General features: G+C 67.6%; 52 protein-coding genes and 3 tRNA genes (2 of these 55 only partly in view). 34 read left to right on the top strand and 21 right to left on the bottom strand.

Annotation, left to right across the window (positions count from 1 at the left end; all coding sequences use genetic code 11):
- Both ACAG24_RS08775 and ACAG24_RS08780 read right to left on the bottom strand, forming a co-directional pair.
- Window positions 1-1,645, bottom strand: the start of a protein-coding gene (locus tag ACAG24_RS08775; protein WP_370472214.1) for a glycoside hydrolase family 38 N-terminal domain-containing protein. It extends 2,465 nt beyond the left edge of the window; the window shows 1,645 of its 4,110 coding nt (coding positions 1-1,645); its start codon is at window positions 1,643-1,645; its stop codon lies off the left edge, out of view.
- 1 nt (window position 1,646) lies between these two features.
- Window positions 1,647-2,615 carry a helix-turn-helix transcriptional regulator gene (locus ACAG24_RS08780; RefSeq protein ID WP_370472213.1) on the bottom strand — a complete coding sequence of 323 codons (969 nt, stop codon included), beginning with the start codon at window positions 2,613-2,615 and terminating at the stop codon, window positions 1,647-1,649.
- Window positions 2,616-2,678: 63 nt separating this feature from the next.
- On the opposite strand from ACAG24_RS08780, the gene ACAG24_RS08785 reads away from it, so the two are divergent.
- Window positions 2,679-3,215, top strand: a complete 537-nt coding sequence (locus ACAG24_RS08785) for a DinB family protein (RefSeq protein WP_370472212.1) — start codon at window positions 2,679-2,681, stop codon at window positions 3,213-3,215.
- 4 nt (window positions 3,216-3,219) lie between these two features.
- Complete coding sequence (locus ACAG24_RS08790; protein WP_370472211.1) at window positions 3,220-3,819, top strand: DinB family protein; 600 nt, start codon at window positions 3,220-3,222, stop codon at window positions 3,817-3,819.
- 1 nt (window position 3,820) lies between these two features.
- Here ACAG24_RS08790 and ACAG24_RS08795 read toward each other — a convergent pair whose 3' ends face one another.
- On the bottom strand, window positions 3,821-4,429 hold the full coding sequence (locus tag ACAG24_RS08795) for a TetR/AcrR family transcriptional regulator (protein WP_370472210.1): 609 nt from the start codon (window positions 4,427-4,429) through the stop codon (window positions 3,821-3,823).
- A gap of 90 nt (window positions 4,430-4,519) precedes the next feature.
- Here ACAG24_RS08795 and ACAG24_RS08800 point away from each other — a divergent pair, with 90 nt between their 5' ends.
- The 6 genes from ACAG24_RS08800 to ACAG24_RS08825 all read left to right on the top strand — a co-directional run bounded on the left by ACAG24_RS08800 (window position 4,520) and on the right by ACAG24_RS08825 (window position 10,464).
- Window positions 4,520-5,518 (top strand): oxygenase MpaB family protein, encoded by a 999-nt coding sequence (locus ACAG24_RS08800; protein ID WP_370472209.1) that lies wholly within the window; start codon window positions 4,520-4,522, stop codon window positions 5,516-5,518.
- A 70-nt stretch (window positions 5,519-5,588) separates the two neighbouring features.
- Window positions 5,589-6,944: an ABC1 kinase family protein gene (locus tag ACAG24_RS08805; protein WP_370472208.1), complete on the top strand. Its 1,356-nt coding sequence runs from the start codon at window positions 5,589-5,591 to the stop codon at window positions 6,942-6,944.
- On the top strand, window positions 6,945-7,847 hold the full coding sequence (locus ACAG24_RS08810) for an alpha/beta fold hydrolase (protein ID WP_370472207.1): 903 nt from the start codon (window positions 6,945-6,947) through the stop codon (window positions 7,845-7,847).
- Window positions 7,848-7,958: 111 nt separating this feature from the next.
- Window positions 7,959-8,834 carry a cyclopropane mycolic acid synthase family methyltransferase gene (locus ACAG24_RS08815; RefSeq protein ID WP_370472206.1) on the top strand — a complete coding sequence of 292 codons (876 nt, stop codon included), beginning with the start codon at window positions 7,959-7,961 and terminating at the stop codon, window positions 8,832-8,834.
- Between the two features lie 151 nt (window positions 8,835-8,985).
- A complete protein-coding gene (locus ACAG24_RS08820) occupies window positions 8,986-9,882 on the top strand; it encodes a cyclopropane mycolic acid synthase family methyltransferase (protein ID WP_370472205.1) in 897 nt (298 codons plus the stop codon).
- Window positions 9,883-10,101: 219 nt separating this feature from the next.
- Entirely contained in the window at window positions 10,102-10,464 is a 363-nt protein-coding gene (locus ACAG24_RS08825) for a hypothetical protein (RefSeq protein ID WP_370472204.1), read from the top strand.
- 300 nt (window positions 10,465-10,764) lie between these two features.
- Here the strand turns inward: ACAG24_RS08825 and rplA are convergent, their stop codons facing one another.
- The 11 genes from rplA to ACAG24_RS08880 all read right to left on the bottom strand — a co-directional run bounded on the left by rplA (window position 10,765) and on the right by ACAG24_RS08880 (window position 15,568).
- Complete coding sequence (gene rplA / locus ACAG24_RS08830) at window positions 10,765-11,481, bottom strand: 50S ribosomal protein L1 (RefSeq protein ID WP_370472203.1); 717 nt, start codon at window positions 11,479-11,481, stop codon at window positions 10,765-10,767.
- A 65-nt stretch (window positions 11,482-11,546) separates the two neighbouring features.
- Window positions 11,547-11,975, bottom strand: coding sequence for a 50S ribosomal protein L11 (gene rplK / locus ACAG24_RS08835; protein WP_270716309.1), 429 nt, complete (start codon window positions 11,973-11,975; stop codon window positions 11,547-11,549).
- A gap of 44 nt (window positions 11,976-12,019) precedes the next feature.
- Complete coding sequence (gene nusG / locus ACAG24_RS08840) at window positions 12,020-12,883, bottom strand: transcription termination/antitermination protein NusG (protein ID WP_370472202.1); 864 nt, start codon at window positions 12,881-12,883, stop codon at window positions 12,020-12,022.
- Window positions 12,884-12,927: 44 nt separating this feature from the next.
- Window positions 12,928-13,380 carry a preprotein translocase subunit SecE gene (secE, locus tag ACAG24_RS08845; protein ID WP_370472201.1) on the bottom strand — a complete coding sequence of 151 codons (453 nt, stop codon included), beginning with the start codon at window positions 13,378-13,380 and terminating at the stop codon, window positions 12,928-12,930.
- 83 nt (window positions 13,381-13,463) lie between these two features.
- Window positions 13,464-13,536, bottom strand: a tRNA-Trp gene (locus tag ACAG24_RS08850).
- Between the two features lie 123 nt (window positions 13,537-13,659).
- A complete protein-coding gene (gene hadC, locus ACAG24_RS08855; protein WP_370472200.1) occupies window positions 13,660-14,205 on the bottom strand; it encodes a (3R)-hydroxyacyl-ACP dehydratase subunit HadC in 546 nt (181 codons plus the stop codon).
- A 10-nt stretch (window positions 14,206-14,215) separates the two neighbouring features.
- Window positions 14,216-14,644: a (3R)-hydroxyacyl-ACP dehydratase subunit HadB gene (gene hadB, locus ACAG24_RS08860; RefSeq protein WP_370472630.1), complete on the bottom strand. Its 429-nt coding sequence runs from the start codon at window positions 14,642-14,644 to the stop codon at window positions 14,216-14,218.
- Window positions 14,631-15,110, bottom strand: a complete 480-nt coding sequence (gene hadA, locus ACAG24_RS08865) for a (3R)-hydroxyacyl-ACP dehydratase subunit HadA (protein WP_370472199.1) — start codon at window positions 15,108-15,110, stop codon at window positions 14,631-14,633. The genes hadB and hadA overlap by 14 nt, the downstream gene beginning before the upstream one ends.
- Before the next feature lie 67 nt (window positions 15,111-15,177).
- On the bottom strand, window positions 15,178-15,345 hold the full coding sequence (rpmG, locus tag ACAG24_RS08870) for a 50S ribosomal protein L33 (protein ID WP_003929651.1): 168 nt from the start codon (window positions 15,343-15,345) through the stop codon (window positions 15,178-15,180).
- A 39-nt stretch (window positions 15,346-15,384) separates the two neighbouring features.
- Window positions 15,385-15,458, bottom strand: a tRNA-Met gene (locus tag ACAG24_RS08875).
- Between the two features lie 37 nt (window positions 15,459-15,495).
- A tRNA-Thr gene (locus ACAG24_RS08880) sits at window positions 15,496-15,568 on the bottom strand.
- 111 nt (window positions 15,569-15,679) lie between these two features.
- Here ACAG24_RS08880 and ACAG24_RS08885 point away from each other — a divergent pair.
- Window positions 15,680-16,396, top strand: a complete 717-nt coding sequence (locus ACAG24_RS08885) for an MBL fold metallo-hydrolase (protein WP_370472198.1) — start codon at window positions 15,680-15,682, stop codon at window positions 16,394-16,396.
- A gap of 88 nt (window positions 16,397-16,484) precedes the next feature.
- On the opposite strand, the gene ACAG24_RS08890 is transcribed toward ACAG24_RS08885, so the two are convergent.
- Entirely contained in the window at window positions 16,485-16,619 is a 135-nt protein-coding gene (locus ACAG24_RS08890) for a hypothetical protein (RefSeq protein ID WP_370472197.1), read from the bottom strand.
- Between the two features lie 163 nt (window positions 16,620-16,782).
- Between ACAG24_RS08890 and ACAG24_RS08895 the strand changes: the two genes are divergently transcribed.
- Together ACAG24_RS08895 and ACAG24_RS08900 are read left to right on the top strand one after the other, a co-directional pair.
- Window positions 16,783-17,484, top strand: a complete 702-nt coding sequence (locus tag ACAG24_RS08895) for a crotonase/enoyl-CoA hydratase family protein (protein WP_370472196.1) — start codon at window positions 16,783-16,785, stop codon at window positions 17,482-17,484.
- Window positions 17,485-17,550: 66 nt separating this feature from the next.
- Complete coding sequence (locus tag ACAG24_RS08900) at window positions 17,551-18,543, top strand: magnesium transporter CorA family protein (RefSeq protein ID WP_370472195.1); 993 nt, start codon at window positions 17,551-17,553, stop codon at window positions 18,541-18,543.
- Here ACAG24_RS08900 and ACAG24_RS08905 read toward each other — a convergent pair.
- The gene (locus ACAG24_RS08905; RefSeq protein WP_370472194.1) at window positions 18,521-19,624 is read right to left on the bottom strand and encodes an NAD(P)/FAD-dependent oxidoreductase; all 1,104 of its coding nucleotides are present in this window, start codon (window positions 19,622-19,624) and stop codon (window positions 18,521-18,523) included. The two genes, ACAG24_RS08900 and ACAG24_RS08905, sit on opposite strands and share 23 nt — an antisense overlap.
- Window positions 19,625-19,745: 121 nt before the next feature.
- Here ACAG24_RS08905 and ACAG24_RS08910 point away from each other — a divergent pair, with 121 nt between their 5' ends.
- From ACAG24_RS08910 to ACAG24_RS08945, 8 genes are all read left to right on the top strand, one after another.
- On the top strand, window positions 19,746-20,471 hold the full coding sequence (locus tag ACAG24_RS08910; protein ID WP_370472193.1) for a DUF3060 domain-containing protein: 726 nt from the start codon (window positions 19,746-19,748) through the stop codon (window positions 20,469-20,471).
- A 55-nt stretch (window positions 20,472-20,526) separates the two neighbouring features.
- Window positions 20,527-23,814 carry an exodeoxyribonuclease V subunit gamma gene (gene recC, locus ACAG24_RS08915; RefSeq protein WP_370472192.1) on the top strand — a complete coding sequence of 1,096 codons (3,288 nt, stop codon included), beginning with the start codon at window positions 20,527-20,529 and terminating at the stop codon, window positions 23,812-23,814.
- Window positions 23,811-27,125: an exodeoxyribonuclease V subunit beta gene (recB, locus tag ACAG24_RS08920; protein WP_370472191.1), complete on the top strand. Its 3,315-nt coding sequence runs from the start codon at window positions 23,811-23,813 to the stop codon at window positions 27,123-27,125. The genes recC and recB overlap by 4 nt, the downstream gene beginning before the upstream one ends.
- On the top strand, window positions 27,122-28,798 hold the full coding sequence (gene recD / locus ACAG24_RS08925; RefSeq protein WP_370472190.1) for an exodeoxyribonuclease V subunit alpha: 1,677 nt from the start codon (window positions 27,122-27,124) through the stop codon (window positions 28,796-28,798). Before recB ends, recD begins: the two co-directional genes overlap by 4 nt.
- Before the next feature lie 91 nt (window positions 28,799-28,889).
- Entirely contained in the window at window positions 28,890-29,174 is a 285-nt protein-coding gene (locus ACAG24_RS08930) for a hypothetical protein (RefSeq protein WP_370472189.1), read from the top strand.
- Window positions 29,175-29,314: 140 nt separating this feature from the next.
- A complete protein-coding gene (locus tag ACAG24_RS08935; RefSeq protein WP_370472188.1) occupies window positions 29,315-29,614 on the top strand; it encodes a hypothetical protein in 300 nt (99 codons plus the stop codon).
- 88 nt (window positions 29,615-29,702) lie between these two features.
- Window positions 29,703-32,081 (top strand): flippase-like domain-containing protein, encoded by a 2,379-nt coding sequence (locus ACAG24_RS08940; RefSeq protein WP_370472187.1) that lies wholly within the window; start codon window positions 29,703-29,705, stop codon window positions 32,079-32,081.
- Window positions 32,082-32,232: 151 nt separating this feature from the next.
- On the top strand, window positions 32,233-33,408 hold the full coding sequence (locus ACAG24_RS08945; protein WP_370472629.1) for an LLM class flavin-dependent oxidoreductase: 1,176 nt from the start codon (window positions 32,233-32,235) through the stop codon (window positions 33,406-33,408).
- A gap of 8 nt (window positions 33,409-33,416) precedes the next feature.
- Here the strand turns inward: ACAG24_RS08945 and ACAG24_RS08950 are convergent, their stop codons facing one another.
- Window positions 33,417-34,643, bottom strand: a complete 1,227-nt coding sequence (locus tag ACAG24_RS08950) for a cytochrome P450 (RefSeq protein WP_370472186.1) — start codon at window positions 34,641-34,643, stop codon at window positions 33,417-33,419.
- A 231-nt stretch (window positions 34,644-34,874) separates the two neighbouring features.
- On the opposite strand from ACAG24_RS08950, the gene ACAG24_RS08955 reads away from it, so the two are divergent.
- The 7 genes from ACAG24_RS08955 (at window position 34,875) to ACAG24_RS08985 (ending at window position 43,561) form a co-directional block, all read left to right on the top strand.
- Window positions 34,875-36,089: an MCE family protein gene (locus ACAG24_RS08955; protein ID WP_370472185.1), complete on the top strand. Its 1,215-nt coding sequence runs from the start codon at window positions 34,875-34,877 to the stop codon at window positions 36,087-36,089.
- Window positions 36,086-37,126 carry a virulence factor Mce family protein gene (locus tag ACAG24_RS08960; RefSeq protein WP_370472184.1) on the top strand — a complete coding sequence of 347 codons (1,041 nt, stop codon included), beginning with the start codon at window positions 36,086-36,088 and terminating at the stop codon, window positions 37,124-37,126. Before ACAG24_RS08955 ends, ACAG24_RS08960 begins: the two co-directional genes overlap by 4 nt.
- The gene (locus tag ACAG24_RS08965; protein ID WP_370472183.1) at window positions 37,123-38,556 is read left to right on the top strand and encodes an MCE family protein; all 1,434 of its coding nucleotides are present in this window, start codon (window positions 37,123-37,125) and stop codon (window positions 38,554-38,556) included. Before ACAG24_RS08960 ends, ACAG24_RS08965 begins: the two co-directional genes overlap by 4 nt.
- A gap of 19 nt (window positions 38,557-38,575) precedes the next feature.
- Window positions 38,576-40,087: an MCE family protein gene (locus tag ACAG24_RS08970; RefSeq protein WP_370472182.1), complete on the top strand. Its 1,512-nt coding sequence runs from the start codon at window positions 38,576-38,578 to the stop codon at window positions 40,085-40,087.
- Complete coding sequence (locus ACAG24_RS08975) at window positions 40,084-41,208, top strand: MCE family protein (RefSeq protein WP_370472181.1); 1,125 nt, start codon at window positions 40,084-40,086, stop codon at window positions 41,206-41,208. The genes ACAG24_RS08970 and ACAG24_RS08975 overlap by 4 nt, the downstream gene beginning before the upstream one ends.
- Before the next feature lie 2 nt (window positions 41,209-41,210).
- The gene (locus ACAG24_RS08980; RefSeq protein WP_370472180.1) at window positions 41,211-42,758 is read left to right on the top strand and encodes an MCE family protein; all 1,548 of its coding nucleotides are present in this window, start codon (window positions 41,211-41,213) and stop codon (window positions 42,756-42,758) included.
- Window positions 42,759-42,994: 236 nt separating this feature from the next.
- Window positions 42,995-43,561, top strand: a complete 567-nt coding sequence (locus ACAG24_RS08985) for a TetR/AcrR family transcriptional regulator (RefSeq protein WP_370472179.1) — start codon at window positions 42,995-42,997, stop codon at window positions 43,559-43,561.
- Between the two features lie 4 nt (window positions 43,562-43,565).
- On the opposite strand, the gene ACAG24_RS08990 is transcribed toward ACAG24_RS08985, so the two are convergent.
- The gene (locus tag ACAG24_RS08990) at window positions 43,566-43,787 is read right to left on the bottom strand and encodes a hypothetical protein (RefSeq protein WP_370472178.1); all 222 of its coding nucleotides are present in this window, start codon (window positions 43,785-43,787) and stop codon (window positions 43,566-43,568) included.
- A 175-nt stretch (window positions 43,788-43,962) separates the two neighbouring features.
- Here ACAG24_RS08990 and ACAG24_RS08995 point away from each other — a divergent pair, with 175 nt between their 5' ends.
- The 5 genes from ACAG24_RS08995 (at window position 43,963) to ACAG24_RS09015 (ending at window position 49,653) form a co-directional block, all read left to right on the top strand.
- Window positions 43,963-44,685, top strand: coding sequence for a M15 family metallopeptidase (locus tag ACAG24_RS08995; RefSeq protein ID WP_370472628.1), 723 nt, complete (start codon window positions 43,963-43,965; stop codon window positions 44,683-44,685).
- 102 nt (window positions 44,686-44,787) lie between these two features.
- Window positions 44,788-47,043: an MMPL family transporter gene (locus ACAG24_RS09000; RefSeq protein ID WP_370472627.1), complete on the top strand. Its 2,256-nt coding sequence runs from the start codon at window positions 44,788-44,790 to the stop codon at window positions 47,041-47,043.
- Window positions 47,040-48,116 (top strand): 3-oxoacyl-[acyl-carrier-protein] synthase III C-terminal domain-containing protein, encoded by a 1,077-nt coding sequence (locus ACAG24_RS09005; RefSeq protein WP_445206180.1) that lies wholly within the window; start codon window positions 47,040-47,042, stop codon window positions 48,114-48,116. Before ACAG24_RS09000 ends, ACAG24_RS09005 begins: the two co-directional genes overlap by 4 nt.
- An 11-nt stretch (window positions 48,117-48,127) precedes the next feature.
- Window positions 48,128-48,643 carry an isoprenylcysteine carboxyl methyltransferase family protein gene (locus ACAG24_RS09010; RefSeq protein WP_370472177.1) on the top strand — a complete coding sequence of 172 codons (516 nt, stop codon included), beginning with the start codon at window positions 48,128-48,130 and terminating at the stop codon, window positions 48,641-48,643.
- Window positions 48,640-49,653, top strand: a complete 1,014-nt coding sequence (locus ACAG24_RS09015; RefSeq protein ID WP_370472176.1) for an NAD(P)/FAD-dependent oxidoreductase — start codon at window positions 48,640-48,642, stop codon at window positions 49,651-49,653. Before ACAG24_RS09010 ends, ACAG24_RS09015 begins: the two co-directional genes overlap by 4 nt.
- On the opposite strand, the gene ACAG24_RS09020 is transcribed toward ACAG24_RS09015, so the two are convergent.
- The gene (locus tag ACAG24_RS09020; RefSeq protein ID WP_370472175.1) at window positions 49,582-51,483 is read right to left on the bottom strand and encodes a sensor domain-containing diguanylate cyclase; all 1,902 of its coding nucleotides are present in this window, start codon (window positions 51,481-51,483) and stop codon (window positions 49,582-49,584) included. The two genes, ACAG24_RS09015 and ACAG24_RS09020, sit on opposite strands and share 72 nt — an antisense overlap.
- 152 nt (window positions 51,484-51,635) lie before the next feature.
- Between ACAG24_RS09020 and ACAG24_RS09025 the strand changes: the two genes are divergently transcribed.
- The gene (locus ACAG24_RS09025; protein WP_370472174.1) at window positions 51,636-54,161 is read left to right on the top strand and encodes a glycogen/starch/alpha-glucan phosphorylase; all 2,526 of its coding nucleotides are present in this window, start codon (window positions 51,636-51,638) and stop codon (window positions 54,159-54,161) included.
- Window positions 54,162-54,212: 51 nt separating this feature from the next.
- Here ACAG24_RS09025 and ACAG24_RS09030 read toward each other — a convergent pair whose 3' ends face one another.
- The gene (locus ACAG24_RS09030; protein WP_370472173.1) at window positions 54,213-54,629 is read right to left on the bottom strand and encodes a hypothetical protein; all 417 of its coding nucleotides are present in this window, start codon (window positions 54,627-54,629) and stop codon (window positions 54,213-54,215) included.
- Between the two features lie 100 nt (window positions 54,630-54,729).
- On the opposite strand from ACAG24_RS09030, the gene ACAG24_RS09035 reads away from it, so the two are divergent.
- Entirely contained in the window at window positions 54,730-55,425 is a 696-nt protein-coding gene (locus ACAG24_RS09035) for a phytanoyl-CoA dioxygenase family protein (RefSeq protein ID WP_370472172.1), read from the top strand.
- A 177-nt stretch (window positions 55,426-55,602) separates the two neighbouring features.
- Complete coding sequence (locus ACAG24_RS09040; RefSeq protein WP_370472625.1) at window positions 55,603-56,568, top strand: esterase family protein; 966 nt, start codon at window positions 55,603-55,605, stop codon at window positions 56,566-56,568.
- A 10-nt stretch (window positions 56,569-56,578) separates the two neighbouring features.
- Here the strand turns inward: ACAG24_RS09040 and ACAG24_RS09045 are convergent, their stop codons facing one another.
- Window positions 56,579-56,870: the 3' portion of a pyridoxamine 5'-phosphate oxidase family protein gene (locus ACAG24_RS09045; RefSeq protein WP_370472171.1), read on the bottom strand. The gene runs 125 nt beyond the window's last position; only the last 292 of its 417 coding nucleotides appear in the window; the start codon falls outside the window, past its right edge; its stop codon occupies window positions 56,579-56,581.

Genomic DNA, 56,870 nt, shown 5'->3' on the forward strand with positions numbered 1-56,870 from the left:
AGGTCAGCGACCGCCCGCCGTGCTCGGTCAGCACGGCGACGTCCTGCCCTTCATGGTCGACCACCCGCCCGGCGAACGGCTCGTCCAGCCGGATGGTCACCACGTCGGTGCGGTTGTGCGACAACGGGTTCCACACCACCACCGAGGCGTCCACCGCACCGGAGAGCAGCTGCAGCGCGCGATCGCGGGCGTCGCGGCCCAGCTGCCAGGCATCCCGCCACCCGGTGAGCAGATCGAGGTAGACCTGATCGGATTCCGATCCGGTGATCGCGTCGTGGTGCGCGCCGTAGGCCAGCTGCACCCACGACTTGGCCAGCGCGGCCTCCGGATACGTGGCACCGGTCAGCAGGCCCGCGAACACCGCGAACTGTTCGGCCTCCAGCGTCACGTTCTCCGCCGCGCGGTTGGCCTGCTTGGTATCGATGTAGGAGACGTCCTTGCCGGTGTAGATCGGGTTCATGTCCCGGGTCTGCGGCGACGGCAGACCACCGCGTACCTCGAGCTCGGCGCGTACCGCCGCGAAGAACTCGCGCGGCAGCGCGCAGACGAAGCGCGGCCATGTGTAGCGGGCATTCCAGTCGCGGTGGATGTCGGTGACCCACTTGTTCGGTGGCGTGTAGTCGGTGCCGACGGGCAGCAGCACGTTGCGGGTCAGCGCGACCTTCTTCATCTGGGTGAACAGCTCATAGGTGGCGTCCTGCGCCTCCTGCAGCGACGCCGCCGAGTCCATCCACCAGCCCGCCGCGTAGTGCGCGGGCATGTAGTGGGTGAGAAGGCCGCGCCCCGACGGCGCCATCCATTCGAATTCGCTGGCGAACTGCATCCGCTCGGGGTCGCCGGCCTGTCCGTTTTCAGCGGCCATCGGCCCCCATTGGTGGAACGGACCCCGCGCCCACGAGCTCGACGTCAGGCCCGCGTCGGCCGCCATCCCCGGGAACTGTGGGTCGTGCCCGAAGACGTCGAGCTGCCATGCGGTGGTGGGATCGGCGCCCATGACGTCACGCTGAAAGCCGATGCCGTGCACGAAGTTCCGGATCGCCGTCTCCGGGCTCGTCAGGTTGGTGTTGGGCTCGTTGTATGTGCCGCCCATGATCTCGACGCGGCCCTCGGCGATCAGTCTGCGCAGGTCGGCGCGCTCCCACGGATGGGTGTCCCAGAACGGTTTGAGGTAGTCCACCTCCGCCAGCACGAACTTGTATTCGGGTTCCCGTCTTGCCATTTCGAGGTGTGCGCGGACGAGTTCGAACCCGTTGGTCTGGCGGCAGCGGCCCTGGGGCTCCTCGGTCCACAGACTGGTGTAGGCGGCCTGGGTGTTCCACCACACGGGGTCGTAGTGGAAGTGGCTGATCATGAACATCGTCCAGCCGGGTTCGGCGACCACGAAGGCGAACTCGGCGGAGCGGTCCCCCGCGACAGCGACCGCCGCGCGCGTCTCCCCCGGGACGGGATCGTCGACGCGGACCGCGACCTCGACCGTGCCGTGGCCGGCGGCGGCAATGGGCTCGCCGACGGTTTTGAGTCCCGGCCCGTCGACGCGTAGCGGCGTCGCAGCAATGCAGCCGCGGTAGGCCACCCGAACCACCTGCGACAGCGCGTCCGGCGGCCCGGTGAACAGCTCCGTCGACCCGGCGGCGGTGATGTCCACGTCAGCACCCTACGGCGTCACCCGACGCGGCACGGGCGATTCGGCCTGCCACCGTGCGTACGGCGTCGACGACCTCCGGCGGCTCGAGCACCTCGAAGTCGCATCCCGGCATGGCGAGCCACGGCACCATGCGCTCGGGGTCGTCGGCGCCGGTGGTGACGATGCAGGCGTCGGGGCCGTCGGGTTCGATCTGGACCGATGCGACCGGGAACGTCTGCGCGACAACGTCGGACGGCGCGAAGTAACGGACCCGCGCCACGTAGGGGTACGGCGAGGACGAGATCGCCCTGCGTACGTACGACGCCGCGTCGGGCGCCTCGCGCGGCGTGAACGTCGTGCCGACCGCCCGCACCTCGGACATCCGATCCAGCCGCAGGCTGCGCCAGTCGTCGCGGTCGCGGTCGAAACACATCAGGTACCACCGCCTGCCCGTCGTCACGAGCTGGTAGGGCTCCAGTCGGCGCCGCGTGACGTTGCCGCGGATGTCGGTGTAGCCGGCGCTCACGTGCTCACGGTCGCGGCTGGCCCTCGCCAGCGTCATGAGCACGTCGGGTTCGACCGGGGTGTCTGTCGCACCGCTCAGCGTCACCGTCGCGTCGTGGACGGCCGTCACCTGCGATCGCAGTCGCGCGGGCATGACCTGGTCGAGCTTGCTCAGTGCGCGCAGCGCAGACTCCCCGACGCCCGCCACGCTGCCGCCCGCGGCGACCCGAAGACAGACCGCCATCGCGACCGCCTCGTCCGGATCGAGCAGCAGCGGCGGCAGCGCCGCGCCCGCCCCGAGTTGGTAGCCACCGCCGTGGCCGGTGCTCGCGTGCACCGGATAGCCGAGTTCCCGCAGCCGGTCTACGTCGCGGCGGACACTTCGGGTGGTGACTCCGAGACGGTCGGCGAGTTCATCGCCGCTCCACACCCGGCGCGCCTGCAGCAGACCGAGCAGTTGCAGCACCCGACCAGTGGTTTCGGACATGGTCACCAGTCTGCGGCACTTTTAGGACCGAAACTGTCCTAAAGAGGTGCAAGAGTGATGTTCATGAGCAACCATCTGGCTTCTCACCTGGCAGAACAGCTCGACTGGCATTGGACGAAACAGCTCCGGCCGAGGTTGGAGGGTCTCAGCGACGACGAGTACTTCTGGGAGCCCGTGCCCGGCTGCTGGACCGTGCACCGCGACGGCAGCATCGACTTCTCCTACCCAGCGCCGCAACCGGAACCCGTGACCACCATCGCCTGGCGCCTCGCCCACCTCATCGTCGGCGTCCTCGCGATGCGGACGCACTCGCATTTCGGCGGACCCGCCGCGGACTACCAGTCGTGGCGGTACGCGACGACTGCCGACGAGGCGCTCACACAGCTCGACGACGCCTACACCGGCTGGATGACCGGCGTCCGTGGCCTCGACGATGACGAACTGGCGAAACCGTGTGGACCGGCGGAAGGCCCGTACGCCGAGGAGACAATGAGCACGCTGGTTTTGCACATCAACCGCGAGATGATCCATCACGGAGCTGAAATCGCTTTGCTCCGCGACCTTTACGTTCACACCACCCACCCCGCGAAAGGAATCTGATCCCATGGCCGCACTGCCCCCACCCATCGCCGACGAGCGCGCCGGACTGAAGGAGTACGTGAAGGCACAGCAGTATGCGTTCCACGCGATCGCGTTCGGGCTCACCGACGAGCAGGCCCGCTCCGCGCCATCGGTGAGCGCGCTGTCGATCGGCGGGCTCATCAAGCACGTGACGCACTGCCAGCGCGGCTGGATGGAGCGCGTCGCCGCGGCACCCGAGCTGTGCGCGACGGACACGCGGCCGATGGAAGACCAGGCGGCCGACTACGAGGACCAGTTCGTGATGCGCGAAGACGAGACGCTCGCCGACGTGCTGGCCGCGTTCGACCGCCAGAATGCCGAGACGCTGCGCCTGGTGGAGACGGCCGATCTCGGCGCGGCGGTGCCCATTCCGCAGGACGTGCCGTGGTTCCCCAAGGACGTGCCCGCGTGGTCGGTGCGCTGGGTGTTCTTCCACATGATCGAGGAGCTCGCCAGGCACGCCGGCCAGGGCGACATCATCCGCGAAACCATCGACGGCGCAACCCTTTACGAGCTGCTCGCCGGCCTGGAGGGGTGGCCCGAGACGGAGTGGCTGAAGCCGTTCAAGCCGGCCACCGCCTGACCTACCGCAGGACCAGCCGCAGCGCGTGGTCGACGACGGCGTCGAGGTCGGTGCCGAGGCTGCCGGCCAACCACTGCTGGGCCAGTTCGGCCATGGCCCCGGTGTACATCGCGGCGCCCACGACGGCGGCGACGGGATCGGAGCCCGGCTGGAGCCGCCATCCTTCGGTGAGGACGGCTTCCCTGAGCAGGTCCTGGGTGGCGGCGCGACGCGCGATGAGCATCGGGTTGGAGCGGGCGTCGGTGAACAGCACGCGGCCGCGGCGGGGATCGACGGAGCTGAAGTGCAGCACCGCCGCCATCCCCGCGCGGGTGCGTGCACGCAGCGAGTCGTCCGCGCGAGTCATCGCTTCCTCGACCGTGTCTGCCAGTTCGGCGCTGACCCGGTCGTACACGGCGCCGAGCAGCTGATCGGTGTCGGCGAAGCTCTCGTAGAAGTAGCGGGTGTTCAGCCCGCACTCCCGCGACACCGAACGCACCGACAGCGCGGCCTCGCCGCCGTCACCGAACAGGCGGTAGGCAGCGTCGATCAGCAGTACGCGGCGTTCAGCACGCCGGTCGGTCAGCGGGACGCCCGCCCACCTCGTCGGACTCGACGCCGCACTGGACATCGCTACAGCGTAGGCAATGTGCTCTCACTTCTGGCCACATCCGTAGCCAAAGGTTATTCTGGCGACAGCCGTGACCAGTTTGGAGGCGCCATGTTCCTGCCGCATCAGATCGTCGCTAACGAGTTGAACAAGCAGTTCGACGCCCGCGTCCGCAAGTACTTCTTCCGGGGCATGGATTTCGCGGGCCCGGCGGGTGACCCGGGCTGGTTCGGCCCCGGCAGCGCCGTCTGGCACGTCCACTCCCATACCCATGCGCTGATCTTCGGGCTCCAGTGCGCGGCATTCATCGAGCGACTCGACCCGTCCATCTACTGGATGGGCGTGCACCACTCCCGGCTCGTCAAGCCCGAGACCAAGAACGACCCGATGCCCGAGCTCGATCCCGAGGGTCTCGGGGCGCGGCTGGGCCACTCGGTCGCGTTCTTCATCGGCACCGCCTACGGCTCGACACCCACCGCCGAGCGGCTCGCGCTGGCCGTGAGGTCGATGCATCACACCATCAAGGGCACCCGGCCCGACGGCGCCCGCTATGACGCCGACGACCCCGACTGGCTGCGCTGGAACTACGCCACCGTGGTGTGGGGGATCGCCACCGCACACGAGCTGTACCATCCGAACCCGTTGCGGGGCAAGAAGATCGATCGCTACTACGGCGAGTTCGTCCGCGTCGGGCACGCGCTGGGCGGCACCGACCTTCCCTCCACCAAGGCCGAGACGCTGGACTGCCTGAAGTCGTATCTGCCCAAGCTGGCCGTCACCTACGGCACGGCCATGGCCACCGGCCCGGGCCTACCCCTGCAGTTGGCCGCGGTGAACTGGGCGGTCCGCGACACGATGCCGTCCTGGGCCAAGGGAATGATCGCGCACCGGGATCCGAACATCGTCGAGCGGACCGCGCGCAGGGCCATGGTGTGGTCGGTGATCAACGGGATCAGCACTGCGTCGGGCCCGCTACCGGAGTACGAGCAGGCCAGGGCCCGTGTCGCCGGCGGCATCGACCCCGACCTGGCGCCTCACACGGTGCCGACGTATCAACCAGGAACCGACCCGGCGCGGACCCGCGAGGAGCTGGAGAACGCCTTCGCGTGACGGCCGCGCTTCTGTGTGACCTGGTCCACAGCTTTTTCGCGCGCGCGGCGCCTTTTGAGACACTGGCCTGATGAGTGCACCGCGCAAGTCGACACATCGCGAGGTTGCCAGGTTGGACCGCGTACCGCTTCCGGTCGAGGCGGCGCGTATCGGAGTCACCGGCTGGCAGATAACTCGCACCGGCGCCCGTGTCCTGTCCACGTTGACCGGGCGCGGAACGCTGCAGCAGAAGGTCGTCAAACAGATCCCGCAGACGTTCGCCGACCTGGGGCCGACCTACGTCAAGTTCGGCCAGATCATCGCTTCGAGCCCCGGCGCGTTCGGCGAGCCGCTGAGCCGGGAGTTCCGCGGCCTTCTCGACCGCGTCCCGCCCGCAGACACCGACGCCGTCCACAAGCTGTTCCGTGAGGAACTCGGCGACGAGCCGCAGAACCTCTTCAAGTCGTTCGACGAGAAGCCTTTCGCGTCGGCATCGATCGCCCAGGTCCACTACGCCACGCTGCATTCCGGCGAGGAGGTCGTGGTCAAGATCCAGCGCCCGGGAATCCGCCGTCGCGTCGCCGCCGACCTGCAAATCCTCAAGCGGGGCGCTCAGCTCGTGGAGCTGGCCAAGACGGGCAGGCGCCTGTCGGCTCAGGACGTCGTCGCCGACTTCGCGGACAACCTCGCCGAGGAGCTCGACTTCCGGCTCGAGGCCCAGTCGATGGATGCGTGGGTGGCGCACATGCACGCGTCGCCGCTGGGCGAGAACATCCGCGTGCCGCAGGTCTACTGGGACCTGACCAGCGAGCGCGTGCTGACGATGGAACGCATCTCCGGCGTGCGCATCGACGACGTCGCCGAGATCCGCAAGAGGGGCTTCGACGGCACCGAATTGGTGAAGGCGCTCCTGTTCAGCGTGTTCGAGGGCGGCCTGCGCCACGGGCTGTTCCACGGCGACCTGCATGCGGGCAACCTGTACGTCGACGACGCAGGCAAGATCGTGTTCTTCGACTTCGGAATCATGGGCCGCATCGACCCGCGGACACGATGGCTGCTGCGCGAGCTCGTCTATGCCCTGCTGGTGAAGAAGGACCACGCCGCCGCCGGCAAGATCGTCGTGCTGATGGGCGCCGTCGGCACCGTGCGGCCCGAGGCGGAGGCCGCCAAGGATCTGGAGAAGTTCGCGACCCCGCTGACGCTGAAGTCGTTGGGAGACTTGAGCTATGCCGAGATCGGCAAGCAGCTGTCCGCGCTCGCCGACGCATACGACGTGAAGCTGCCACGGGAGCTGGTGCTCATCGGCAAGCAATTTCTCTACGTCGAGCGCTACATGAAGTTGCTCGCCCCGAAATGGCAGATGATGAGCGACCCCGCGTTGACCGGATACTTCGCGAACTTCATGGTCGACGTCGCCCGGGAACACGACGACCAGCTCGACGCGTAGATGGAGATTCGCACCGGCACCGCCCCGTCCGGAGACCTGGACATCTATTACGAGGACATGGGCGACCCGGACGACCCCGCGGTCTTGCTGATCATGGGTCTCGGTGCGCAATTGGTGTTCTGGCGCACCGAATTCTGCGAGAAGCTCGTCAACCAGGGGCTGCGGGTGATCCGGTTCGACAACCGTGACGTGGGCCTGTCGAGCAAGCTGCCGGGCGCCCATGCCGGCGCACCGCTGCTTCCGCGAATGGCCCGGTCGTTCGTCGGGCTGGCCAGCCCGGCGGCGTACACGCTCGAGGACATGAGCGACGATGCCGCCGCACTGCTCGATCACCTCGGCATCGACAAGGCCCATGTGGTCGGCGGTTCGATGGGCGGCATGATCGCGCAGGTTTTCGCGGCGCGGCACCCCGCGCGCCTCAAGACCCTCGGCGTGATCTTCTCCAGCAACAACCAGTCGATGCTGCCGCCGCCGGGCCCCGCGCAACTGCTGGCGGTCCTGCAGAAGCCCAAGGGCACGTCCCGCGACGCCATCATCGACAACACGGTCCGCGTGTCGAAGATCATCGGCAGCCCCGGCTATCCGGCGTCAGAGGACAGGGTGCGCGCCGAGGCGATCGAAGGGTATGACCGCAGCTACTACCCCGCAGGCGTCGGACGGCAGTTCGCGGCGATCCTCGGCAGTGGCAGTCTCCGCCATTATGACCGGAAGATCGCGGCGCCCACGGTGGTGATCCACGGAAAGGCCGACAAGCTGATGCGCCCGTCGGGCGGACGGGCGATCGCGCGTGCCATCAGGAACTCGCGACTGGTGCTGTTCGACGGCATGGGCCACGAACTCCCCGAGCCGCTGTGGGACGACATCGTCGGTGAGCTGACGACCACGTTCGCCGAAGTGCCCTGACTCACACGTAAATTCACGCGTGCGCAGATGCGCGTAGCATCCCGGGCAGGGCACGATCGCGCCGTCTTACAGGAGATCCTCTTCGGGCTGTGTCCGCAGGAAGGCCGCCTCATGGCCTCACGAAAAACCCGCGACCTCACACCACATTTCGACGATGTGCAGGCCCATTACGACCTGTCGGACGAATTCTTCCGGCTGTTCCTCGACCCGTCGCAGACGTACAGCTGCGCCTACTTCGAACGCGACGACATGACGCTGGAGGAGGCTCAGCTGGCCAAAGTCGACCTGGCTCTCGGCAAGCTCGGCCTGGAGCCCGGCATGACGCTGCTGGACATCGGGTGCGGTTGGGGCGCCACGATGATGCGCGCGGTCGAGAAGTATGACGTCGACGTCATCGGATTGACGCTGAGCGAGAACCAAAAGGCGCATGTCGAAAGGATTTTCGCGGCGTCCGACGATTCCAGGAGCAAAGAGATCCTGCTCCAGGGCTGGGAACAGTTCGACAGGCCCGTCGACCGGATCGTGTCGATCGGCGCGTTCGAACACTTCGGTCGCGACCGCTGGGACGACTTCTTCGCGATGGCTCACCGGGTGCTGCCCGACGACGGGGTGATGCTGTTGCACACCATCACGGCGCTGACGATGCCTCAGATGACCGAACGCGGGATGCCGTTGACGTTCTCGGTGGCGCGGTTCGTCAAGTTCATCCTCACCGAGATCTTCCCGGGCGGATATCTGCCGACCATCGAGCTGGTGGGCGAGCACGCCGGCAAGGCGGGTTTCGACCTGACCCGCACCCAGTCTCTTCAGCCGCACTACGCGCGCACACTCGACCTCTGGTCCGAAGCACTGGAGTCCCACCGGGACGAGGCGATCGCGGTCCAGTCCGAGGAGGTCTACGACCGCTACATGCACTACCTGACGGGCTGCGCGAAGGGCTTCCGGGTCGGCTACATCGACGTCAACCAGTTCACCCTCGCAAAGTAGTCGGCCCGGCCGGATTGGATCGTTCGGCAGGTCAAACGCTAGGCTCTTGCCCCTAGGGCGCGTGTTTGCAGAAGAGTCGAGCCGCGCCTTCGGTACGGTCTTCCACAGGTATTTGACGTGGTGTCGACAGAGAGCGCGGAGCAGGGGAAATATGTCTGACCAATCCAGCGGCACGAAGGATATGACGCCTCATTTCGAGGACATCCAGGCCCATTACGACCTGTCAGACGACTTTTTCGGCGTGTTCCAGGATCCGACACGCAAGTACAGCTCCGGCTTCTTCACCGGCCCGAACTGCACGCTGTCCGAAGCGCAGGTCGCCAACGTCGACCAGCACCTCGACAAGCTGGATCTGAAGCCGGGCATGACGCTGCTCGAGGTCGGCTGCGGGTGGGGTCTGACGCTGCAGCGCGCCATGGAGAAGTACGACGTCAACGTCATCGGCCTGACCCTGTCGAAGAACCAGAAGGCCTACTGCGATCAGCTGCTGGCCAAGGCCGAGTCCGACCGCACCTTCGACGTCCGGCTGGAGGGCTGGGAGCAGTTCCACTCCCCCGTCGACCGGATCGTCTCGATCGAGGCGTTCGAGCACTTCGGCTTCGAGCGCTACGACGACTTCTTCAAGACGTGCTACGACATCCTGCCCGAGGACGGCCGGATGACGATCCAGAGCAGCGTCGGCTACCACCCGTACAACCTGGCCGAGCGCGGAAAGAAGCTGACCTTCGAGCTGGCGCGCTTCATCAAGTTCATGATCACCGAGATCTTCCCCGGCGGCCGCCTCCCCACCACCGAGATGATGATCGAGCACGGTGAGAAGGCCGGCTTCACGGTGCCGGAAGCGATCTCGCTGCGTAACCACTACATCAAGACACTCGGCATCTGGGCGGACCGCCTCGAGAAGAACAAGGACGCCGCCATCGCGGCGACCGACGAGGAGAACTACCACCGCTACATGCGCTACCTGAAGGGCTGCCAGTACTACTTCATCGACGAGTCGATCGACGTCAGCCTGGTCACCTACCTCAAGCCGGCGGTCGCCGCCTAGCGCCGCCGTCCGCGACATGAAGAATCCCCCGCACGCCTGAATGCGGGGGATTCTCCATACTGGCCCGAAGGCCGCAGCCGGGGGTGTCGGTCTCGATGCCAGTATCTCGCCTCCGTCGGTCCTCGTCTGCGGTTTCGGCGTTCACGTCGGTGTCGGACCCCCGAAGATTTAGGGAAACACCCGATTCCTCCGCGACGCCACGTCGCTACCGTCGACGGAATGGGTGATGTCCGCGCAACCACGAGCTTCCTCGCCGAGTGGTATCTGCCCGATCTGGCCGACGCGAGGGTCGACGACATCGTCGAGCGCCTGCACGCGGCGGCATCCGGGCTCACCAGCGGGGGTGCCCGCGTGCGTCTGGTGGCGACGTTGTCGGTGCCCAGCGACGAGGTTCTCTACGGCGTCTTCGACGCGGACTCCCCCGACGCCGTGGTGGCCACCTGCGAGCATGCCGGCATCCCCCAGCAACGGCTGTCGGCCGACGTGGTGGCCCGCCTGATCTCCGGGCGGCCGGACGTGCGTTTGCTGTCAGGCGCGGGTGGTCCCGAGGACGAAACGGCGGAGCGGCTCGTCGCGCACTGAAACACGCCGCCGATCGGGAGTTCCGCCCCAGCGCGGGCACTTTCACCGTTCAACGGCGGAATTGACGAGCGCGATGCTATGTTGCTGCGCGAGGGTGCTCTTCGGCCGCCGCGTCACGGGTCACCAGGGGGACACCGTAGACCTCTGGCCGTTTCGTCTGATTTGCCGTTCGTGGGGGATGGCCTGTCCGGCGGGGCCAGGGTCGGTGACCGAGGAGCACTCTCGAAGACCTTCCGACGCAAGAAGCCCCGCACCGGTGGTGCGGGGCTTCTCGTCGGTTGGTGGTAATCGGCTGGCGGGTCAGCTCGCCGGCTCCTCCGTGAAGTTGCGGGTCACCGACGGGTCGACCGGGATGCCCGGGCCCGTCGTGGTCGAGACGACGACCTTCTTCAGGTAGCGGCCCTTCGACGACGACGGCTTGGCACGCAGGATTTCGTCGAGCGCGGCTCCGTAGTTCTCGGCGAGCTTCTTCTCGTCGAACGAGGCCTTGCCGATCACGAAGTGCAGGTTGGCCTGCTTGTCGACGCGGAAGTTGATCTTGCCGCCCTTGATGTCGTTCACAGCCTTCGCGACATCGGGGGTGACCGTTCCCGTCTTCGGGTTCGGCATCAGGCCGCGGGGACCGAGGATGCGGGCGATGCGGCCGACCTTGGCCATCTGGTCGGGCGTGGCGATCGCGGCGTCGAAGTCGAGGAACCCGCCCTGGATCTTCTCGATCAGGTCGTCGCTACCGACGATGTCGGCGCCTGCGGCCTCGGCGGCTTCGGCCTTGTCACCCACGGCGAACACGGCGACGCGCGCGGTCTTGCCGGTGCCGTTGGGCAGGTTCACCGTGCCGCGGACCATCTGGTCTGCCTTGCGCGGGTCGACGCCGAGGCGGATCGCGACCTCGACGGTGGCGTCCTGCTTCTTCGACGACGTCTCCTTGGCCAGCTTCGCGGCCTCCAGCGGTGAGTAGAGACGGGTCTTGTCGACCTTCTCGGCCGCTTCCCTGTATGCCTTGCTGTTCTTGCTCATTGGTTTCTCCTGGTTACTGAGTTGTGGTTGGTGCGAGCCGAGCCGGCTCTCCCACGGGATCGGTCCTACTCGACCGTGATGCCCATCGACCGGGCGGTGCCGGCGATGATCTTGGCGGCCTGATCGATGTCGTTCGCGTTCAGGTCTTCCTTCTTCGTCTCGGCGATCTCGCGCACCTGATCCCAGGTCACCTTGGCGACCTTGGTCTTGTGCGGCTCGCCGGAACCCTTCTGCACACCGGCGGCCTTGAGCAGCAGCTTGGCGGCGGGCGGGGTCTTCAGCGCGAACGTGAAGCTCCGGTCCTCGTAGACGGTGATCTCCACGGGGATGACGTTGCCGCGCTGCGACTCCGTCGCGGCGTTGTACGCCTTGCAGAACTCCATGATGTTGACGCCGTGCTGGCCGAGCGCGGGACCGACCGGCGGGGCGGGGTTGGCCTGCCCGGCCTGGATCTGCAGCTTGATCAGCCCGACGACCTTCTTCTTCGGGGGCATGGCTGTGCTTTCTCTTTCTCTTCCTGGTGGGCTCGGGGCCCGTCTTAAATCTTGGCGACCTGGTTGAAGGTCAGTTCGACCGGTGTCTCACGTCCGAAGATGGACACCAGCACCTTGAGCTTCTGCTGCTCGGCGTTGACCTCGCTGATGGAGGCGGGCAGCGTCGCGAAGGGGCCGTCCATGACGGTGACCGACTCGCCGACCTCGAAGTCCACCTCGATGACCGGACGCTCGATGCCGCCGGTCTCCGATGCTGCAGCCGCCGCGGACGACGCGGCGGCCTTGCCGGGCTTCTTGGCCGCGGCGGGCGGCAACAGGAACTTCACGACGTCGTCGAGCGACAGCGGCGACGGACGCGAGGTCGCGCCGACGAAGCCCGTCACGCCGGGCGTGTTGCGCACCGCGCCCCACGACTCGTCGTTGAGTTCCATGCGCACCAGGATGTAGCCGGGCAGCACCTTGCGGTTGACCTGCTTGCGCTGGCCGTTCTTGATCTCGGTGACCTCTTCGGTGGGCACCTCGACCTGGAAGATGTAGTCGCCGACGTCGAGGTTCTGGACGCGGGTCTCGAGGTTGGCCTTCACCTTGTTCTCGTAGCCGGCGTAGGAGTGGATGACGTACCACTCGCCCGGCTTGAGGCGCAGTTCCTTCTTCAGCGCGACGGCCGGGTCCTCGTCCTCGACGGCTGCTTCCGGGGCTTCCCCGGCGGCCTCGTCGGTGTTGTCGAAGGCATCGCTGCCTTCGATCACGTCGGTCACCCCGGCGGGCGCGGTGTCCTCGACGGCCTCGGCCGTGCTGCTCTGCTCGAGATGCTCGGCGGCTTCATCGGCGATCACGACCGCAGGGTCTGCGGCCTCGGCGCGCGCCTCGGACACGCTCGCGGCTGTCTCGCCGTCGAAGCTGGTCACGTGTCAGTCCTCTCTTGATGTGTCTCGTGTCCCTGGGGCTGCGGTCAGCCGAAGATCCAGGTCACGAGCTTCGCCAGGCCCAGGTCGACCCCGCCGATCATCGCCACCATGAAGATCAGGAACAGCAGCACGACGGTCGTGTAGCTGGCCATCTGCTTGCGGTTCGGCCAGATGACCTTCCGGAGCTCGCCGACAACTTCCCTCAGGTAGTTGACGACGTACGCGATGGGATTGCGGGACGGCCCGTCCTTGGGCTTCTGGGCCGTCTTCTTCTTGCGTTTCGGCCCGCTACCGTCGTCCTTCGACCCCGCACTGTCCGCCTCAAGGGCGTCGTCGGCATCCTCGGCGTCGGTCTCGTCGACCACGCGACGCGACCGCTTCCCGGTGGGCCGCAGGGGCCGCGTCACCACCGCGGTCTGGCCGCGGGTGTCACCGTCGTCGGTCTCGTTGCCGCTGTCGGTGTCCGCGGAGCTGACACCGTCGCGCTCGTCGCTCACCGCATGCCTTTCGTTCGTTGCCGGGTTGTCATCCTCCAGTATTGCAACCGGACGTTCCCACCCTTGTCGAGTATTCAGTTGAGCAGGGGCGACAGGACTTGAACCTGCAACCTGCGGTTTTGGAGACCGCTGCTCTGCCAGTTGAGCTACGCCCCTTCAGCGATGTTCAGGGCTCACACAATTCGCGCGCTCCCCGTTCGGTCGATCAGAGCCGACGGACAGCGCGCTCAACTGGGAAAACCCCGAAGCCCGAGTGTAGCGCGACCCGGTGCCCAGTTACTAATCCGTACCCGTGGCGACGCCGGCCTCGGACTCGGCGTGCTGGACCGGCTTGCGCAGTACCTGACCGGTTTCGGGGTCCCATCCCGCCGAGATCGAGTTGTCGCCCTCGTGGCCCATCAGGGTGGTGAACGACTCCATGACGACCGCGCCCGTGTCGTCGGTGAGCACGTTACGGGTGGTGACGATGTCGGCGCCGAAGCGCTCGTCGACCGTCATGATCGTCAGCGCGCCGCGCAGCCGGTCACCCTCCTGTATCGGACGGTGGAACAGGAACTTCTGGTCGACCTGGACGATCTGCAAAGTCTCCAGGCCCACATCGACGTGCTGGAAGAAATGATTCTGGATCATCACCGCGAAGATCGACATGAACGTCGGGGACGCGATGAGACCGCTGTGCCCGAGTTCGGCTGCGGCCGCTGTGTCGTGGCTCGCCGGATCCTTGGCCTTGACGGAGTTCGCGTACTGCCGAATCTGTTCGCGGCCGACAACGAAGACGTCCGGGTACTCCCAGATCATCCCGCGGATGTCTGTCTTGAGTGCCATCTCTCCCTACCTATGCGAGCTTCGCGACAGCGACGGCGCGACCGAAGATCTTCTTCCCCCCGGCCGTCGCCGTGAGTGCGATGGTGACCGACTTCGCTTCGGCGTCAACGGATTTCACGCGACCGCTGAACACGATCTCGGCGCCGACACCGTCGTTGGGAACCGGCACGACAGCGGTGAAGCGCACGTTGTACTCGGTTACGGCGCCGGGGTCGCCGACCCATGCGGTGACATAGCCGCCGCCCAGGCCCATGGTCAGCATGCCGTGGGCGATCGCGGTGTCGAGACCGACCTGCTTGGCGATCTCGTCGTCCCAGTGGATGGGGTTGAGGTCGCCGGACACGCCCGCATAGTTGACGAGGTCGGCCCGCGTCAGCGGGATGACCTTCTCGGGCAGCTGGTCGCCGACGTTGACCGAACTGAACTCACGCAGTGCCATCTGTGAAGCCACTCTCTCCGTCTTCTTCGCTACGCCCCGCGAGGGTGGTGTAGTTCTCCTGAACGACATCGCCCTTCTCGTTGCTGACGATGTTCTTCGTGACGATGATGTCGGTGCCGTGCGCCTTGCGGATCGAGTCCACCCACACGTCGCAGTACAGCGTGTCGCCGGCTTTGATCGGCGCGAGGTACTTGACCACCTGGTCCACCTGGACGATCTTGGCATCGCTGATGCCGATGTTGTTGGCGGCGAACATCGCCAGCTGGGCCTGATAGCCGAAGACCGAGAGGAAGGTCAGCGGGGCGACGAGCCGGTCGTAGCCGAGCGCCGACGCGGCGGCCTCCTCGTGGAAGGCGGGATCGTCGTTCTTGACTGCGGTGGCGTACTCGCGGATCTTCTCGCGTCCGACGACGTAATGGTCGGGGTGGCGGTAGTGCACCCCGACGAGAGCGTCCAGGAAAGACACGAGTGTTGAACCTACCTAGTAGGCCTCGGTAACCGTTGCAGCGACGGCGCAGGCCCGGTCGTGTCGCTCAGCGCGACTCTTTGTGGGCCTGGTGCTTGCCGCAGTTCGGGCAGAACTTCTTGATCTCGAGGCGGTCGGGATCGTTGCGGCGGTTCTTCTTGGTGATGTAGTTGCGGTGCTTGCACACCTCGCAGGCCAAGGTGATCTTGGGCCGTACGTCGGTACTGGAGGCCACGTCAGTCGTCTCTTTCTTCTGCGTTCGCGTTCGTTGCTGTAGCGGTGGGGAGGCTCGATCTCCCGACCTCACGATTATGAGTCGTGCGCTCTAACCAGCTGAGCTACACCGCCCCGGGCATACGGGCGGCGCACCGCCCGGTATCCACCGAGCCCCCTAACGGAATCGAACCGTTGACCTTTTCCTTACCATGGAAACGCTCTGCCGACTGAGCTAAGGGGGCCTGCGCTCGCGAAAGTGCCGCGAGCCTTAAAGAGGGTACATTCTCACCGTTTCCGGCGCCAAACCGCTGGTCATCGCCGGGCTCTCACAGCTGGAAGCCTACGCTGGCCCCATGGCTGACACCGACCGCCTCTACTTCAAGCAGTTGCTCTCGGGCCGCGACTTCGCCGCGGGCGACATGATCGCCCAGCAGATGCGCAATTTCGCCTATCTGATCGGAGACCGCGAGACAGGCGACACGGTCGTCGTCGATCCGGCGTACGCGGCGCAGGACCTGGTGGACGCACTCGAGGCCGACGGAATGCACCTGTCGGGGGTGCTCGTCACCCATCACCACCCCGACCACATCGGCGGTTCGATGATGGGCTTCGAGCTCAAAGGGCTGGCCGAACTGCTGGAGCGGACCAGTGTGCCGGTGCACGTCAACGCTCACGAGGCCGACTGGGTTTCACGCGTCACCGGGATCGCCGGCAGTGAGCTGACCGCCCACCAGCACGGGGACAAGGTCTCGGTGGGCGACATCGAGATCGAGCTGCTGCACACACCGGGCCACACCCCGGGCAGCCAGTGCTTCCTGCTCGACGGGCGCCTGGTCGCCGGCGACACCCTCTTCCTGGAAGGCTGCGGCCGCACCGACTTCCCGGGTGGCGACGTCGACGCCATGTTCCGCAGCCTGCAGGCGCTCGCGCAGTTGTCCGGTGACCCCGTCGTCTTCCCCGGGCACTGGTATTCCGCCGAACCGAGCGCTCCGCTGTCGGACGTGCGGAACACCAACTACGTGTACCGCGCGAGCAATCTGGACCAGTGGCGGATGCTGATGGGCGGCTGACGCCGGCCACCAGGGCCCCCGGCGTCCGGTGCCGGGTTCCGCGACGCCCCCATCCGCCACGGAGATCCCGGCACCGGCCGTCCCCCACCTACTTCCAGGCTGAGCCGACCCCGCACTCCCACAGACCGAGCTTCGGCACACCGCTGTTCGGGCGGGTGCGGCGGCGCCGGGCACTGCGCTCGGACTCCAGATGCTCGGCGGGCTGCTTCCGTTTCGCGCGCATGGCATCTCCTTCGGTATGAGGCGCGGTACCCCCTCGTGTACCGCGCAGAGATGACGCTAGGAATCGGGGCGCCCGCAGTCGCGAGTAGTCGACTACCTCTTCTCGGCACGCCCGGCGATGCCCGCCTAGGTAGTGCCGCCCGCACCGCTGTTACGTTCGTCCCATGACCAGCACCGTGTCCTACGAGCTCGCCGATTCCGTGGCCACCATCACCCTCGACGACGGCAAGGTGAATGTGCTCGGGCCCGACATGCAGGCCCAGATCAACGAGGCACTCGACCGCGCCGAGGCCGACAAGGCCAAGGCCGTCGTACTCGCCGGCAACTCGCGGGTCTTCAGTGGGGGCTTCGACCTTGCGGTGTTCCAGTCCGGCGACGCCGCGGCGGCGTTGGGCATGCTCGCCGGAGGTTTCAGGCTGTCGCTGCGGACGTTGACGTTCCCCGTTCCGGTGATCATCGCCGCGACGGGTCCCGCGATCGCGATGGGATCGTTCCTGCTGCTGTCAGCCGATCATCGTGTGGGCCAACCCAAGTCGCGGTGCCAGGCGATCGAGGTGGCCATCGGCATGACGATCCCGATCTCGGCGCTGGAGATCATGCGTGCGCGACTGACCCCCGCGGCGTTCGAGCGGGGCGCCGCACTGGCAGCCACGTTCGTGGGCGACGAGGCCGTCGCGGGTGGCTGGCTCGACGAGATCGTCGAGGCCGACCAGGTCCTCGCCCGCGCTCGGCAGGTGGCCATGGAAGCGGCGGCCACGCTCAACGCGGGCGCCCACCTGGCGACCAAGCTCAAAGCCCGCAAGGGCGCGCTCGAGGCGATCCAGGCCGGTATCGACGGCCTGGCAACCGAATTCAGCCTTGGCTAGATCTCCCCACCCGCGCGGAACAGCAATCCCGGCTGCGATCGGAGTACCGGGTGCGATGATGGCCCCGTGACCCATGTCCGCGGCCGGATCTGGCGCGACGGCAAGCCTGTCGACGACTTCGAGTTCTCCAGGATCTCGGATTGCCTCGCCGCCGACGACACCCTGGTGTGGTGTGACATCTTCGACCCCGACCACGCCATTCTCAAAGACCTCGCGCAGGAGCTCGGCCTCAACGAATGGGCCGTCGAGGACGCCATCGCCGACGCCGAACGAACGAAAGCCGTCGTCTACCGGTCGCACACGTTCTTCACCGTGTACAGCGTGTCGGTCAAGGATCCGGCGCCCACCGACGTAGCCGAGTCCACGCTGGAGATCCACCGGATCTCCGGGTTCGTGCTGCCCCGCGGCCTGATCACCGTCCGGCTCTCACCGCATTTCGACATGGACCAGGTGTCGCAGCGCTTCGACGAACTCGGTGGCCAGGAGTACGGCGTGGGGTCACTGGTGCACGGCCTGCTCGATGTGGTGGTCGACGGCCACTTCGTCGCGGTCCAGGCGCTCGACGACAGCATCGAGGCCCTCGAAGACGATCTGTTCGACGAGCGTCCGCTGCGAGGTGGGTTGCAGCGCAAGACGTTTCAACTCCGCAAAGATCTTGTCGCACTGCGCAGGGTGGTGCTGCCGATGAGGGAGGTCGTCACGGCGATCCAGCACCGCAGGATGGACGCCAAGACCTCGGTCGAGCTCGATCCGGTCTACGCCGATCTGTACGACCATGTGCTGCGGGTGTCCGAGTGGACCGAATCGCTGCGGGACATGGTGACCACGGTGTTCGAGACGAACCTGTCCCTTCAGGACGCGCGGCTGAACACGGTGATGAAGAAGCTGACGGGGTGGGCGGCCATCATCGCGGTGCCCACCGCAATCACCGGCTTCTACGGGCAGAACGTCCAGTATCCAGGGATCGAGACGGTGGGCGGTTTCGTGACCAGCACGTCGCTCATCATCGTGATCGTGCTGGTGTTGTACCGGATGTTCAGGGCGCGGGATTGGCTGTGACGTCCAGTGTTCCCACGACACGGCCGGCCGTCCGATAGGTCACGAAGAAACCGTCATCTCGCTCGGTGAGGTCCGACGATGCGTAGCCGTTTCCCCAGCCACGGTAGCTCAGCGCGAATTGCCCGATGGCACAGCTGAATCCGGGTACCTTGTCCCACGCCGCGGAGGCGCCTGCCGCGGTGAGGCCGGCCACCAGGCCCTGCTGGGCGGCGTCGCGCCAGTGTTCGGCGATGACGCGCCGGCCTGCGGCGACATTGTGTGCGATGGCGACATCGCCTGCGGCGTAAATGTTCCGGACCGAGGTGCGCATGTGCTGGTCGACGACGACGCGCCCGCTGTCGGTCGCGAGACCGGCCTCGGCGGCCAGCCGGATGTCGGGCTTGACCCCCGTGGCGGCGACGATGACGTCACCGTGCACCGTGTCTCCCGACGAGAGCGTGACGGTCGTGTCGCCGACGGCTTCGACGGTCGCTCCCGGCACGACGCGCACGCCTGCCTCGGAGAGCATGTCGGCGACGCGCTTGCCGACGTCGATCCCGAATCGGCGGCGCAGCGGCGCGTCCTCGGGAACCACGACGGTGGTCGCGAGCCCGAGGCCTGCCAGGCAGCTGGCGGTCTCGCACCCGATCAGTCCGCCGCCGATCACGACGGCGGAGTCGGCGAAGCGGGCGGCCATCTTCAGGGCGACCGCGTCGGCGAACGAACGCAGCTGCTGCGCGGTGTCGCCGCCGGGCACCCCGAGCGGCACCGCGGCCGAACCGGACGCCACGACGAGATGCCAGTAGGGGTAGCGCGCGCCGCCGAGGGTGACGACCTCCTGGGCGTCGACGTCGATGTGGTCGACGGTGACGCCCAGCAGGAGGTCGATGTTGTGGCGGGCGAACCAGCCTGCGCTGTGGAGGTCGAGGTTCGTGTGGCCACCCCCGAGGAATTCCTTGCTGAGAGGGGGCTTGGCGTAGGGCAGCGCGGGGTCGGCGGAGAGGATCCGGACGGGGATGCGCGGGTGCCTGCGGCGGAAGGTCTCCGCAGCGCTGATGCCCGCCGGACCACTGCCGATGGCGAGGAATCCCGGTGCGGACATGCCTCGGGGATACCACCGTCGGAACGGCCTCAATCCCGGCCGCGGCATCGCCGTCAGCCTTTGGTCAGATTCGCTGTCAGTTGCTCTCCGCGCACGCGTCCAGGTGTGAAAACATCTGCGCATGGAGCCGTACGGGGATCCCGAAGCCCGGATCCGGGATCTGGAGCGCCCGCTCGCAGACCGGGCCCAGTCCAACGAGTTGGGCACTCAGCCTTACGAAGCACCGCCCCCGCCGACGGATCCGTATCAGGCGCAGACCTACGGCCAGTACGGCTCCCAGTACGGCACCCCGCAGTACACGTCGCCGTACTACGCGGCCCCCCAGCAGGTCGTCCGCAAGCGTTCCTCGACCACCGCGCTGTGGCTCGTCCCGCTCGTCGTCGGAGCAATCATCGTGGCCGGGGCCGTCGCCGTCGTCGTGTACTTCAGCTCCGCCGGCACCGACGCCTACACTGCCGACCCCGGTCCGACGATCTCCGGCGGCGGCGGCCGGCTCGACAGCCCCGCGCCGCCGGTCGGGGTGCCACCGATCGACCCGCAGCTGCCGGTCGCCCCGGAGGAACAGGTCATCACGGTCGAGGCGGGCGGCTCGGTCAGCGTCAGCGGCATCGACGAGAACCAGACCGTCATCTGCAACGGCGGAACCGTGGCCGTCAGCGGTGTGGAGAACGTCGTCGAGATCCAGGGCAGCTGCGCGGCAGTGTCGGTGTCCGGCATGAACAACACCGTCACCGTCGAAACGTCGCAGGCCATCAGCGCGTCGGGCTTCGAGAACCGGGTGACCTTCCGTTCAGGGGAACCGCAGATCACCAACTCCGGACCCGGCAACATCATCGAGCAGGGATGAGCGAAAGGACCGGGTCGTCGACGAACTCTCCGGAGCCGTCGTAGTCTGACCGCCGATGGCGCTCCACCTCCATCGGGCCGACCGCACCGATCTGCTCGCCGACGGCCTCGGCGCGATGCTGGCCATCCCGCCCGCCGATCCGTTCGCCGAAGACCTCGTCCTGGTGTCGGCGCGCGGCACCGAACGGTGGCTCAGCCAGCGGCTCTCGCACATCCTCGGCACGGGTACGCACCAGGACGGGATCTGCGCCGGTGTGACGTTCCGCCATCCCCGGTCGCTGATCGCCGAACTGACCGGAACCGCGCAGGCCGACCCGTGGTCGGCGGAGGCGATGGTGTGGCCGCTGCTCGACGCCGTCGACGACAGCCTCGACGAGCCCTGGTGCACCACGCTCGCGACCCACCTCGGTCATTTCGCCGCCGGCGAGGAGAAGGAGCTGCGTCAGGGTAGGCGCTACGCCGTGGCACGCAGGCTCGCAGGACTGTTCGCCTCCTACGCGAGCCAGCGTCCGCACCTGCTGGCCGACTGGGCCGAGGGCCGCACCGGCGATCTGGATCGGGATCTGCTGTGGCAGCCCGAGCTCTACCGCGCGCTGCTCGCCAGGGTCGACGCCGACCCCCCGCACGTTCGGCACGCTGAAGCCGTTGCGCGGCTGGCGAATTCACGCACCGATCTGCCGGATCGGCTGTCGCTTTTCGGGCACACCCGGTTGCCGGCCACCGAGATCGAGTTGCTCGCGGCCTTGAGCACCCACCACGAGCTGCACCTGTGGCTCCCGCATCCCAGCGACGATCTGTGGGCCTCGCTGCGCGATGTCGGCGGCGTCGTGCCCCGCTGCGACGACACCTCGCACCGCGATGTCGGCCACCCGCTGCTCGCCACCCTCGGTCGCGACCTGCGCGAGCTGCAGCGTGGTCTTCCCGCCGCGCTCGGGTCCGACGAGTGCCTCGGCTCCGCCGAGCGACCGCACACGCTGCTCGGCTGGCTGCAGTCCGACATCGCCGCCAATGCCGCACGGCCACAGGGGCGTTCCCACGATCCGGCCGACCGCTCGGTCCAGGTGCACAGCTGTCACGGCCCAGCACGCCAGATCGACGTGCTGCGGGAGGTGCTGCTCGGGCTGCTTGCCGACGATCCGACGCTGGAGCCCCGCGACATCCTCGTCATGTGCCCCGACATCGAGACCTACGCACCGCTGATCGTCGCGGGATTCGGCCTCGGGGACGTCGTCGCCGGCGCGCACCCGGCCCACCAGTTGCGGGTGAAACTGGCCGATCGCGCGCTCACGCAGACCAATCCGCTGCTCGGTGTCGCCCGTGAGTTGCTCGGGCTCGCGGGTGGACGTGCCACGGCCAGCGAGGTCCTCAATCTCGCCGAGGCGCCACCCGTGCGGCACCGGTTCGGGTTCTCCGACGACGATCTCGACGCGATCGGCGACTGGGTGCGTGAGGCCAACATCCGCTGGGGGTTCGACCGCGACCATCGTCACCCCTACGGTGTCGACTTCGTGCAGAACACGTGGCAATTCGGAATCGACCGGGTGCTGGCCGGGGTCGCGATGTCGGACGACTCACACGCGTGGCTCGATACCACGCTTCCGCTCGACGACGTCAGCAGCAATCGTGTCGAGCTCGCCGGCCGCCTCGCGAACTACGTCGAGCAGCTGCGGGTCGCCGTCGAATCGCTCTCGGGGACGAAGCCGTTGAGTGAGTGGCTGACTGCGCTGTCTGCAGGTGTGGCGGCGCTGACCGCCGTCGGCGACAGCGACCTCTGGCAGAGCAGTCAGATGGAGCGCGAGTTCGGCGCGATTCACACCGATGCGGGCATCCGCAGCGGCATCCTGCTGAGGCTCTCCGATGTGAAGGCCTTGCTGGAGCGCCATCTGGCGGGGCGGCCGACACGCGCCAACTTCCGGACCGGCACCCTGACGGTGTGCACGATGGTGCCGATGCGGTCGGTGCCGCACCGGGTGGTGTGTCTGGTCGGACTCGACGACGGCGTCTTCCCACGCCTGGGTGCGATCGACGGCGACGACGTACTGGCCCGCCAACCATGGACCGGCGAACGCGACATCCGCTCCGAGGACCGGCAATTGCTGCTCGACGCGATCGGGGCGGCCACCGAGAAGCTGGTGCTCACCTACGCGGGCACCAACGAGTACAGCGGGCAGCGCAAACCTCCTGCCGTACCGGTGGTGGAGCTGCTCGACGTTCTCGACCTCACCACGCCCGAACCGGTTCGCCGGCACGTCCTGGTCGAACATCCGTTGCAGCCCTTCGATATCGAGAACGTCACCCCCGGCGCACTCGGGATGCCCGCAGACCAACCCTTCACCTTCGACACGACGACACTGAACGCCGCCCGGGTCGCCGCCGGTCACCGCGAGGACCGTCCGCCCCTGCTCGGTGAGCCGTTGCCTGCCCAGCCTCCCACCGACGTCGCGCTCGACGATCTCGTCGCGTTCTTCCGGGATCCGGTCAAGGGTTTCTTCCGGGCACTGGACTACACGCTGCCGTGGGATGTCGACGCGATCGACGACGCGATGCCCGTCGATGTCGATGCATTGCAGGAGTGGAAGATCGGCGAGCGGATGCTCGACGACATGCTGCGCGGAATGGCGCCGGCCGACGCGCAACAGGCGGAGTGGCGGCGCGGGTCACTTCCCCCCGGGCGCCTCGGCTGGCGCCGAGCCCAGGAGATCGCGGGGCGCTCCGCGGCGCTGGCGGGCGCCGCGCAGCAGCACCGCGTGCAGGAGCCGCACGCTGTCGACATCGATATCGATATCGGGCCGCAGCGGAGGCTGACCGGCACCGTCCCGCGGCTCTACGGCGAGCGGATGGTGGACGTCACGTACTCGAAGCTGGATGGCAGACATCTGCTGGCGTCGTGGATTCGCCTGGTGGCGTTGACCGCTCGACACTCGGACACGGAGTGGCTGGCGGTGTGCATCGGCAGGGGCAGGAGAGGCGATGAGACGAGACAGCGTGTGCTCGGGCCGCCCGAATCCGCCGCCGACGTGTTGCGAGACCTGGTCGCGATGTACGACGCGGGCCGGCGCGCACCGATCCCGTTGCCGCTGAAGACCTCCTATGCGTGGGCGGAGGCGCGGTACAGCCGCGGCTGGCCGGAGCGCGAGGCCCGGTTCAAGTGGGCCAGCGCAAAGTTCCCCGGTGAGAACGAGCAACCCGCACACGAACTCGTCTGGGGTAAACGGTCCGCGGTCGAGGTCCTGATGACACCGGTGCAGCCCGGCGAGGAGTGTGACGACGAGAAGACCCGGTTGGGCGCCTACGCCGCCCGCCTGTGGCTGCCGATGCTGCGTGCCGAGAGGGCCGGGGAATGACGGAGAGCTTCGATCTGCTCGGTCCGCTGCCCGCGCCGCGGACCACGACGGTGCTGGAGGCCAGCGCGGGGACCGGCAAGACATTCACCCTTGCCGGGCTCGTCACCCGCTATGTCGCCGAAGGGGTGGCGACGCTGGATCAGATGCTGTTGATCACGTTCGGGCGCGCTGCCAGCCAGGAGCTGCGGGAGCGGGTGCGCGGTCAGATCCGGGACGCGCTGCGCGCTTTCGACGATCCGGCGACTGCCGGCGACAACGAGGTCATCGCGCATCTGCTGGCCGGCTCCACCGAGGACCGTGCGGACCGCCGGCAGCGGCTGCGCGACGCCCTGGCCGGTTTCGATGCCGCGACCATCGCCACCACGCATCAGTTCTGCCAATTGGTGCTGCGCTCGCTGGGCGTGGCCGGTGACACGGATTCGGGCGTCGAGCTCGTGGAAAGCCTCGACGAGGTGGTGGCCGAGATCGTCGACGACCTGTATCTGGCGCATTTCGGGCAGCAGCGTGACGAGCCGCTGCTGTCGTATGACGCGGCGCTGAGCCTGGCACGGGAGGTGGTCGCGAACGCACACACCGAGCTGCGGCCCGACAATCCGGCTCCGGGTTTCGATCCCGCGGTGCGGGTGCACTTCGCGAAGGCGGTGTGCGCGGAGCTGGAGATGCGCAAACGCAAGCTCGGTGTCCTGCACTACGACGATCTGCTGTCCCGGCTGGCCGACGCGCTGGAGTCGCCGGAATCGCCTGCGCGAGCGCGGATGCAGCGCCGCTGGTCGATCGTGATGGTCGACGAGTTCCAGGACACCGATCCGGTGCAGTGGCAGGTGATCGACCGCGCCTTCAGTGGACACTCCACGGTGATCCTCATCGGCGACCCCAAGCAGGCGATCTATGCGTTCCGTGGCGGCGACATCGTGACCTACCTGCACGCCGCGTCGACGGCCGGCGTGCAGAAGACCCTCGGCACCAACTACCGCAGCGACGGCCCGCTCGTCGACAGCTTGCAGGCCGTCATGCGTGACGCGCAGCTCGGCGATCCCCGGATCGTGGTGCACCGGGTCGAGGCGAACCACACCGAGCACCGTCTGCAGGGCGCGCCGCGCAACGCCCCGTTCCGGCTGCGCGTGGTCAACCGGGATCAGTTCGGCACCAGGCCCGACCGCGTCATCCCGATAGACAAGCTGCGCCAACACATCCCGAACGACCTGGCCGCCGACGTCGCGGCATTGCTGGCCGGCGGGGCGACATTCTGCGGCGAACCGCTGCAGCCCCGCGACGTCGCGGTGATCGTGGAGAGCCACCGCGACGGGCACGCGTGCTTCGACGCACTGACCAGGGCCGGGGTGCCCGCTGTGTATGCCGGGGACTCGGATGTGTTCAGCTCCCCCGCCGCCGATGACTGGCTCTGCCTGCTCGAAGCCTTCGACCAGCCCCACCGCTCGGGGTTGGTGCGGGCCGCCGCGGCCACGATGTTCTTCGGCAACACCGCAGAAGATCTTGCAACGCAGGGTGATTCGCTGACCGACGACGTCGCCGAGACGCTGCGCAAGTGGGCCGACTTCGCCAGGGAACGCGGAGTCGCGGCCGTGTTCGAGGCCGCACAGCTCAGCGGGATGGGCGCGCGGGTGCTCGCGTGGGTGGATGGCGAGCGGCACATGACCGATCTCGCGCACCTGACCCAGGTGCTCCACGACACCGCGCACCGCGAGCACTTCGGCCTGCCCGCGCTGCGTGACTGGTTGCGTACGCAGCGGGATGAGAAGGGCGGGACACGCGGCGGCACAACCGAACGCAATCGCCGTCTGGACAGCGACGCCGCGGCAGTGCAGATCATGACGGTCTGGGTGAGCAAGGGTCTGCAGTTCCCGGTGGTGTATCTGCCGTTCGCGTTCAACCGCAACATCCAGACACGCGATGTGGTGATGTTCCACGACCAGGACACCCGCTGCCTGCACATCGGCGGTGAGCTCAGCCCCGACTTCGCGGCGGTGCAGCAGCAGGGCAGGCGCGAGGCCGCCGGCGACGACGTCCGCCTCACCTACGTCGCGATGACCCGCGCCCAGTCGCAGGTGGTGGCGTGGTGGGCGCCGTCCAACGACGAACCCAACGGTGGGCTGTCGCGCCTGTTACGCGGTCGCGCACCGGGCGACCCGGTGGTACCGGACCGCTGCGATCCCCCCAGGATCGACGACCCGGACGCCATGGCGCTGCTGCGGGCGTGGGCGGACCAGGGCGGACCCGTGCTCGAGGAGTCGATCCTCGCTCCACCCGTTGACGTCGAGTTGCCCAGCCCCCCAGACGAACTCACGGTGCGGCACTTCCATCGCCGCATCGACGCGTCGTGGCGGCGGACGTCGTACTCGGGTCTGGTGCGGGCCGCCGAAGCTGCGCCGGGTGTGACCAGCGAACCCGAGGTCGTCGAACTCGACGACGAGGTTGCCGAGGTGCCGCTGCCGGAGCTGCCTGCCGAGCCCGAGGTCCCCGAGGTCCCGTCCCCGATGGGCCAACTGCCGATGGGTGCGACGTTCGGCACGCTGGTGCACTCCGTGCTCGAGACCGCCGATCCGCTCGCCGCCGATCTGGCTGCCGAACTGGAGGCCAGGGTCGATGAGCATGCGGTGTGGTGGCCGGTCGACGTGGCACCGGGCGATCTCGCCGCGGCACTCGTGCCGATGCACGACACGCCCTTGGGCCCACTGCTGCCCGGCGTGACGCTGCGCGGAATTGGTTTGCGAGATAGGTTGCGGGAGTTGGAGTTCGAGTTTCCGCTGGCCGGCGGCGATCGCCGCGGCAAGGCGCCGGTGATCTCGCTGGCCGACGTCGGCCGCCTGCTCGACGAGCACATGACCGCCGATGACCCACTGGCCTCGTATGCCGACCGGCTCAAGGGCAGTGCGCTGGCCACCCAGCCGCTGAAAGGATATCTGAACGGCTCGCTGGACGCTGTGCTGCGCGTCGCGGACCGCTACGTGGTGGTCGACTACAAGACGAACTGGCTCGGCGAACCGGGCCGGCCACTGACATCCGCGGATTACGGGCGGGCACGGCTCGCCGAGGCGATGCTGCATTCGGATTACCCGCTGCAGGCGCTGCTGTACTGCGTTGTGCTGCACCGTTTCTTGCGATGGCGGGTGCCGGGATACTTGCCGCAGAAGCACATCGGCGGGGTGCTGTATCTGTTCGTGCGCGGGATGTGCGGTGCGGACACACCCGTCGTCGACGGCCATCCGGCCGGGGTCTTCAGCTGGCAGCCCCCCGCGGCGCTGATCGAGGCCCTGTCGGATCTGCTGGACGCCGGGGCGGAGGCGCCGTGACGATCGACGCGTTCGCCGAGTTGTTCGAGCCCGCGGATCTCCATGTGGCGCAACGCCTGAGCGCGCTGGGTCAAGACAGCGACGACCGGGTGGCACTCGCCATCGCGTTGGCGGTGCGGGCGGTGCGGAGCGGCTCGGTGTGTGTGGACCTGCGTTCGGTCGCCGAGCAGGTCGGCGTGCCGGAGTTGCCGTGGCCGCAACCGCGGGAATGGCGCGAGGCCGTGGCGGCCAGTCCGCTGGCCGACCGGCACGTGTTGCGCCTCTACTCCGACGGGGACGCCGATCTTCTGTATCTCGACCGCTACTGGCGGGAGGAACAGCAGGTGTGCGACGACGTGCTGGCGCTGCTGTCCGCGCCGCCGCGCGCGACCGTGCCGAACCTCAACCGCCTGTTCCCCGCCGGGTGGGAAGAGCAGCGGGCCGCCGCCGACGCCGCGCTGCGGCAACCGCTGACCGTGCTGACCGGAGGGCCGGGAACCGGAAAGACGACGACCGTCGCGCGGCTGCTCGCCGCGGTCGCCGAGCAGGCCGACATCGCCGGCACCGCCCCACCGCGGATGGCCCTGGCCGCACCCACCGGGAAGGCCGCCGCGCGGCTCGCCGACGCGGTGGCGGCCGAGGTCGGCAAGCTCGCCGACGTCGACAAGACCCGGCTCTCGGGACTGCGGGCCACCACCCTGCACCGGCTGCTCGGCAGCCGTCCGGACACCTCGTCGAGATTCCGCCACCACCGCGGCAACCGCCTCCCCCACGACGTGATCGTGGTCGACGAGACGTCGATGGTGTCGCTGACGATGATGGCCCGGCTCCTCGAGGCGGTCCGGCCCGGCGCCCGGCTGCTGTTCGTCGGCGACCCCGATCAGCTGGCTTCGGTGGACGCCGGCGCCGTCCTGGCCGATCTGGTGGACGGCTTGGGCTCGTCGGGCGTCGTCGAACTGCAGACCTCGCACCGCTTCGGGGAGACGATCGGCGCGCTGGCGCAGGCGATCCGCGGCGGCGACGCCGACGCCACCGTCGACCTGTTGCGCGCGGGCGGGGACGCGGTCGCATGGCTCGACACCGATGACGCGTCCGACGCCCTCCGTGAGCCCTTGACCGACCGGGCGGCGCAGCTGCGGGAGGCCGCGCTGCTGGGCGACGCCGGGACCGCGCTGGGCATCCTGGATTCGCACCGGCTGCTGTGCGCGCACCGCAACGGGCCCTATGGGGTGACGCACTGGAACCGTCGGGTCGAACGCTGGCTCTCGGACAGGACAGGGCAGTCGATGTGGTCGCAGTGGTACCCGGGCCGGCCGTTGCTGGTCACAGCCAACGACTACGGCCTCGGTGTCTACAACGGCGACACGGGCGTCGTCGTCGCGGCGCCCGACGGGTTGCGAGCGCACGTCGGTCCGCTGCGGTTCGCGCCGGGGCGCCTCGGCGACGTCGACACGATGTTCGCGATGACGATCCACAAGAGCCAGGGCAGCCAGGCCGACGAGGTGACGGTGCTGATGCCGCCCGAGGATTCTCGGCTGCTGACCCGCGAGCTGTTCTACACCGCCGTCACCCGGGCCAAGAAGCGCGTCCACGTCGTCGGCACCGAGGCGTCGGTGCGGGCCGCGGTCGGCCGCCGGGCCACCCGCGCCTCCGGCCTGGCCCGGCGTCTGCGCCGCCGGCGCGCGCAGAAATGATTTCAGGGTCATGGCGGTTTAAAGCATTGTCAGAACCGCGCGATTCGCTCCACGGCTCCGACCCGATCAAGGGAAGAGCAGGAAAACAGCAATGAAGTACGTCACCACCGCCACCGGTCTTGCCGCCGGACTCGCTGCGGCCGCCATCGGGCTGGCCGGTGTCGCGAGTGCAGGCCCCTCCGGGCCCGGTAGCGCCAGCGAGACCATCAGCAGGCTCGAGAAGCTGGGCAACCGGGTGATCGTCGACCGGTTGTCGGACGTCCCGCTGCAGGAGGCCTCGGTGGTCTCCGTGCGCACCGGCGCCGACGTCCGGGAAATGGCGTGGGACAGCGACCAGCAGGGCTCGCAGGGCCTGGTCTACGTCGCCGTCCGCTGATCCGCCGACGCAGTAAGGGGCGTCCCGCACATGCGGGGCGCCCCTTCTGCATTTCCGCCCCAACTATCCATGTAACGAATCTGCTCGCCGCGGACACCATTCGTCGGTATCCGAAAACACCAGAAAGAGCAGGGTCTGTCATGAAGATCTCCGTCACCGTCACAGGCGCCACCGCGCTCGCCGCCGCCGTCATCGGTTTCGCCGTCCCCGCGGCGGCTGCCCCCGGGGGCGAGGGCGACGCCGCCACCACGATCGGCATGCTCGAAGCCGACGGCAACCGCGTCCTCGTGCACAGGCTGTCCGACGCGCCGCTGGATCAGGCCGACGTCGTGCGAATCACGCGCGGCCCCGCGATCCGGGGCACTGTCATGGACGAGTTCGGCAACCGCACGTACCAGCAGACGACCACGGGCTACCTGTATTACGTCAGCATCCGCTGAGGTGCGTGTACCGATCGTCACCGAACAGTCGCTATTTTGTCGGTGAGCCGATAGCGGTTCACGAACCAATCGGAGAGATCGTTGGCACATGCGAGTTGACGGGCGGGACGTCGCTGTCTCGGGCAACCTGCTCCAGCCGCTGACCCGACGTACCAACGACATCGTGCGGCTGTCGCTGGCCGGGGTGTTCCTGGTCGTGGTCGTCACCAGCTCGCTGATCACCCGCAACGAATGGGACGCCCTGGAGCGTTCGATCTCCGGCATCGTGGGGGTGCTCAGCCCGACACAGTCCAACACCGTCTACCTGATCTACGGCATCGCCATTATCGGATTGCCGTTCTTCATTCTGATCGGTCTCATCCTGGCGCGGCAGTGGAAACTGCTGGGCGCGTATGCGGCAGCCGGTCTTCTCGCCATCTTGGCTCTGTCGATCACCGGCAACGGCATCGCCGCGCCACGCTGGCATTTCGACCTGACCGAGCGGCTCGACACGCTGCTGTCGCAGTTCCTGGACGACCCGCGGTGGATCGCGATGCTCGCGGCGGTGCTGACGGTGTCGGGACCGTGGCTGCCCGCACGATGGCGGCACTGGTGGTGGGCGCTGTTGCTGGCGTTCGTGCCGATCCATCTGGTCGTCAGCGCTGTCGTCCCGGCCCGCTCGCTGCTGGGCCTGGCGGTCGGGTGGTTCGTCGGCGCGCTGGTCGTCCTGGTCAGCGGCACCCCGGCGCTGGAGGTCCCCCTCGACGGGGCGGTCCGCGCGATCACCCGGCGCGGCTTCCCGGTGTCGGCGCTGCAGGTGGTCCGCCCCGCGGGTCAGGGACCGATGGTGTTGACGGCCACGCAGGACGGGCCCGAGGGGGAGACCGCGGTCGTCGAGCTGTACGGCCCGCATCAACGCGGCGGCGGCTTCCTGCGCCAGTTCTGGCGCAAGCTGCGGCTCCGCGACAGCGAGACCGCGCCGATCCAGCCGTCGCTGCGTCGCGCCGTCGAGCATCGGGCGCTGATGGCGCTGGCGGTCGGGAATCTCGGGATGGCCAACACGTCGCCGATCGCGGTGGCGATGCTGGACCGCGGGTGGACGGTGTACGCGCACAAGCCGGCGCGGGGCATCCCGCTCGCGGCATGTGCCGACGACACCCCGGTGGGCCGGGTCTGGGACTCGCTGGGGGTGCTGCACAGTCAGCAGATCTCGCACGGCGACCTGCGCTGCTCGGAGATCACCGTGGTCGACGGCACACCGCTGTTCGGCGGGTTCAGCGGCGCCGAGTACGGCGCGTCGGATGCGCACCTGCACACCGACGTCGCCCAGCTTCTCCTCACCACGGCCGACCTCTACGGCGCTCCGAAAGCCGTCGCCGCGGCCATCACCGTCCTCGGCAACGACGTGGTGCTGGCGGCATCACGGCGATTGACGAAAGCCGCTGTGCCGAAGCGGGTTAGAGATTCGGTGCGCGACGCGGGCACCGCGATGGCGACGGTGCGCGACGAGGTGAAGTACCAGACCGGTGCCGATCAGATCAAGACGGCGACGATCACGCGGTTCACCAGAAGCCAGCTGATCCAGATCGGGCTGTTGGTCGCTCTGGTCTATGTCGCGTACCCGTTCATCAGCTCGGTGCCGGTGTTCTTCTCCGAACTGCAGTCGGCGAACTGGTGGTGGGCGCTGGCAGGGCTGCTCGTGTCGGCGCTGAAGTACCTTGGTGCGGCGGCGGCGCTGTGGGCGTGCGCGGACGGCATGGTCGGCTACTGGACGTTGTCGGTGATGCAGGTGGCCAACACGTTCGCTGCGACGACGACGCCCGCTGGCGTCGGCGGTCTCGCGCTGAGCACCAGGTTTCTCCAGAAGGGAGGGCTGGGCGCGCTGCGGGCCACGACCGCCGTGGCGATGCAGCAGTCGGTCCAGGTGATCACGCACATCACGTTGCTGATCATCTTCAGTACCGTCGCGGGCGCGTCGGCGAACCTGTCGCGCTTCGTGCCGGATGCGACGGTGATCTATCTGATCGCAGGCGTGGTACTCGGCGCGGTCGGGATTTCACTGTTCGTGCCGAAGCTGCGGCACTGGCTCGGCACCGCGGTGCGCCCCAGGCTCAAGGAGGTCCTCGACGATCTCGTGCTGCTAGCGCGAGAGCCCAAGCGCCTGGCGGTCATCATTTTGGGTTGTGCGACAACGACTCTCGGTTCGGCGCTGGCGCTGTGGGCGAGCATCGAGGCGTTCGGCGGGGACGCGAGCTTCGTCACGGTCACGATCGTGACGATGGTCGGCGGGACGCTGGCCTCGGCCGCCCCCACCCCCGGCGGTGTCGGCGCCGTCGAGGCCGCGCTGATCGGCGGGCTCGCCGCCTTCGGTGTGCCCGCCGCGGTCGCGGTGCCCTCGGTGTTGCTGTACCGGATCCTGACCTGCTGGCTGCCGGTGTTCCTCGGGTGGCCGATCATGCGGTGGCTCACCAACAAGGAGATGGTCTAGCACCGCGAGCGCGCGCGTCTGCCCGCCAACACGCCGCAAATGTCGGCCTTTCGCGCGCGCTCGCCGCGGTTGACCGCGCCCATCACCACCCAAAGAATCGGCGTGACGCAAACCCGTGACGAGCACCACGGGCGCCAGGGAACATTCCGTGGTGACTCATGCGATCAAACTGCACTGGTTTCTCCCGACCTACGGCGACAGTCGGCTGATCGTCGGCGGCGGTCACGGCACACCGGCAGGCGCGGCGCACAGCGACCGTGACGCATCGATCGACTACCTCGCCTCCATCGTGCGCGCCGCCGAGACGTTCGGCTTCACCGGCGCGCTGATCCCGACGGGCGCCTGGTGCGAGGACGCCTTCATCACCGCGGCCCTGTTGGCAAGGGAGACAACGTCGCTCGGTTTCCTGGTGGCCTTCCGCCCTGGTCTCGTCAGCCCCACGCTCTCGGCCCAGATGGCAGCCACCTTCGCGCGGCACGCCCCGGGCCGGCTCCTGCTCAACGTGGTGGTGGGCGGCGAGGCGCATGAGCAGCGCGCGTTCGGCGATCATCTCGACAAGGACGCCCGCTACGCCCGCGCCGACGAATTCCTCGATGTCGTGCGCCGGCTGTGGGACGGGCAGACGGTCTCGCTGGACGGGGAGCACATCCAGGTCGAGGACGCGTCCCTGGCGACACCGCCGAACCCGGTGCCGCCCTTGTACTTCGGAGGCAGCTCCGCAGCCGCGGGCCCGGTGGCGGCACGCCACGCCGACGTCTACCTGACGTGGGGCGAACCGCCGGCCGCCGTGGCCGAGAAGATCGACTGGATACGCAGACTGGCGGCCAAGCAGGGCAGGAAGCCGCGTTTCGGCATCAGGCTGCACGTGATCGCCAGGGACACCTCTGCGGCGGCGTGGGCCGAGGCGGACAGGCTCGTCGGAGCCCTCGACGAGGAGACCGTGCGCAGCGCGCAGGAAGGGTTGGGCCGCAGTCAGTCCGAGGGTCAGAAGCGCATGGTGGCCCTGCATGCGCAGCATCGGGCGAACGGCAGCTGGCACGACGCCCGCGCGTTGGAGATCGCGCCGAACCTGTGGGCCGGGGTCGGACTGGTGCGCGGCGGCGCGGGCACCGCACTGGTCGGCAGCCATGATGAGGTCGCCGACCGCATCGCCGAGTACGCCGAGGTCGGCATCGACGAGTTCATCTTCTCCGGCTACCCACACCTGGAGGAGCTGTTCTGGCTCGGCGAAGGTGTCGTGCCGCTGCTGCGGCAGCGCGGGCTCTACGCACCCGATCCGAAAACTACTCCGTCCGTGTCTATTCCGTTCGTCGGCTCTGCGCGCTGACGACGGTCTCAGTCGATTGTGCAGGGCAGCGCCTTGATACCGTGCACGAACACCGACCGCAGCAGATCCGGCGGTGCCGTCGTGTGCAGATTCGGGAATGCCGCCAGTAGCGTGCCCAGCACCACCCGGATCTCCATCCGCGCCAATCCGGCGCCCAGACAGAAGTGCGGACCGCCGGCACCGAAGGCGACGTTGTCGCGGGCGTTCTCGCGGTAGATGTCGAAGCGAGTCGGGTCGACGAAGAGGCCCGGATCGTGGTTCGCGGCCAGGTACCACACCACGACCTTGTCCCCGGCGGCGATGACGTGGTTGCCGAGCGGAACGTCGACGGTCGCTGTGCGACGCATGTGCAGCACCGGTGACGACCACCGCAGCACCTCCTCGATGGCATTGGCCGCCAGCCCGTCGAAATCGTCGGCCAACGCCGCCTTCTGGTCGGGATGCCGGCTCAACAGGTGCATCGCCCACGACAGGCCGGTGCGTGTGGTGTCGTTCCCCGCTGCAGCCAGCAAGATGACGAATGACCCGAATTCTGCTGCCGTCAGCCGTTTTCCGTCGACTTCGGCGTGCATCAGGTGCGAGGTGATGTCGTCCCCGGGATTCTGACGCCGGCTCCGACCCAGATCGACGGTGTATTCGAAGAACTCGGCGACCGCCCGCAGGCTGGTCTCGATGTCGCTGACCTCTCCGTCGTTGACCCCGAGGATGAGGTCGATGAGTTCCCGCAGCCGCGGACGGTCGGCAGTGGGGATGCCCAACAGGTCGGCGATCACCTGGAAGGGCAGATTGGCGCCGACGGTCTCCACGAAGTCGAAGTCGCGGCGTTCCCTGATGGTCTCGACGATCGCGGCTGATAGGTCGGCGACATAATCCGTCATCTGCCGGATCGCTCGTGGTGAGAACGCCACCTGGACCAGGCGACGGTACTGCTGGTGTTTGGGGTCGTCCATCGCGATGATGGATCCGAGCATCTCCAGGAGTTCGGGGGGCATGTCGTCGAGCGAGAAGCCGCGCGTGCTGGTGAAACTTGTTGGATCACGGGTCACCTCGCGCACGGCGGCATGAGAGGTCACCGACCAGAAGCCGGTCCCCGAGCGCTGCGGAATGAACTCGACCCCGCCGCTGCGCTCGCGCATCGCAGCGAAGTCTGCGAGGCGCGTGTCGATGTCGCTGTCCCAGAACGGGCTGAGGGCCGAAGGATCGCACGGACTCTCGGCCCGCGGCACGGATTCCATACTTTAAAGTATGGCACATCACTGATCGCCGGAACTGTCGACGCCACCTTCGGAGACCGGCCACACCCAAGCGTGCCCGTCAATTTTCCGTGTTTGCCGAAACCGGATCTCTGTACGGAAAAGTATGTTGTACTGGCGCGACGCACACGGCGCATTGATCGAGGGGCGGCCCATGCAGTCCTCACCGCGAGCAGGCCTGATCGGCCGACGCCACGACGGACCGCGCCGACTGTGACCCGCTCCGCCGAACGACGGGGCCGGCGGTCCTACAAGCCGGCTGGTGCATTGCTCGTCGTGGTGGCGGTGGCGGTGCTGACGCTGGTCTACCTTCAGTTCCGGGGAGCACTGGCGCCCTCGGCCCAACTGACGGTGCTGGCGTCGCGCGCAGGCCTGGTGCTCGACCCCGGGTCCAAGGTCACCCTCGACGGTGTGCCGATCGGGCGGGTCACACAGGTGCAGTTGATCAGCGACGGAGACGTTCCATCCGCGCGCATCCTTGTCGACGTCGACCCCAAATACCTGCCGGTGCTGCCCGTGAACGTCGAGACGACCATCACGGCGTCAACGGTGTTCGGCAACAAGTACGTGTCGTTCCGTTCGCCGCGCGAACCCCAGCGCCCTGTCACGTCGTCGGACGTACTACACGTCGCACAGGGGGCGGTGACGACCGAATTCAACACCCTCTTCGAGGCGGTGACCGACATTGCCGAAAAGGTGGACCCGATCGAGCTCAACATGACGCTGAAGGCGACGGCGACCGCCCTGACGGGGCTCGGCGACGACTTCGGCCGATCCCTGGTGGACGCCAATTCGGTTCTCACCCGGGTGAATCCACGAATGCCACAGGTGCGGCAGGACATCGATCGGCTCGCCGCCCTCGCCGACATCTACCGGGGAGCCGCGCAGCCCCTGCTCGACGGACTCCGGGACGCGGTCGTCACCGCCCGGACACTCTACGACGAGCGCGACAGCCTCGACGCCACGCTGCTGGCTGCGCTGGGGTTTGCAGAGCCCGGCGCCGATACGATCGAGCGCTCGACACCGTTTCTGGTGCGCGGCCAGGCAGACCTGACGCCCACCGCGGCACTGCTCGACGAGTATTCGCCCGCATTGTTCTGCACCATTCGCAACTATCACGACGTGGCCCCGAAAGTTTCAGCGGCACTGGGGAAGAACGGATACGCCGCGGTGACGTCCACGGAACTGCTGGGCGGTGCCGCGCCCTACGTCTACCCCGACAACCTGCCCCGTACCAACGCCAGGGGCGGGCCGGGCGGCTCCGCCGGCTGCTGGCAGCCCATCACCCGCGACCTGTGGCCGGCGCCTGCTCTGGTCATGGACACGGGGGCTTCTGTGGCCCCCTTCAACCACTTCGAACTGGGACAACCCCTGCTCAACGAGTATGTGTGGGGCCGCCAGGTCGGTGAGTACACGGTCAATCCATGACGCTTCGACACACCGCGCTCAAGCTCGGCGCCGCCTCGCTGGTCCTGTTGACGTTCACCGCGGTGATCATCGTGGTGTTCGGTCAGCTGCGGTTCGATCGCACGCACACCTATCTCGCAAAGTTCAGCAATGCCAGCGGAATCCGGCCCGGCCAGTTCGTCCGTGCCGCCGGAGTGGAGGTCGGCAAGGTCGGCGACATCCACCTCGACGCCGACGGTCACACCATCGTCGTCGCGTTCGATGTCGACGAGTCCCTGCCCCTCGATGAGGGAACGCGAGCCCGCATCCGGTACGCCGACCTCATCGGCAACCGCTTCCTCGAGCTCGAGCAGGGGCCCATCGACACACCGGCCGCACCGCTGATGCCCGGTGGGGTGATCCCCGTGGAACGCACCCAACCCGCGCTCGACCTCGACGCGCTCATCGGCGGCTTCGAACCTCTCTTCAAGTCCCTCGACCCGGACAAGGTCAACACCATTGCCCGATCGCTGATCACTGTCTTCCAGGGGCAGGGCGGCACGATCAACGACATCCTCATCCAGGCAGGGCAGCTGACGCAGACCCTGGCGCAACGCGATCGCGTCATCGGTGAGGTCATCTCCAACCTCAACGTGCTGCTGCAGACCACAGCTCGACACCAGCAGGACCTCGACGGGATGGTGGTCGATCTGCGCAATCTGGTCGCCGGGCTCAACGAGCGGGGTGACGCGATCGCGGCGGGAGTCGCTGACATCGGAGACGTCGCCGGAACCCTGGCCGATCTGCTCGCCGACAATCGTCCCGTCCTGCAGAGCACGGTGTCGAAACTGCAGACGGTGCAGGAGCCGCTGGTCGGCCAGACCGAGCAGTTCGCGGATCTGCTGAACAGGTTGCCGGATGCGCTGGCGATACTGGCCCGGTCCGGTGGCATCTACGGCGACTTCTTCAACTTCTACCTCTGCGACGCCAGTCTTAAGCTCAACGGGCTGCAACCCGGCGGTCCGGTACGCACGGTCAAGCTGCTCGGTCAGCCGTCGGGACGGTGTACTCCGAAATGAGAACACTGTCCTCCGGCAAGCTCGTCCGCAACGGTTTCATGGGCATCGTGATCACCGCGCTGGTGACCGGTGTCGGGCAGAGCATCACGACCGTTCCGATGTTGTTCGCCACCCCGGAGTACTTCGGGCAGTTCAGCGAGAGCGGCGGTCTGCACACCGGAGACACGGTGCGGCTCAACGGCATGGACGTGGGGTCGGTGTCGTCGGTCAAGGTGGATGGCGACCGGGTCCGTGTCGGGTTCACGCTGGGGGCGACGACGGTCGGAACCGACAGCCGCGTGAGTATCCGTACCGACACCATCCTGGGCAAGAAGACGTTGGAGATCGAACCGCGCGGCTCGACCCGGCTGAGAGCCAACGCGACGCTGCCACTGGACCAGAGCACGACGCCGTACCAGATCTACGACGCCTTCGACGATCTCACCCGCTCGACTGCCGGGTGGGACATCGACAGCCTCAAGGAGTCGCTGAACGTGCTGTCGGAGACCATCACCGCGACCGCACCGGAATTGTCCACCGCACTCGAGGGCGTCGCCGCGTTCTCCGACACGATCGGCACCCGCGACGATCAGCTCAACGAACTGCTCGCCAACGCCGATCAGGTCGCCACGGTGCTCGGCAATCGCAGCGACAACATCAACGAGCTGGTCGTCAACGCGCAGGCTCTGCTGGCGAAATTCAATGCCCGCCAATCCGATATCGACACGCTGCTGGGCAATGTCAGCGCCGTTTCGACTCAGGTGGCGGGACTCATCGACGACAACCCCAACCTCAACGCGGTGTTGATACAGCTGCGGACGCTCTCCCAGACCCTGGTCGAGAACAGGGCGAAACTCACACAGACCCTGGCGACGGTCGACAGGTTCGTCGGTGCGATCTCCGAGGCCGTCGCGTCGGGCCCGTATTTCAAGGTGATGGTGGCCAACCTGATCCCGGGGCAGATCCTGCAGCCGTTCATCGACGCCGCCTTCAAGCAGCGCGGGATCGACCCGCAGAAGTTCTGGGGCGATGCGGGCCTGCCCGCCTTCAGATTTCCCGACCCCAACGGCCGAGGCTTCCCCAACGGCGCGCCGCCTCCGTCTCCGGCACCGCTGGAGGGCACCCCCGAATTCCCGGGGCCTGCGGTAGAGAAGGGCTCACCGTGCTCCTACACCCCCGGCGCGCTGCCGTCCCCCGGCGACCCTCTCCCCTGCAGCCGGGAAACGACAGGACCCTTCGGCGACAATCCCTATGGCCCGAACTACGGACCGCCCAGAGTCGCCGTATCCGATCCGCAGCCCGATCGCGTTCCTGCGCCAGGGATTCCGGTCGCCGCGATTCCGGGCCAGGCGCCGCCGGTCGTGCCCGGCACGCCGGTGCCTCTTCCCGACGCGCCCTCCGGCGCGCGGACCGTCCCCACGGCGCCCCCGCCGGCACAGGTGGGTCAGTGACGTGATGAGACTGCCGGAGATGACACCCCGCCGCATCGGCGTACTCGTGGTGGTGGCGATCGTGGCGGCGGTCGCCGTAGTAGGTGCGGCCGTCTTCGGCCACCGGGTCTACCGCAACCTGACGACGACCACGGTCACCGCCTACTTCCCCAGCACCATCGCGCTGTACCCGGGCGACCAGGTGCTGGTGATGGGTGTTCGGGTGGGCACCATCGATTCGATCGAACCCGGCGGCGGGAGATCGAAGGTCGTTCTGCACTTCGACGATTCGGTCAAGGTTCCTGCCGACGCGACGGCATCCATCGTCAACCCCAGCCTTGTCGCCTCCCGCGCGATCCAGCTCTCACCGCCCTACCGTGGCGGGCAGGCCCTGGCCGACGGAGCGGTGATCCCTCTGGAACGCACCAGGATTCCGGTCGAGTGGGACGATCTCCGTGCGCAGCTCGCGGCTGTTCTCGACGGTCTGGGACCGACACCGGAACAACCCCAGGGCCCCGTCGGGGAGGTCGTTTCGGCGTTCGCCGACGGTCTGGCCGGGAAAGGCGATCAGCTCAACGCGACGTTCACCAGTCTGTCGAATGCCCTGTCCGCGTTTAACGAGGGACGCGGCGACCTGTTTTCCGTGGTGCGGAACCTCGCCCTGTTCGTCAGCACGCTGCGCACCAGCGATCAGCAGTTCAGCGCTTTCAACACCGATCTGGCGACGTTGACGGGCGCGCTCAGCGACTCCGATGACGAACTCGCGCGCGGCGTCGAGGAATTCCGGCGACTACTCAACCGGACCAGTGACTTCCTCGCGCTCAACGGTGATGTCGCCGTCACCGACGTCAACAACCTGCGCGAGGTCACCGACGCGCTGCTGCAGCCCGAAGCCCGCCGGGGCCTGGAGAACACCCTCCATGTCCTGCCGTCGTTCGGCGGCAACTTCGTCAACATCTACTCGCCGGTGAACGGCGCCCTGACCGCCGTGCCGGTGCTCAACAACTTCGCCAATCCACTTCAGCTGCTCTGCAGTTCGATCCAGGCGGGCAGCCGGCTGGGATATCAGGAGTCCGCGGAACTGTGCGCGCAGTACCTGGCTCCCATCCTCGACGCGATCAAATTCAACTACCTGCCCTTCGGCATGCAGCCCCTCACCACCGCCAGCACCCTGCCGAAATACGTCGCATATTCCGAGGAGCGGCTGCGCCCGCCCCCTGGATTCAAGGACACCACGGTTCCCGGGCTGTGGGCCCGCGACACGTTGTTCTCCCACGGCAATCACGAACCGGGCTGGGTGGTGGCACCCGGCATGCAGGGACTCGACGTCCAGGCCCTGACACGTCAGATGCTGACGCCCGATTCACTGTCCGCACTCCTCGGCGGCCCCGATCCCGCGCCACCTCAGGCCGGGGTCCGGGGCGGAGCACCGCCCAACTCCTACGATCAGAACAACCCGCTCCCGCCACCGTGGTATCCGCAGCCTGCGCCGACCCCGACCGTTGCACCCTCGACACCGCCCCTGGCCGCCGAAGTGGGAGGACAGCCGTGAGACACCCCATCGGGAAAGCCGTTGCGCTCCTGTGCTGCCTGGTGCTCGTCAGCGGCTGTGGCTCATGGCGCGGCCTGGCCAACGTTCCCATGCCCGGCGGGCCGGGAACCGGCCCCGACCATTCGACCATCTACGTCGAGCTGCGAAATACCCTGGCGCTCAACGTGAACAGTCGCGTTCGCGTCGCCGACGTGTTCGTCGGGCGTGTGTCGAAGATCGAGTTCCGGCCGTGGAAGGCATTGTTGACGCTGGACCTGGACGCCGGGGTCAGGCTGCCCCGCAATGCGACGGCGAAGGTGGGCCAGACCAGCGTGCTCGGCAGCCAGCATGTCGAGCTGGCTGCCCCGCCTGATCCGTCCCCGCAGCCGCTACGCACCGGCGACACCATTCCGCTGGCGCGCACCGCGGCATTCCCGACAACGGAGCGGACCCTGGCCAGCATCGCCACCGTCGTGCGTGGCGGCGGCATCTCCAACCTCGACTCCATCTCGACCGAGCTCGACAAGCTGTTCACCGGCCGCGCCGAACAGATCAGGGAGTTCCTCGGCCGGCTCGACACCTTCGTCACCGAACTCAACGCTCAGCGCGACGGCATCACCCGCGCCCTCGACGCCACCGACAGCCTGCTGAAGATCCTTGCTGCGGGCAACAACGTCGTCGACGCGGCGCTCACCGAATTGCCGCCTCTGATCGCGCATTTCGACGCGCAGCGCGAGGTGTTCGCCGACGCGACGATCGCCCTGGGGCGCCTGTCGAGGGTCACCGGCGACGCCGTCGAGGCTTCCCGGGCCGACCTCGAAACCAACCTGGCCCTTCTGCAACGGCCGCTCACCCAGCTCGGCTATGCGGCGCCGTATGTGCTCGGCGCGCTGAAAGTCCTTCTCACCGCCCCGTTCAACATCGACGACGTGCCCAAGGTGGTGCGCGGAGACTACGTGAACATCTCGGCGACCCTCGATTTCACGCTCAGCGCCATCGACAACGCGCTGTTGAGCGGCACCGGGTTCTCCGGGGCGCTGCGCGCCCTCGAGCAGGCGTGGGGACGTGACCCGGCCACGATGATCCCCGATGTCCGCTACACGCCGAACCCCGCCGACCTCCCCCCTGAGCGGGGGCGGTAGCGATGCTCAGCAGAGGCCGCCGCGTGCAGCTCATCGTGTTCGCGATACTGACCGTCATCTCCGTGGGAGTGCTGGGGATCTACTACCTGCGCCTGCCGGCCCTCGTCGGGATCGGCCGGTACACACTCAATGTCGAGCTCGAATCCTCCGGTGGGCTGTATCCGACCGCCAACGTCACCTACCGCGGCACCACCATCGGCAAAGTCACCTCGGTGGAACCGATCGGTGGCCGCGTGCGGGCCACGCTGTCAGTCGACGACCGGTACCGGGTGCCCGTCGACGTGGTGGCCAACGTGCACTCGGTGTCGGCGGTCGGAGAGCAGTTCCTCGACCTCGTCGACGACGGCTCCAGCGCACAGTTCCTCGCCGACGGCCAGACGATCGTCAGAAGCACTGTCCCGCAACCCATCGGGCCGCTGATCGACGCGGCCAACCAAGCCGTCGATGCCCTTCCTCAGGACAAGCTCGCCGCGCTGTTGAAGGAGACATCGAGGTCGGTGGGCGACCTCGGTCCAACGCTGCAGCGATTGGTGGACTCGGCACAGGCTCTGGGCGGCGATCTCGCGGCCAACGCCGATTCGCTCGATGCCCTGATCGACGACTCGGGCCCCCTCCTCGAAAGCCAGGTCTCTTCCGGCGCCGCGATCAACCGGTGGGCGCGCAACGTGGCTGACCTCGCGCGTCAGAGCGCACAGCAGGACGAATCGGTGCGCGCGATCCTGCGGACCGCCGCCCCCACCGCGGAGCAGTTGGGTGCCGTCTTCGGCGGTGTGCAGGAGGCACTTCCGCAGGTGCTCGCCAACACCGCGGTGGTGTTCGACATGCTGAAGCGGTACAACGCCGGCGTCGAACAGGGCCTCGTGTTCCTGCCTCAGGGGGCGTCCATCGCCCAGACCGTCGTCGCCCCCTTCCCCGACTCCGCAGCGCTCGACTTCCGGCTGGCCATCAACGAACCTCCACCGTGTCTGACGGGCTTCCTGCCGGCCTCCGAGTGGCGATCACCCGCGGAGACCACGACCATCGATCCGCCGGCGCGCGCGTATTGCAAGATCCCCAAGGACTTTCAGGCCAATGTGGTGCGTGGGGCGCGCAATTACCCGTGCGCGGACGTACCCGGCAAGCGAGCCGCCAATCCGGAGGAGTGCCGCGGCGAGGAGCCCTATATCCCGGCGGGGACCAATCCCTGGTACGGCGATCCGAACCAGATCCTCGCGTGTCCCGCACCCGGGGCGCGGTGCGATCAACCCGTCAACCCAGGAATGGTCATCCCCGCGCCCAGTATCAACAACGGCCGCAATCCCGCGCCGGCGGACGCGCTGTCCCCGTCACCGCCACCGATGAGCGATCCGCTGACACCGCCGCGTTCGGGTACGACTCAGTGCAGTGGGCAGCAACCTGTGCAGTGCACCTATACACCCGCAGACATCTCTTCGACGATCTACGACGTGTCGCGCGGCCAGGTCGTCGCCGCCGACGGCACGGTCTTCAGGGTGAATTCGCCTGTCCCGACGGGAGAGGAGTGGAAGGACATGCTGGCCCCGGCCAGGTAGCCGACCATCTGCCGAAGCCCGCAACCTAATTCAAGGGACGATGAGTTGATATCAGGGGTCTATCGAATTGTGCTGCAGGACAATGTCATCAGATCATGAGGCACCGAATCGGCTTGCTGCGGCGGCGCCGGCGCGGGGACGAACGGCCGTCCCGGCGACGTGCCGGACGGGCGTGCGCGCCCGCGAACCGCGGTGGCCATCCTGGGCCGGGTGTCGCGGAGTCTTAAGCTGACGCGGTGGCCAGACCCGGGCGCCGCGGGGCGGGGCGCAGCACCCCCGAGGAGTGGCTGCAGGCTGGGTTCGCGATCCTGGCGGAGGACGGCTTCACGTCACTCAAGATCGACACCCTCTCGGCCCGCCTCGGGATGACCAAGGGCAGCTTCTACTGGCACTTCACCGACATGGGTGCTTACAAGGCCGCACTCGTGTCGGCCTGGGCGCAGTGGCGCGACGATGACCACCGCCGGTTCGCCGACCTCGAAAGGCTGGAACCCCGCGACCGATTGATCCAGATGACGGCCTTCCTGCTCAGCCCTCGTCAGTGGATGCTGGAGCGGGCGATGCGCGAATGGGCCCGATCGGATCGGGCGGCCGCCCGCAGCGTCATGGCCGCCGACCGCCGTGCCCGCGCAGCGGTTCGACAGGCATTTCTCGATCTCGGTTTGAGCGAGGCCGTCGCCGAACAACGGTCGAAATGGCTGTTCGCCATCGGCATCGGCGCGCTGCATCTGTCGAACGCCAAATCGCCGCGCGTCCCTCTTGCGCAGCGTGAGGAGCTGGTCGATTTTCTGGCGCGCCCCTGACGGGTCAGCAGGCCACGCCGGCGAAGATTGCGCCCGTGATCAGCGCGATCACCAGCGCAATCGTCGGCATACCGCCGAAGAGCGCGACCGTGACACCTGCGATGGCAGCGACCAGGATCGTCAGCATGAGGAAGGCGAGCACCCAGTTCACCTGGCCGGACGCATGCGCCGCACGGCGCGAGTCGACAGCCTGCGGGACCATTGCGCCCTCACCGATTCCGACCATGACACGTCCTCTCTGTGATGACGGACACAATATAACGCGGCAATGGCACACATCACATGAATGACGGCAGGTTTGTGATCTATCCGTCAATTTCGAAAGCCCCACTAACAGAAGTGATTAGCGTGCCTAATCGCGATTTCGGGCGGGTAGGTTGGCGTCGGTGAGAGTTGCGGGAATGGCCGCGCTGACCGTCATGGCGGCGGCGCTGGTGCAGTGCGCGCCGACGTCGAACCCGGCGCCGCCGCCGTCCGAACCGCCGCCTTCCGAACCGTCGCCGGCGCCGGCGATCCCGGAACTGCCACCGGAGACGTTCAGCAGTGTGACCCCGACGCCGCAGGCGAAGCCCGCGGTGACCAGTCCCGTCAGCGTCGCCGACCTGGGGACCACATGGCGTCCCGGTTGTCCTGCCGGTCCCGACGAACTCATGCGCGTCGACCTGGACTTCTGGGGATTCGACGGGCAGACCCACCGCGGCAGGCTGGTGGTGCACCGGAGCCTGACCGACAGGGTCATCGAGGTGTTCGACCAACTCCACCGGCTGCGGTTCCCGATCGAGAAGATGCGCACCGTGGACGACTACCCCGGCGCCGACGACGAGCTGTCGATGCGCGACAACAACACCTCGGCGTTCAATTGCCGCGGCATCCCCGGTTCGGACAGCTGGTCGCTGCACGCCTACGGCCGCGCGATCGACATCAATCCCAAGTTGAATCCCTATGTGCCCAGCAGCGGGAGATACGAGCCCGCCAACGCCGGGCCGTGGGTCGATCGATCCCGCATCGAGCCCGGGATGTTGAACGACGGGGACGTTGCGGTGCGCGCATTCGTCGACAGGGGCTGGCGTTGGGGTGGCCACTGGCAATCACCGCTGGACTACCAACACTTCGAGATTCGCTGACACCGCGCGGACCCCGGTCCGAATATGTCCGAAAGGTGAACCCCCACAGGCGGTATTCCGTGTCGTAAATTGAGGCGCTTTCCTCTTGGACTGGAGACTCAACTGCTTCACAGAATCGCCCTCGTGGCCCTTGCCGCCCCACGCCGCATCCTTGTTGCGGCGGCGCTGCTGACGGTCGCGCTCGGGGTGCTCGGAGTTCCGGTCGCCAAGACTCTGTCACCGAGCGGCTTCTCCGACCCGGGCTCGGAATCCGCGCACGCCGCGGCGCTGCTGACCGACAAGTTCGAGCAGGGCGACGTCCAGATGCTCATCGTCGTGTCGTCCCCCGACGGCATCGACGCGCAGCGAGTCCGCGACGTCGGAACCGGCATCGTCGCCGATCTCAACGAGAATCCGCACGTCGCAGGCGTGTCCTCCCCCTGGACCACCCCTCCGGCCGCGGCGGCCGACCTTGTCAGCCGCGATCGCACGGCGGGCCTGATCGTCGCGGGCATCAAGGGCACCGAGGCGCAGCAGCAGAGCTGGGCCAAACAGATCTCCGATCAGGTCAGCCGTGCCGCCGAGGACCCAGACGGGATCGTCGTCAAAACCGGCGGCACCGCCATGGTCAACGTCCAGATCACCGAACAGTCCCAACGCGACCTGCTGGTCATGGAGTCGCTCGCGATCCCGCTGAGCTTCCTCGTTCTGGTCTGGGTGTTCGGCGGACTGCTCGCCGCCGCGCTGCCGGTGGCCATCGGTGGCATGGCGATCATCGGGGCACTCGCCGTGCTGCGGCTGGTCACATTCACCACAGACGTGTCGATCTTCGCGCTGAACCTGGCCACCGCGATGGGTCTGGCGCTGGCCATCGACTACACACTGCTGATCCTGTCGCGCTACCGCGACGAACTCGCCGCGGGTGCGGACCGCCCGGAGGCGATCAAGCGCACGATGACGACGGCCGGGCGCACGGTCATCTTCTCGGCGACGACGGTGGCACTGTCGATGTCGGCGATGGTGCTGTTCCCGATGCACTTCCTCAAGTCGTTCGCCTATGCCGGGGTGGCGACCGTCGCCTTCGCCGCGGCAGCCGCGGTCGTCATCACGCCCGCGGCCCTGGTTCTGCTCGGTGACCGCCTCGATTCATTCGACGTCCGCAAGCTGGTGCGTCGCATCCTGCGCAGGCCCGAACCGCAGCCGGTGCCCGTCGAGCAGCGGTTCTGGTACCGCTGTGCAACGTCGGTGATGCGCCGCGCGCTGCCGCTCGGGCTGATCGTCGTCGTGCTGCTGCTGGTGCTCGGCGCCCCGTTCCTCGGCGTCAAATGGGGCTTCCCCGACGACCGCGTGCTGCCGCAGACCGCGTCTGCTCACCAGGTCGGCGACCAGCTGCGCAATGAGTTCGCCGAAAACACCGACACGAACGTCACGATCGTCCTCCCGGACAGCGCCGGACTGAACCCGGCCGACCTGACCACGTACGCGATGGAACTCTCCCGCGTCCCCGACGTCCCAGCGGTCTCGGCGCCGACGGGGACGTTCGTCGACGGCGCCAAGGCCGGCCCGCCGTCGGCGCCGACCGGCGAGAAGGACGGAAGCGCCTTCCTCACCGTCACCAGTTCCGCGCCGCTGTTCTCCGACGCGTCCGAGACCCAGCTCGACCGGATGCACGCCGTCGAAGGGCCGGGCGGGCGCGACGTTCAGATGACGGGCACCGCCCAGATCAACCGCGACAGCGTCGACGCGATCACCGACAAGCTGCCACTGGTACTGGGCCTGATCGCCGTCATCATGTTCGCGTTGCTGTTCCTGCTCACCGGCAGCATCGTCGTGCCGTTGAAAGCGCTTGTGCTGAACATACTTTCGCTCACTGCCGCATTCGGGGCGCTGGTGTGGATCTTCCAGGACGGCCATCTGTCCGGCCTCGGTACCACCTCGACGGGCACGCTCGTCGCGAACATGCCGGTGCTGCTGTTCTGCATCGCGTTCGGCCTGTCGATGGACTACGAGGTGTTCCTGGTCGCACGGATCCGAGAATTCCTGTTGGACGGCCACGAGAACGACGAAGCAGTGGCGCTCGGCATCGCCCACACCGGACGCATCATCACCGCCGCCGCACTGATCATGTCCATCTCGTTCGCGGCGCTGATCGCGGCGAATGTGTCGTTCATGCGGATGTTCGGCCTCGGGCTCACCCTGGCGGTCCTCGTCGACGCCACCCTGGTCCGGATGGTCCTCGTTCCCGCGTTCATGCATCTGATGGGTCGCGTGAACTGGTGGGCGCCACCTTTCCTCAAACGTGTGCACGAGCGCCTCGGCTTCAGTGAAGAACCGGCGGCGAAACCCAAAATCAAAGAGACAGAACAGGTCAGCACATGAGTGAAAAACCGATCAGCGTCATCGCAGCGGTGCAGGGCGCACTGCCGCCGCACCGATACACGCAAGACGAAGTGACCGAGGCCTTTCTCGCCGTGCCCGCCTTCCAGGGCGTCAAGGATCTTGTGCGCGGCCTCCACAAGAACGCCAAGGTCGACGCCCGTCATCTGGTCCTGCCGCTGGAGCGCTACGGCGAACTCCTCGACTTCGGCGACGCCAACGATCTCTACATCGAGCACGCGGTCGACCTCGCCTGCGAGGCGCTTGTCGCCGCGCTCGACGAATCCGGGCTCAAGCCAACCGATCTCGACATGATCATGTCGACGACCGTCACCGGCATCGCCGTACCGTCGCTGGACGCGCGCATCGCCGCGCGGCTGGGGCTGCGGCCCGACGTGCGCCGGGTGCCGCTGTTCGGCCTCGGCTGCGTCGCGGGCGCGGCGGGCATCGCCCGGGTGCACGACTACCTCAAGGGCGCACCCGACCACATCGCCGCGCTGGTGTCGGTCGAGCTGTGCTCGCTCACCCGTCCCGCACTCACGCCGACCATCGGCAGCCTGGTCGGCAGCGCGCTGTTCGGTGATGGTGCGGCCGCCGTCATCGCCGCGGGTGCCGACCGTGCCGGCGCGATCGACGCAGCCGGACCCGCAGTGCTCGACACCCGCAGCCGGATGTACCCCGACTCGCTGGACATCATGGGATGGACGGTGAATCGCAACGGATTCCAGCTCGTCCTGTCCCCGGAACTTCCCGAGCTCATCATGCGCTATCTGCCCGACGACATGAGCGGGTTCCTCGGTGAGCACGACCTCCGCGTCGCCGACATCGCAACCTGGGTCTCCCACCCCGGCGGCCCGAAAGTCCTCGAAGCGATCGCCGCGGCTCTCGACCTCGGCGACGACGCCCTCGAGCTGTCGTGGCGGTCGCTGGCCGAGGTGGGCAACATGTCGTCGTCGTCGGTGCTGCACATCTTCCGCGACACCATCGCCAAGCGGCCGACGGCCGGCGAGCCCGGCCTGCTGATGGCGATGGGGCCCGGCTTCTGCTCCGAACTCGTCCTTCTGCGCTGGCAGTGAGAGACGGAGCGATGCTCGCGTATACGGTTCTCATCGCCGCCGTCGCGGTCGAACGCGTCGTCGAACTGGTTGTCTCCCAACGTAATCTGAAGTGGAGCAAAGCCCACGGCGGCATCGAGTTCGGCCTTTCCCACTATCCCGTCATGGTGGTGCTGCACACCGGCCTGCTGGTCGGCTGCCTCTACGAAGCCGCACACCGGGACTTCATCCCGCTGCTGGGCTGGTCGATGGTCGTCGTCGCGGTGGCCGCCCAGGTCCTGCGTTGGTGGTGCATCACCACACTCGGCCACCAATGGAACACCAGGGTCGTGGTCGTGCCCGACGCGGGACGCGTCACCGGAGGGCCGTACCGGTTCATGTCGCACCCCAACTACGTCGCGGTCGTTGTGGAGGGCATCGCGCTGCCGCTCGTGCACACCGCCTGGGTCACCGCACTGGTGTTCACCGTGCTAAACGCGCTGCTGCTGTGGGTGCGGATCTCGGTGGAGAACAAGGCCCTCCAGTCGCTGACGGCCGCACCGCGGTGATCGACCTCGTGGTTGTCGGGGGCGGGCCCGCAGGGCTCGCCACTGCCATCCACGCCGCTCGCGCCGGCCTGGAGACGGTCGTGATCGAGAAGCGCACCGGACCCATCGACAAGGCGTGCGGGGAGGGGCTGATGCCGCACGCCGTTCGCCGGCTCGCCCTCCTCGGCGCGCAGCCCGAGGGCAAACCGTTCAAGGGCATCTCGTACTTCGACGGGAAGCGCGCTGTCACAGCGCACTTCACCAGTGGGCATGGTTTCGGAGTGCGCCGCACGATGTTGCACTCCGCACTGCTCACCGAAGCCGAGCGGGCCGGTGTGAAACTCGTGCACGACAAGGCCGGCCCCCTGACCCAGGACGCGGAATCGGTGACGGTCAACGGGATCCGGGCCCGCTACCTCGCCGCGGCCGATGGGCTGCACTCCCCCATCCGGACCGAACTCGGTCTGCAGCTGGCCCCGGGCAGGACGAAACGATGGGGCATCAAACGCCACGTCGCCGTGGCCCCGTGGAGTGAGTTCGTCGAGGTGTACTGGTCCGAACACACCGAGGCCTACATCACGCCCGTCGGCGACGACTGCGTCGGCATCGCGATCCTCACCTCGCGGCAGGGGCGCTTCGAGCAGCACCTCGCCGCGTTTCCGGGGCTGCGCCAGCGCATCGACGGGCTGGCCCACGAACCCGACCGCGCGGCGGGCCCGTTGCGTCAGCGGGTACGAAGCCGCGTCGCGGGCCGGGTGATGCTGGTCGGCGATGCGGCCGGCTACGTCGACGCGCTCACCGGGGAGGGCCTGGGTCTGGCGTTTGCCGCCTCGCGCCTGCTCGTCGACAGCGTGATCGCCGACCGGCCCGGCGACTACGAGCTGCAGTGGCGCGAGGTCACCCGCCGCTACCGGCTGCTCACCGCCGGTGTGCTGCACGCAAGCTCCTCGCCGCTGCGGTCACTCATCGTGCCCGCTGCCTGCGGCCTCCCGCGGGTGTTCTCCCGCGTGGTGAACCTGCTCGCCGATTAGCACGGTGTCTGTACCGTCTTTGCTGAACACTGCAATCGCGTTGCGGCCGTTCGACTTTGCGACATAGAGCGCCTTGTCGGCGCGGTCGAGGAGTTCGGCGACGGCGGTGTCGGCATCGGCGGCTGTGGTGTGCCACGGCCGCAGCGTCGCGACGCCCGCGCTGATCGTCACCGTCTCCGAGTCCGTGCCGAGGTGCGGTATCCGGAGGGCGCGGATCGCCGCGGCGAGCCCGCCGGCGAACTCGTGCGGCATGTCGCATCCGGACAGCACGACGGCGAACTCCTCGCCGCCGTAGCGCGCAGGCACGCACAGGCACGGGTCGGCGAGGTTCTTGAGCACGCGGGCGATCTGGCGCAGACATTCGTCGCCGGCCTGATGGCCGTAGAGGTCGTTGAACGACTTGAAGTGGTCCAGATCGATGAACAGCGCCGTGACCTGTTCACCGTCGGTGCGGGCGCGTTCCCAGATCTCGGCGGCCCGCAGCGCCAGACCGCGCCGGTTGGCCAGACCGGTCAGCGGGTCGGTGTTGGCCATGTCGGTCAGCGAATCCTGCACTTCGCGTTCCAATGTCACGTCCCGTAGCACCACCGCGGTCAGCCCGTCAGGGGTACGCCTGCTGTGCACGATGTACCAGCCCCACGTGCCGTTCTTCTTGCGGATGCGGAACGGGTCGGACGGCCCGAGCGCACCTGATTCGGGGAAGTCGGCGCGGCTGGCCCGGTCGTCGGGATGCACCTGCTCCAGCCACATCTCCTTGTCGATCCGGCCGTCCGGGAGGTCCAGGATCTCGTGGCCGGGCGTGGCCCGGCGCAGCAGGTTGCCGTCCGCGTCGACGAGAATCACCACGTCACCGGTCAGCTCGGCGACCAGCTCGTAGGCCTTGTAGCTGGCGTTGTCGAGCGCCGCCAGCCGCATCCGGTCCTCGAGCGCCGCGGCGACCATGACCACCATCGTGAACGCACCGAGGACGAACACCTGGGCGGAGATCATCGCCTGCCCCGGGTTGTCCAGCGACGCCGCGAACGGCCCGTAGCCGGCGAACGTGCTGCCGAGCACGAGGCCCGATCCGACGGCCATCTCGGCGAACGCGGCCGCGATCCCGGACCGGATCAACACGAGCAGTGCCGGCAGGCCGGTCAGGAAGACGAGGACGAAGCTGGACTTGGTCGCCGACGCGGCGCACAGCCCGACCGTCAGCGCCGTCATCGCCGTGAACCACAGCACCTCGCGCCGGGTGTGCCTGCGCCGGTAGTGGTCCCAGCGCAGCATCAGCGGGACGAGGAACGCGATGCCGACGGCCTCGGTGAGGTACCAGGCCATCGCGGCGTAGACCAGCGAGCTCCGGGTCGGGGCGATCTCACCGTTCCAGACCAGGCTCGCGATGCCGATCGGGCTTGCCAGAAGCGGCGCGAGGAAGACGCCGTAGAACAGGAATCGGCGCCAGCTGAGCAGCGAGTCGCTACGGCCGCTCACCCAGTCCTGGTCGCGGTGCAGCATCAGCGCGGCGAACGCGGCCGCCGTCATCGTCGACAGCACGCCGACCTCCGGCGACAGGCCGAGCGCGAAACGCGCGGGCAGGATCTGGATGACGGCGAACGAGGCGAGGTAGACGGGCCAGTGCCTGCGCGGGGATTTCAGCAGCGCGACGAGCTGGGCAGCCACGGCAGGCCACACCATCGCGTACGACCAGCTGTCGACGTAGACGAGTCCGCGGACCGCGAAGCACAGGGCGCCGACAGCGAACGTCCAGGCGAGCAGCGGGCGCAGCGGCGGCACCCTGGCCGCGGCGAATGCGCGCAGCGCAGCACCGCGGTCACCACCGATCGCCATTCACACAGTCAACATCGTCAATATTCCTCTCGGCAATCCCCGGGTAAACGACGCGCCGACAAACCCGGCGTTCACACTCCCGACCCAGATCCGAAACGCTCAGGCGGCACAATGACGCGTCCGTTGTTCAGCTTGAGACCGCAGGAGACGCCGTGACCGATGTCGTAAACCCCGCCTCGGGCGAGTCCACCCAGGTGAACGGGGTGCCATTGGGGCCGACGGGACAGACCCGGTCCGGCTTGACGGCCGACGCGCTGCGCGCCGCGGTCAAAGACCACCTGCTGTACTCGATCGCCAGGCCCGCCGCGGCGCTGACGTCCGAGCACTACTACCGCGCACTGTCGCTGGCGGTCCGCGATCGCATGCAGAAGCGCTGGATGGCGACGACGCAGGACTGGCTGGATCTGTCGGCCAAGGTCACGTGCTACCTGTCGGCGGAATTCCTGATGGGCCCGCAACTGGGCAACAACCTGCTCAACCTCGGCATCGAGGAGCAGGCGCGGGTGGCGCTGGCCGACCTCGGTCAGGACCTCGACGAGATCCTGGCCATCGAGGGCGAGCCGGGCCTGGGCAACGGCGGGCTGGGACGGCTGGCGGCCTGCTATCTGGACTCGCTGGCGACGCTGGAGCGCCCGTCGATCGGCTACGGCATCCGCTATGAGTTCGGCATCTTCCGGCAGGAGATCGCCGACGGGTGGCAGGTCGAGAAGACCGACAACTGGCTGGTGCGCGGCAACCCCTGGGAGATCGACAAGCCCGACGCCAGCTACGTCGTCAACTGGGGCGGCCACACCGAGCAGTACGTCGACGTGAAGGGCAGGTTACGGGTGCGCTGGATCCCGCAGCGGGTGCTGCAGGGCGTCTCCTACGACACCCCGGTACAGGGCTACGGCGTCAACACCTGCAACACGCTGACACTGTGGAGTGCGCGCGCGGTGGAATCGTTCGCGCTGGAGGCGTTCAACAGCGGCGACTTCTACAAGGCGGTCGACCAGGAGGTCGTCTCCGAGACCGTGTCGAAGGTGCTCTACCCGAACGACGAGCCCGAAGCCGGCAAGCGGCTCCGCCTGCTACAGCAGTACTTCTTCGTGACGTGCTCGCTGCAGGACATCCTCAACATCCACCTCGAGCGTGCCGGGCTTCCGCTGAGCGCGCTGCCGGACAAGTGGGCGATCCAGCTCAACGACACCCACCCGTCGATCGCGGTGGCCGAGCTGATGCGGCTGCTGATCGACGAACACCAGCTGTCGTGGGACGACGCGTGGCACCTGACCGTGCGGACGTTCGGGTACACGAACCACACGCTGCTGCCGGAGGCACTGGAGACGTGGCCGCTGCGCATCTTCGGCGAGGCGCTGCCGCGCCACCTCGAGCTCATCTACGAGATCAACGAGCGCTTCCTCGACGAGGTCCGCGCGAAGTTCCCCGGCGACGACGAGCGGGTCGGCAGGATGTCGCTGATCGGTGAGGACGGTGGCAAGAGCGTGCGGATGGCGCACCTGGCCACGGTCGGCAGCCACGCTGTCAACGGTGTCGCGGCGCTGCATTCGGAGTTGCTCAAACAGAGCGTCCTCAAGGACTTCTACGAGATGTGGCCCGAGCGGTTCGGCAACGTCACCAACGGTGTGACGCCGCGGCGCTTCCTGGCGCTGTCCAATCCGGGGTTGCGGACGCTGCTCGACGAGACGATCGGACCGGGCTGGCTGACCGACATGGAGCGGCTGCACGGCCTGGAGTCCTTCGTCGACGATCCGTCGTTCCGGCAGCGATGGCGAGATGTCAAGCGCGCCAACAAAGCTCGGCTCGCCGAGTTCGTGCACGGCGCCACCGGCATCGAGCTGGATCCGACGTGGATGTTCGATGTGCAGGTCAAGCGAATCCACGAGTACAAGCGCCAGCACCTGATGGTGTTGCACATCATCGCGCTGTATCAGCGGCTCAAGCAGAACCCGGGCCTGTCGATTCCGCAGCGCGCGTTCATCTTCGGCGGCAAGGCCGCCCCCGGGTACTTCATGGCCAAGCGCATCATCAAGCTGATCACCGCCGTCGGCGACGTCGTCAACGCCGACCCCGACGTCAACCGCTGCATGAAAGTGGTGTTCCTGCCGAACTTCAACGTCAAGAACGCCCACCTGGTCTATCCGGCGGCCAACCTCTCCGAGCAGATCTCGACGGCGGGCAAGGAGGCTTCGGGCACCGGGAACATGAAGTTCATGATCAACGGCGCGCTGACGATCGGAACGCTCGACGGCGCCAACGTCGAGATCCGCCAGGAGGCGGGCGCGGAGAACTTCTTCTTGTTCGGGCTCACCGAGAGCCAGGTCGAGAAGGTCAAGGCCGAGGGCTATCGGCCCGTGAGCTACGTGGAGTCCGATCCGGAACTCGCGGGCGTGCTGGAGCTGATTGCGCGCGGCGAGTTCACCCACGGCGACACCGAGGTGCTGCGCCCGATCGTCGACAACCTGATCCACCACGACCCGTTCCTGGTGCTCGCCGATTTCCGGTCCTACATGGACTGCCAGGCTCAGGTCAGCGACGCCTGGCTGGACCGCGATCAGTGGTCGCGGATGTCGATCCGCAACACCGCGCGCAGCGGCATGTTCTCGTCGGACCGCGCGATCCGGGAGTACTGCGACGAGATCTGGGGTGTGCGCCCGATGTCGGTCGACCTGGACTAGACGGTATGGGGGCTGGTCTTCGGCGACACCACCGCGATGGCCCTGCCGGCGTCAGGACTTGCGTTTGGGAGCGCGGGTTTTCGGTTGCTTGGCCTCGCCGGGGGAATCCGAGCCGCGGTTGGTGAACCGGCCCAACGTGGAGACGCCGGGTACCGACGCCACGGTCCGGTAGATGTCGTTCCCGGTCGACACCAGCGCCTCCAGTTGCGGTAGCAGGGCATCCATCGTGCGCAGCATGGGACCTGCCAGCGCGAGGTAGCGTTCCATCCGGTCCACCGCCACATTGAGGCGCTCCGTCGCTATCGCGAGGTTCTCGATCAGATCGGGCACTTCGGCCGCGAGCTTGATCGACGCGGGCGGGATGCGCAGCGCGCTCGTCGCGACAGTTTGCGCGGCCTCGGCCGCCTCCGCAGCGGCGGCGGCGATGGCCTTGATGTCGGTGGGTCTGGGGACTTTTTGTTTCGCCATACCTCAACGATGACGCACGATCGGCGCAGACGCGAGATATCAGCCGCTCCGCCGCGAAAACCGTTGGCGTGTCGCAGTGCCGCCGTGCCAGGGTGTCGGCATGGTCGACGCTTTCTTCGCCGACGGATTCGTCAAGATCCCCGAGGCCGCTCCGCGCGAAATCGCCGATGCGGCGCGCGCACTGCTGTGGCAGCGCCTCGACGCCTCCCCCGACGATCCGACGACGTGGATGCAGCCGGTGATGTGGACCGCCGACCTCACCGGCGAGGGCCCGTTCGGCGAAATCGCCTGCAGCGCCGCTCTCGCCGAGACGCTGGACGCGATCTGCGGCGACGGGGGTTGGGTGCCGCGCGGATCGCTGGGCAACATTGCGGTGCGGTTTCCGGTGGTGCCCGCCGCCGAGGACCGCGGCTGGCACGTCGACCTCAACACCCAGCTGCCCGACGGGACGTGGATGGTCAGCAACCGGCCCCAGACCCTGCTGCTGCTGACGCTGCTGTCGGAGGTGACGCTCGACGACGCGCCGACACGGATTCGGGCCGGCTCACACCGCCTGGTGGCGGCCGCGCTGGGCGACCGCATGTACGACGCGGTCGAAGCCGGTGCGCTCGTGGACGAGGCCAGTGCCGACTGCCCGGTTCGCTACGCGACCGGAATGCCCGGCGACATGTACGTCGTGCACCCGTTCACCGTGCACGCCGCCGACGAACACCGCGGCAGCACACCACGATTCATGGCCCAATCTCCCGTCCTCCTGGCGAATTCGGCGCGCTTCACGACGCCAGGCGTCGCTTAGCGCGCTTGATTCGCTCTGGCAACGTCTCGATAACAACCCGATCACCGCGCTGCGCGCCCAACGGCCCACAGCCGTCCCGCTGTTAACTTCGCGCGAGTGAGGTCCTTCGCCCAGCGCATCGCCCGCGCCGGCACCCGAATCGCCGTCGCAACCGTGCTCGCGGCCGGTCTGTTCACCATGAGCACCCCGGTTCAGGGGCATGCGTTCTCGCGAGCCGGCCTGCCCATCGAGCAGCTCGACGTCCCGTCGCCGTCGATGGGCCGGACCATCCGCGTCGAATTCCAGGGAGGCGGACCGCATTCGGTGCTGCTGCTCGACGGTCTGCGCGCGCAGGACGACTTCAACGGCTGGGACATCAACACCGCGGCATTCGAATGGTTCCACGAGTCCGGGATCTCCGTGATCATGCCGGTCGGTGGTCAGTCGAGCTTCTATGCCGACTGGTACCGGCCCGCGAAGAACCGCAACGGCACACTGACGTACAAGTGGGAGACGTTTCTGACCAACGAGCTGCCGACCTGGCTGGCGGCCAACCGCGGCCAGGACCCCTTCGGCAATGCGGTTGTCGGGCTGTCGATGTCCGGAAGCGCGGCGCTGACGATGGCCGCCTACCATCCCCGCCAGTACAAGTTCGCGGCATCGCTGTCGGGGTACCTGGCTCCTTCGCAGAAGTTCTGGCCGCCGTTGATCGACATCGCGATGCAGGATGCGGGCGGCTTCGATTCGTTCGACATGTGGGGCAAGCCGGGCTCGGCGGCGTGGCTGCGGGCCGACCCGATGCTCAACATCAACCGACTTGTCGCCAACCGCACCGCGTTGTGGATCTACTGCGGCAACGGGATCGCCTCGGACCTCGACACCGGCACCGATCTCGGCGTCAACCTCAGCGCCGGGTCCCTGGAGACGATCACGATCGCCACCAACAAGGAGTTCCGCGACAAATACCTCGCCGCGGGCGGCCGTAACGCGGTCTTCAACTTCCCGCCCAACGGAACCCACAGCTGGGGGTACTGGGGCGCACAACTGCAGGCGATGAAGCCCGACATCGTGCGCCTGCTGGCGACACCGCCGCCTCCGCCGCCGCCCCCGCCGCTGCCGCCGGGTGTCCCACCACCGCCCGCGCCGGCCCCGGCCGGTTCGTGACGATGTCGGACTACTTCGAATAATCCGTGCTCAGCCACCGTTGGGGACGCATCCGGATGACGATCGACCCGGAGTTCAGGTTCTCGTCGGCGAACCGGCCGCCGTCCTGCTCGCCCAGGTAGCGCACCGCGATCGCGCGCACCTCGGCGTCCTCGGCCGGTTCGATCGCCGTGACATCACCTTCGGCGGTGACGTAGCGGTACGGAGGCCGTTCATCCTGAACGGTGATGGTGAAGCGGCCTGCGTCGCGGATCAACCGGTGCTTCATCGAGTCGGCCTGCGTCCAGAGCAGGACCTCACCG

It is taken from the genome of Mycobacterium bulgaricum, assembly GCF_041287165.2.
In the GTDB taxonomy this organism is placed as follows: Bacteria; Actinomycetota; Actinomycetes; order Mycobacteriales; family Mycobacteriaceae; genus Mycobacterium; species Mycobacterium bulgaricum.

Excerpts from the sequence above, each read along its gene's own strand:
- ACAG24_RS08780 (WP_370472213.1), bottom strand. The coding sequence starts at position 2,615 with ATGTCCGAAACCACTGGTCGGGTGCTGCAACTGCTCGGTCTGCTGCAG.
- ACAG24_RS08785 (WP_370472212.1), top strand. The coding sequence starts at position 2,679 with ATGAGCAACCATCTGGCTTCTCACCTGGCAGAACAGCTCGACTGGCAT.
- ACAG24_RS08790 (WP_370472211.1), top strand. The coding sequence starts at position 3,220 with ATGGCCGCACTGCCCCCACCCATCGCCGACGAGCGCGCCGGACTGAAG.
- ACAG24_RS08795 (WP_370472210.1), bottom strand. The coding sequence starts at position 4,429 with ATGTCCAGTGCGGCGTCGAGTCCGACGAGGTGGGCGGGCGTCCCGCTG.
- ACAG24_RS08800 (WP_370472209.1), top strand. The coding sequence starts at position 4,520 with ATGTTCCTGCCGCATCAGATCGTCGCTAACGAGTTGAACAAGCAGTTC.
- ACAG24_RS08805 (WP_370472208.1), top strand. The coding sequence starts at position 5,589 with ATGAGTGCACCGCGCAAGTCGACACATCGCGAGGTTGCCAGGTTGGAC.
- ACAG24_RS08810 (WP_370472207.1), top strand. The coding sequence starts at position 6,945 with ATGGAGATTCGCACCGGCACCGCCCCGTCCGGAGACCTGGACATCTAT.
- ACAG24_RS08815 (WP_370472206.1), top strand. The coding sequence starts at position 7,959 with ATGGCCTCACGAAAAACCCGCGACCTCACACCACATTTCGACGATGTG.
- ACAG24_RS08820 (WP_370472205.1), top strand. The coding sequence starts at position 8,986 with ATGTCTGACCAATCCAGCGGCACGAAGGATATGACGCCTCATTTCGAG.
- ACAG24_RS08825 (WP_370472204.1), top strand. The coding sequence starts at position 10,102 with ATGGGTGATGTCCGCGCAACCACGAGCTTCCTCGCCGAGTGGTATCTG.
- rplA (WP_370472203.1), bottom strand. The coding sequence starts at position 11,481 with ATGAGCAAGAACAGCAAGGCATACAGGGAAGCGGCCGAGAAGGTCGAC.
- rplK (WP_270716309.1), bottom strand. The coding sequence starts at position 11,975 with ATGCCCCCGAAGAAGAAGGTCGTCGGGCTGATCAAGCTGCAGATCCAG.
- hadC (WP_370472200.1), bottom strand. The coding sequence starts at position 14,205 with ATGGCACTCAAGACAGACATCCGCGGGATGATCTGGGAGTACCCGGAC.
- hadB (WP_370472630.1), bottom strand. The coding sequence starts at position 14,644 with ATGGCACTGCGTGAGTTCAGTTCGGTCAACGTCGGCGACCAGCTGCCC.
- ACAG24_RS08885 (WP_370472198.1), top strand. The coding sequence starts at position 15,680 with ATGGCTGACACCGACCGCCTCTACTTCAAGCAGTTGCTCTCGGGCCGC.
- ACAG24_RS08890 (WP_370472197.1), bottom strand. The coding sequence starts at position 16,619 with ATGCGCGCGAAACGGAAGCAGCCCGCCGAGCATCTGGAGTCCGAGCGC.
- ACAG24_RS08895 (WP_370472196.1), top strand. The coding sequence starts at position 16,783 with ATGACCAGCACCGTGTCCTACGAGCTCGCCGATTCCGTGGCCACCATC.
- ACAG24_RS08905 (WP_370472194.1), bottom strand. The coding sequence starts at position 19,624 with ATGTCCGCACCGGGATTCCTCGCCATCGGCAGTGGTCCGGCGGGCATC.
- ACAG24_RS08910 (WP_370472193.1), top strand. The coding sequence starts at position 19,746 with ATGGAGCCGTACGGGGATCCCGAAGCCCGGATCCGGGATCTGGAGCGC.
- recC (WP_370472192.1), top strand. The coding sequence starts at position 20,527 with ATGGCGCTCCACCTCCATCGGGCCGACCGCACCGATCTGCTCGCCGAC.
- recB (WP_370472191.1), top strand. The coding sequence starts at position 23,811 with ATGACGGAGAGCTTCGATCTGCTCGGTCCGCTGCCCGCGCCGCGGACC.
- ACAG24_RS08930 (WP_370472189.1), top strand. The coding sequence starts at position 28,890 with ATGAAGTACGTCACCACCGCCACCGGTCTTGCCGCCGGACTCGCTGCG.
- ACAG24_RS08935 (WP_370472188.1), top strand. The coding sequence starts at position 29,315 with ATGAAGATCTCCGTCACCGTCACAGGCGCCACCGCGCTCGCCGCCGCC.
- ACAG24_RS08940 (WP_370472187.1), top strand. The coding sequence starts at position 29,703 with ATGCGAGTTGACGGGCGGGACGTCGCTGTCTCGGGCAACCTGCTCCAG.
- ACAG24_RS08950 (WP_370472186.1), bottom strand. The coding sequence starts at position 34,643 with ATGGAATCCGTGCCGCGGGCCGAGAGTCCGTGCGATCCTTCGGCCCTC.
- ACAG24_RS08960 (WP_370472184.1), top strand. The coding sequence starts at position 36,086 with ATGACGCTTCGACACACCGCGCTCAAGCTCGGCGCCGCCTCGCTGGTC.
- ACAG24_RS08965 (WP_370472183.1), top strand. The coding sequence starts at position 37,123 with ATGAGAACACTGTCCTCCGGCAAGCTCGTCCGCAACGGTTTCATGGGC.
- ACAG24_RS08970 (WP_370472182.1), top strand. The coding sequence starts at position 38,576 with ATGACACCCCGCCGCATCGGCGTACTCGTGGTGGTGGCGATCGTGGCG.
- ACAG24_RS08980 (WP_370472180.1), top strand. The coding sequence starts at position 41,211 with ATGCTCAGCAGAGGCCGCCGCGTGCAGCTCATCGTGTTCGCGATACTG.
- ACAG24_RS08990 (WP_370472178.1), bottom strand. The coding sequence starts at position 43,787 with ATGGTCGGAATCGGTGAGGGCGCAATGGTCCCGCAGGCTGTCGACTCG.
- ACAG24_RS08995 (WP_370472628.1), top strand. The coding sequence starts at position 43,963 with ATGGCCGCGCTGACCGTCATGGCGGCGGCGCTGGTGCAGTGCGCGCCG.
- ACAG24_RS09005 (WP_445206180.1), top strand. The coding sequence starts at position 47,040 with ATGAGTGAAAAACCGATCAGCGTCATCGCAGCGGTGCAGGGCGCACTG.
- ACAG24_RS09010 (WP_370472177.1), top strand. The coding sequence starts at position 48,128 with ATGCTCGCGTATACGGTTCTCATCGCCGCCGTCGCGGTCGAACGCGTC.
- ACAG24_RS09020 (WP_370472175.1), bottom strand. The coding sequence starts at position 51,483 with ATGGCGATCGGTGGTGACCGCGGTGCTGCGCTGCGCGCATTCGCCGCG.
- ACAG24_RS09030 (WP_370472173.1), bottom strand. The coding sequence starts at position 54,629 with ATGGCGAAACAAAAAGTCCCCAGACCCACCGACATCAAGGCCATCGCC.
- ACAG24_RS09035 (WP_370472172.1), top strand. The coding sequence starts at position 54,730 with ATGGTCGACGCTTTCTTCGCCGACGGATTCGTCAAGATCCCCGAGGCC.
- ACAG24_RS09040 (WP_370472625.1), top strand. The coding sequence starts at position 55,603 with ATGAGCACCCCGGTTCAGGGGCATGCGTTCTCGCGAGCCGGCCTGCCC.